General features: G+C 70.6%; 56 protein-coding genes and 1 tRNA gene (1 of these 57 running past the window's edge). 25 read left to right on the top strand and 32 right to left on the bottom strand.

Translation table 11 applies throughout. From position 1 onward, the window contains the following. On the bottom strand, window positions 1-327 hold the 5' portion of the coding sequence (locus RH864_RS10710; protein WP_310517540.1) for a hypothetical protein. It extends 177 nt beyond the left edge of the window; the window shows 327 of its 504 coding nt (coding positions 1-327); it begins with the start codon at window positions 325-327; its stop codon lies beyond the left edge, outside the window. Between the two features lie 446 nt (window positions 328-773). Between RH864_RS10710 and RH864_RS10705 the strand changes: the two genes are divergently transcribed. Then, complete coding sequence (locus RH864_RS10705; RefSeq protein WP_310517539.1) at window positions 774-1,253, top strand: hypothetical protein; 480 nt, start codon at window positions 774-776, stop codon at window positions 1,251-1,253. 101 nt (window positions 1,254-1,354) lie between these two features. Here RH864_RS10705 and RH864_RS10700 read toward each other — a convergent pair whose 3' ends face one another. Next, complete coding sequence (locus tag RH864_RS10700; protein WP_310517538.1) at window positions 1,355-1,705, bottom strand: hypothetical protein; 351 nt, start codon at window positions 1,703-1,705, stop codon at window positions 1,355-1,357. Between the two features lie 212 nt (window positions 1,706-1,917). Between RH864_RS10700 and RH864_RS10695 the strand changes: the two genes are divergently transcribed. From RH864_RS10695 to RH864_RS10670, 6 genes are all read left to right on the top strand, one after another. Further along, window positions 1,918-2,595 carry a hypothetical protein gene (locus RH864_RS10695; protein WP_310517537.1) on the top strand — a complete coding sequence of 226 codons (678 nt, stop codon included), beginning with the start codon at window positions 1,918-1,920 and terminating at the stop codon, window positions 2,593-2,595. Between the two features lie 138 nt (window positions 2,596-2,733). After that, on the top strand, window positions 2,734-2,958 hold the full coding sequence (locus RH864_RS10690) for an AsnC family protein (protein ID WP_310517536.1): 225 nt from the start codon (window positions 2,734-2,736) through the stop codon (window positions 2,956-2,958). A gap of 115 nt (window positions 2,959-3,073) precedes the next feature. Next, window positions 3,074-3,775 carry an SH3 domain-containing protein gene (locus RH864_RS10685; RefSeq protein ID WP_310517535.1) on the top strand — a complete coding sequence of 234 codons (702 nt, stop codon included), beginning with the start codon at window positions 3,074-3,076 and terminating at the stop codon, window positions 3,773-3,775. A 114-nt stretch (window positions 3,776-3,889) separates the two neighbouring features. Continuing rightward, window positions 3,890-5,785 carry an ABC transporter ATP-binding protein gene (locus RH864_RS10680; RefSeq protein WP_310517534.1) on the top strand — a complete coding sequence of 632 codons (1,896 nt, stop codon included), beginning with the start codon at window positions 3,890-3,892 and terminating at the stop codon, window positions 5,783-5,785. A 200-nt stretch (window positions 5,786-5,985) separates the two neighbouring features. Further along, the gene (locus RH864_RS10675) at window positions 5,986-6,888 is read left to right on the top strand and encodes a hypothetical protein (RefSeq protein ID WP_310517533.1); all 903 of its coding nucleotides are present in this window, start codon (window positions 5,986-5,988) and stop codon (window positions 6,886-6,888) included. Window positions 6,889-7,181: 293 nt separating this feature from the next. After that, window positions 7,182-7,679 (top strand): 2'-5' RNA ligase family protein, encoded by a 498-nt coding sequence (locus RH864_RS10670; protein ID WP_310517532.1) that lies wholly within the window; start codon window positions 7,182-7,184, stop codon window positions 7,677-7,679. Here the strand turns inward: RH864_RS10670 and RH864_RS10665 are convergent. Further along, entirely contained in the window at window positions 7,636-8,064 is a 429-nt protein-coding gene (locus RH864_RS10665) for a DUF1622 domain-containing protein (protein ID WP_310517531.1), read from the bottom strand. The genes RH864_RS10670 and RH864_RS10665 overlap by 44 nt on opposite strands. A gap of 426 nt (window positions 8,065-8,490) precedes the next feature. Between RH864_RS10665 and RH864_RS10660 the strand changes: the two genes are divergently transcribed. Beyond that, window positions 8,491-8,715 (top strand): hypothetical protein, encoded by a 225-nt coding sequence (locus RH864_RS10660; protein ID WP_310517530.1) that lies wholly within the window; start codon window positions 8,491-8,493, stop codon window positions 8,713-8,715. A gap of 105 nt (window positions 8,716-8,820) precedes the next feature. Here the strand turns inward: RH864_RS10660 and RH864_RS10655 are convergent, their stop codons facing one another. Continuing rightward, window positions 8,821-10,674, bottom strand: a complete 1,854-nt coding sequence (locus RH864_RS10655) for a phosphoenolpyruvate carboxykinase (GTP) (protein WP_310517529.1) — start codon at window positions 10,672-10,674, stop codon at window positions 8,821-8,823. A 155-nt stretch (window positions 10,675-10,829) separates the two neighbouring features. Here RH864_RS10655 and RH864_RS10650 point away from each other — a divergent pair, with 155 nt between their 5' ends. From RH864_RS10650 to RH864_RS10640, 3 genes are all read left to right on the top strand, one after another. Continuing rightward, on the top strand, window positions 10,830-12,272 hold the full coding sequence (locus RH864_RS10650; RefSeq protein WP_310517528.1) for a helix-turn-helix domain-containing protein: 1,443 nt from the start codon (window positions 10,830-10,832) through the stop codon (window positions 12,270-12,272). A 157-nt stretch (window positions 12,273-12,429) separates the two neighbouring features. After that, complete coding sequence (locus tag RH864_RS10645; protein WP_310517527.1) at window positions 12,430-12,771, top strand: PadR family transcriptional regulator; 342 nt, start codon at window positions 12,430-12,432, stop codon at window positions 12,769-12,771. Then, window positions 12,768-13,760 carry a permease prefix domain 1-containing protein gene (locus RH864_RS10640; RefSeq protein WP_310517526.1) on the top strand — a complete coding sequence of 331 codons (993 nt, stop codon included), beginning with the start codon at window positions 12,768-12,770 and terminating at the stop codon, window positions 13,758-13,760. The genes RH864_RS10645 and RH864_RS10640 overlap by 4 nt, the downstream gene beginning before the upstream one ends. 112 nt (window positions 13,761-13,872) lie before the next feature. Here the strand turns inward: RH864_RS10640 and RH864_RS10635 are convergent, their stop codons facing one another. Both RH864_RS10635 and RH864_RS10630 read right to left on the bottom strand, forming a co-directional pair. Continuing rightward, entirely contained in the window at window positions 13,873-14,661 is a 789-nt protein-coding gene (locus tag RH864_RS10635) for an SDR family NAD(P)-dependent oxidoreductase (protein WP_310517525.1), read from the bottom strand. A gap of 46 nt (window positions 14,662-14,707) precedes the next feature. Then, on the bottom strand, window positions 14,708-16,198 hold the full coding sequence (locus tag RH864_RS10630) for a glyceraldehyde-3-phosphate dehydrogenase (RefSeq protein WP_310517524.1): 1,491 nt from the start codon (window positions 16,196-16,198) through the stop codon (window positions 14,708-14,710). A gap of 257 nt (window positions 16,199-16,455) precedes the next feature. Between RH864_RS10630 and RH864_RS10625 the strand changes: the two genes are divergently transcribed. After that, window positions 16,456-18,177 carry a thiamine pyrophosphate-binding protein gene (locus RH864_RS10625; protein ID WP_310517523.1) on the top strand — a complete coding sequence of 574 codons (1,722 nt, stop codon included), beginning with the start codon at window positions 16,456-16,458 and terminating at the stop codon, window positions 18,175-18,177. A 28-nt stretch (window positions 18,178-18,205) separates the two neighbouring features. Here RH864_RS10625 and RH864_RS10620 read toward each other — a convergent pair whose 3' ends face one another. Beyond that, window positions 18,206-19,582 carry an MFS transporter gene (locus RH864_RS10620; protein WP_310517522.1) on the bottom strand — a complete coding sequence of 459 codons (1,377 nt, stop codon included), beginning with the start codon at window positions 19,580-19,582 and terminating at the stop codon, window positions 18,206-18,208. 162 nt (window positions 19,583-19,744) lie between these two features. On the opposite strand from RH864_RS10620, the gene hpaH reads away from it, so the two are divergent. From hpaH to RH864_RS10580, 8 genes are all read left to right on the top strand, one after another. Beyond that, window positions 19,745-20,530 (top strand): 2-oxo-hept-4-ene-1,7-dioate hydratase, encoded by a 786-nt coding sequence (gene hpaH / locus RH864_RS10615; protein ID WP_310517521.1) that lies wholly within the window; start codon window positions 19,745-19,747, stop codon window positions 20,528-20,530. Next, entirely contained in the window at window positions 20,515-21,348 is an 834-nt protein-coding gene (locus RH864_RS10610) for an HpcH/HpaI aldolase family protein (protein WP_310517520.1), read from the top strand. The genes hpaH and RH864_RS10610 overlap by 16 nt, the downstream gene beginning before the upstream one ends. A gap of 61 nt (window positions 21,349-21,409) precedes the next feature. Beyond that, window positions 21,410-22,975, top strand: coding sequence for a fumarylacetoacetate hydrolase family protein (locus tag RH864_RS10605; RefSeq protein WP_396129963.1), 1,566 nt, complete (start codon window positions 21,410-21,412; stop codon window positions 22,973-22,975). Further along, window positions 22,972-23,664 carry a GntR family transcriptional regulator gene (locus RH864_RS10600; RefSeq protein ID WP_310517518.1) on the top strand — a complete coding sequence of 231 codons (693 nt, stop codon included), beginning with the start codon at window positions 22,972-22,974 and terminating at the stop codon, window positions 23,662-23,664. The genes RH864_RS10605 and RH864_RS10600 overlap by 4 nt, the downstream gene beginning before the upstream one ends. A gap of 43 nt (window positions 23,665-23,707) precedes the next feature. Continuing rightward, entirely contained in the window at window positions 23,708-25,219 is a 1,512-nt protein-coding gene (gene hpaE, locus RH864_RS10595; protein WP_310517517.1) for a 5-carboxymethyl-2-hydroxymuconate semialdehyde dehydrogenase, read from the top strand. An 84-nt stretch (window positions 25,220-25,303) separates the two neighbouring features. Next, window positions 25,304-26,422 (top strand): 3,4-dihydroxyphenylacetate 2,3-dioxygenase, encoded by a 1,119-nt coding sequence (hpaD, locus tag RH864_RS10590; RefSeq protein WP_310517516.1) that lies wholly within the window; start codon window positions 25,304-25,306, stop codon window positions 26,420-26,422. A 106-nt stretch (window positions 26,423-26,528) separates the two neighbouring features. Further along, a complete protein-coding gene (locus RH864_RS10585; protein WP_310517515.1) occupies window positions 26,529-27,179 on the top strand; it encodes a nucleotidyltransferase domain-containing protein in 651 nt (216 codons plus the stop codon). After that, window positions 27,176-27,562, top strand: coding sequence for a hypothetical protein (locus RH864_RS10580; protein WP_310517514.1), 387 nt, complete (start codon window positions 27,176-27,178; stop codon window positions 27,560-27,562). The genes RH864_RS10585 and RH864_RS10580 overlap by 4 nt, the downstream gene beginning before the upstream one ends. Window positions 27,563-27,600: 38 nt before the next feature. Here the strand turns inward: RH864_RS10580 and RH864_RS10575 are convergent, their stop codons facing one another. Together RH864_RS10575 and RH864_RS10570 are read right to left on the bottom strand one after the other, a co-directional pair. Next, the gene (locus RH864_RS10575; protein ID WP_310517513.1) at window positions 27,601-27,921 is read right to left on the bottom strand and encodes a hypothetical protein; all 321 of its coding nucleotides are present in this window, start codon (window positions 27,919-27,921) and stop codon (window positions 27,601-27,603) included. A 114-nt stretch (window positions 27,922-28,035) separates the two neighbouring features. Next, window positions 28,036-29,259 carry a lipase family protein gene (locus tag RH864_RS10570; RefSeq protein ID WP_310517512.1) on the bottom strand — a complete coding sequence of 408 codons (1,224 nt, stop codon included), beginning with the start codon at window positions 29,257-29,259 and terminating at the stop codon, window positions 28,036-28,038. 182 nt (window positions 29,260-29,441) lie between these two features. On the opposite strand from RH864_RS10570, the gene RH864_RS10565 reads away from it, so the two are divergent. Continuing rightward, entirely contained in the window at window positions 29,442-30,209 is a 768-nt protein-coding gene (locus tag RH864_RS10565; protein ID WP_310517511.1) for a hypothetical protein, read from the top strand. Window positions 30,210-30,247: 38 nt separating this feature from the next. Here RH864_RS10565 and RH864_RS10560 read toward each other — a convergent pair whose 3' ends face one another. The 12 genes from RH864_RS10560 to topA all read right to left on the bottom strand — a co-directional run bounded on the left by RH864_RS10560 (window position 30,248) and on the right by topA (window position 42,486). Further along, on the bottom strand, window positions 30,248-30,538 hold the full coding sequence (locus tag RH864_RS10560) for a hypothetical protein (RefSeq protein WP_310517510.1): 291 nt from the start codon (window positions 30,536-30,538) through the stop codon (window positions 30,248-30,250). Window positions 30,539-30,688: 150 nt separating this feature from the next. Continuing rightward, on the bottom strand, window positions 30,689-31,174 hold the full coding sequence (locus RH864_RS10555; protein ID WP_310517509.1) for a hypothetical protein: 486 nt from the start codon (window positions 31,172-31,174) through the stop codon (window positions 30,689-30,691). A gap of 160 nt (window positions 31,175-31,334) precedes the next feature. After that, window positions 31,335-32,168, bottom strand: a complete 834-nt coding sequence (locus tag RH864_RS10550; protein ID WP_310517508.1) for an alpha/beta fold hydrolase — start codon at window positions 32,166-32,168, stop codon at window positions 31,335-31,337. After that, complete coding sequence (locus tag RH864_RS10545; protein ID WP_310517507.1) at window positions 32,165-32,770, bottom strand: isochorismatase family protein; 606 nt, start codon at window positions 32,768-32,770, stop codon at window positions 32,165-32,167. The genes RH864_RS10550 and RH864_RS10545 overlap by 4 nt, the downstream gene beginning before the upstream one ends. Before the next feature lie 136 nt (window positions 32,771-32,906). Continuing rightward, a complete protein-coding gene (locus RH864_RS10540) occupies window positions 32,907-34,394 on the bottom strand; it encodes a D-alanyl-D-alanine carboxypeptidase/D-alanyl-D-alanine-endopeptidase (protein ID WP_310517648.1) in 1,488 nt (495 codons plus the stop codon). Between the two features lie 98 nt (window positions 34,395-34,492). Further along, the gene (locus RH864_RS10535) at window positions 34,493-35,476 is read right to left on the bottom strand and encodes a Gfo/Idh/MocA family protein (RefSeq protein WP_310517506.1); all 984 of its coding nucleotides are present in this window, start codon (window positions 35,474-35,476) and stop codon (window positions 34,493-34,495) included. A 41-nt stretch (window positions 35,477-35,517) separates the two neighbouring features. Then, window positions 35,518-35,970 (bottom strand): hypothetical protein, encoded by a 453-nt coding sequence (locus RH864_RS10530; RefSeq protein ID WP_310517505.1) that lies wholly within the window; start codon window positions 35,968-35,970, stop codon window positions 35,518-35,520. Between the two features lie 178 nt (window positions 35,971-36,148). Continuing rightward, a tRNA-Thr gene (locus tag RH864_RS10525) sits at window positions 36,149-36,224 on the bottom strand. Window positions 36,225-36,306: 82 nt separating this feature from the next. Beyond that, window positions 36,307-37,830 (bottom strand): alpha/beta hydrolase, encoded by a 1,524-nt coding sequence (locus tag RH864_RS10520; RefSeq protein WP_310517504.1) that lies wholly within the window; start codon window positions 37,828-37,830, stop codon window positions 36,307-36,309. Further along, window positions 37,827-39,056, bottom strand: coding sequence for a DNA polymerase III subunit delta' (locus RH864_RS10515; protein ID WP_310517503.1), 1,230 nt, complete (start codon window positions 39,054-39,056; stop codon window positions 37,827-37,829). Before RH864_RS10515 ends, RH864_RS10520 begins: the two co-directional genes overlap by 4 nt. 35 nt (window positions 39,057-39,091) lie before the next feature. Further along, complete coding sequence (gene tmk, locus RH864_RS10510; RefSeq protein ID WP_310517502.1) at window positions 39,092-39,712, bottom strand: dTMP kinase; 621 nt, start codon at window positions 39,710-39,712, stop codon at window positions 39,092-39,094. After that, window positions 39,709-42,486, bottom strand: a complete 2,778-nt coding sequence (gene topA / locus RH864_RS10505) for a type I DNA topoisomerase (protein WP_310517501.1) — start codon at window positions 42,484-42,486, stop codon at window positions 39,709-39,711. The genes tmk and topA overlap by 4 nt, the downstream gene beginning before the upstream one ends. Window positions 42,487-42,698: 212 nt before the next feature. Between topA and RH864_RS10500 the strand changes: the two genes are divergently transcribed. Next, entirely contained in the window at window positions 42,699-43,163 is a 465-nt protein-coding gene (locus tag RH864_RS10500) for a BphX family protein (protein ID WP_310517500.1), read from the top strand. Here the strand turns inward: RH864_RS10500 and RH864_RS10495 are convergent. Next, window positions 43,144-44,430 carry a glycosyltransferase gene (locus RH864_RS10495; protein WP_310517499.1) on the bottom strand — a complete coding sequence of 429 codons (1,287 nt, stop codon included), beginning with the start codon at window positions 44,428-44,430 and terminating at the stop codon, window positions 43,144-43,146. The genes RH864_RS10500 and RH864_RS10495 overlap by 20 nt on opposite strands. An 81-nt stretch (window positions 44,431-44,511) precedes the next feature. Here RH864_RS10495 and RH864_RS10490 point away from each other — a divergent pair, with 81 nt between their 5' ends. Both RH864_RS10490 and RH864_RS10485 read left to right on the top strand, forming a co-directional pair. After that, entirely contained in the window at window positions 44,512-45,156 is a 645-nt protein-coding gene (locus tag RH864_RS10490) for a TetR/AcrR family transcriptional regulator (protein ID WP_310517498.1), read from the top strand. Between the two features lie 60 nt (window positions 45,157-45,216). Then, window positions 45,217-45,453 (top strand): hypothetical protein, encoded by a 237-nt coding sequence (locus RH864_RS10485; RefSeq protein ID WP_310517497.1) that lies wholly within the window; start codon window positions 45,217-45,219, stop codon window positions 45,451-45,453. Between the two features lie 37 nt (window positions 45,454-45,490). On the opposite strand, the gene RH864_RS10480 is transcribed toward RH864_RS10485, so the two are convergent. From RH864_RS10480 to RH864_RS10435, 10 genes are all read right to left on the bottom strand, one after another. Beyond that, window positions 45,491-46,123 (bottom strand): Rv3654c family TadE-like protein, encoded by a 633-nt coding sequence (locus RH864_RS10480; protein WP_310517496.1) that lies wholly within the window; start codon window positions 46,121-46,123, stop codon window positions 45,491-45,493. After that, a complete protein-coding gene (locus tag RH864_RS10475) occupies window positions 46,123-46,437 on the bottom strand; it encodes a TadE family type IV pilus minor pilin (protein WP_310517495.1) in 315 nt (104 codons plus the stop codon). The genes RH864_RS10480 and RH864_RS10475 overlap by 1 nt, the downstream gene beginning before the upstream one ends. A 16-nt stretch (window positions 46,438-46,453) precedes the next feature. Next, the gene (locus tag RH864_RS10470) at window positions 46,454-46,744 is read right to left on the bottom strand and encodes a DUF4244 domain-containing protein (protein WP_310517494.1); all 291 of its coding nucleotides are present in this window, start codon (window positions 46,742-46,744) and stop codon (window positions 46,454-46,456) included. 64 nt (window positions 46,745-46,808) lie between these two features. Continuing rightward, a complete protein-coding gene (locus RH864_RS10465) occupies window positions 46,809-47,993 on the bottom strand; it encodes a type II secretion system F family protein (protein WP_310517493.1) in 1,185 nt (394 codons plus the stop codon). Next, window positions 47,990-49,039 (bottom strand): TadA family conjugal transfer-associated ATPase, encoded by a 1,050-nt coding sequence (locus tag RH864_RS10460; protein WP_310517492.1) that lies wholly within the window; start codon window positions 49,037-49,039, stop codon window positions 47,990-47,992. Before RH864_RS10460 ends, RH864_RS10465 begins: the two co-directional genes overlap by 4 nt. A 167-nt stretch (window positions 49,040-49,206) precedes the next feature. Continuing rightward, window positions 49,207-49,965: a MerR family transcriptional regulator gene (locus RH864_RS10455; protein WP_310517491.1), complete on the bottom strand. Its 759-nt coding sequence runs from the start codon at window positions 49,963-49,965 to the stop codon at window positions 49,207-49,209. After that, window positions 49,952-51,313 (bottom strand): MFS transporter, encoded by a 1,362-nt coding sequence (locus RH864_RS10450; protein WP_310517490.1) that lies wholly within the window; start codon window positions 51,311-51,313, stop codon window positions 49,952-49,954. Before RH864_RS10450 ends, RH864_RS10455 begins: the two co-directional genes overlap by 14 nt. Window positions 51,314-51,373: 60 nt before the next feature. Continuing rightward, a complete protein-coding gene (locus tag RH864_RS10445) occupies window positions 51,374-52,195 on the bottom strand; it encodes a hypothetical protein (protein ID WP_310517489.1) in 822 nt (273 codons plus the stop codon). A 20-nt stretch (window positions 52,196-52,215) separates the two neighbouring features. Next, a complete protein-coding gene (locus RH864_RS10440) occupies window positions 52,216-52,860 on the bottom strand; it encodes a hypothetical protein (protein ID WP_310517488.1) in 645 nt (214 codons plus the stop codon). 4 nt (window positions 52,861-52,864) lie between these two features. Next, entirely contained in the window at window positions 52,865-53,377 is a 513-nt protein-coding gene (locus RH864_RS10435; protein WP_310517487.1) for a hypothetical protein, read from the bottom strand. Window positions 53,378-53,968: 591 nt separating this feature from the next. Here RH864_RS10435 and acs point away from each other — a divergent pair. After that, entirely contained in the window at window positions 53,969-55,924 is a 1,956-nt protein-coding gene (acs, locus tag RH864_RS10430; protein WP_310517486.1) for an acetate--CoA ligase, read from the top strand. Window positions 55,925-56,042: the final 118 nt, after the last annotated feature.

The following is a 56,042-nucleotide window of genomic DNA, read 5'->3' as shown; positions in this document are numbered from 1 at the left end:
CTCCGAGACCCCGTAGTCGAAATCGAACTCCCCGCCTTTCCGCTCGAACATGAAGTCATGGACGTGCGTGGCAAGATACGGCTCGACCGAGAACTCTCTCCGCGCCAGCGGCTCACGAAGCCAGGTTCGTACCGCGACGTCGTGGAATCCGGTGGGAATCGCGGACCGACGATAGAGGGCATCGATATACCGCTCGTAGGGCGATTCGCCAGGGTCGCTCGATCCTGCCCATGCCAGGCCGATGAAGTCCATCGCAGGGAAGCCCACGAGTCCCGCGATGCGGCCGCGGTATTTCTCGATCAATCGCGCTTCCCGTTCGGCTGCCATGCGAAAAGCGAACTCGCGGGGACCTTCTTGCATCACTCCGCTCCAGCTCAGGTACTCGCCGTCGGGCCACCCGAGTAGCAGACTGCACCGGTGATCAGAGTTGCATACGAACCAGGGGTCACCCGCCGCAGCACTCGAACAGACCAATTCATGGTCACACTCCTCGCCGGTCCCTTGGGGACCGCCAGAACATGATTCGGCACGGATCTGTGCCCAATGAACTTTCGGCTGCGAGAGCGATATCCACTAGTCGGCCTTAATGCGGTCTAATATGTCGACATATTGTCGGGCATGAGTGAAGTTCATTCGCCGCTCCACCATTCGATTCCTGACCAGCCTCTGCGGCCTCGCGTTGAGCGCATGCGCGGTACGGCCTCGTGCCAAGACGGGGTTGTGCGCAAGGCCTTCAAGACGCGGGGCGACGCGCCTAACATGGCTCGCGGAGGGTGGCCGAGTCGGAGTCGGCATCGTCGACGCTCGGCGCCCGGTTCGGGAGCGCGCGCATGATGAACACCACGATGGACATGATGAAGGACGCCATGTCGACGACCCAGATGAAGGGCGCGGACATGGCGATGATGCAGGAGTGTATCGAGGCCCTCTCCGCGTGCGAGCAGGCGTGCGTCATGTGCGCCGACGCCGACGCCGGCGAGGGCATGGCGCGGTGCGCCGGCATGTGCGCGAACTGCGCGGACCTCAGCGGCACCATGATGCGGATGATGCTTCGCATGAACGGCTGGGACATGGCCGTGATGATGTCGGCGATGGAGACGACGATGGCCATGTGCCGAGCCTGCTCCGCCGAGTGCATGATGCACGCCGAGATGAGCGAACACTGCCGCATGTGCGCGATGGCCTGCGATCAGGCCGCCATGGCGCTCGAGAAGATGCTCGGCTCCATGCGGGAGATGATGCCGGGCATGTGACGCACGCCGCGCCGAACCGGTTCGGCCGCCGGTCGCGCCGCCTCAGGCGTCGGCGACGCTGAACCGGTTCCCGGCGTGCGCGAGCACGCCAGCTGTGTTCGTCACGCGTCGGCGACGCTGAACCGGCCTTCCGCGTGCGCAAGCACGCCATACACGGCGTGCAGGGCGACGGGCTCGCCGACGGCGAGGACGTCGCCGAGGGCGGCGTGATGCCAGAGGCGACGGATGCCTCCCCCGAGGTCGGCCACGACGATGAAGCCGTCGCGGTCGACGTCGACGACGATCGCGTCGATCCACTTGCTCGGGGTCGCGTGCGCGAGCCGAGCCTGCACGGCGTTCACACCGTGCCCGGGGCGATCGCTCGAGCAGGCCTCATGCGTCTCGCAGCCGCGCATGCCCATGACCCGGCCGGCGTGGGCCTGGGCGGTGGCGTGCGGTTCGCGGTACGACATGAGAGCTCCTTGGAATCGGGTGCGAGCGACGATACGCCCGTGCGCCCGAGATGTCGCCGAGGGGCGTCACACACCGAAACACACCTCGGCCGGGAATAGCCGAGCAGGCTCGCGATGTCCGGTATACTGCTATTGTATCCGCACCGCGTCTCCGCACCGCGTCCGCACGTAATCCGCGGCGTGATCCATGGTCGAGCAAAAAGGACCCGCATATGAACCGCACCATCCGCCGCACGGTCACCGGACTGTGCGCAGCCCTCGTCGGCGCGACCGTGTTCGCCGCCGCAACACCGGCGAACGCCGCCGATTCCGCATTCGAAGCGCCCGACGGCCAGATCCGCTCCGTGGTCGAGCGCGGCGCGATCTTCCCCACCCCGCGCGCAGTCAGTCCGATCGGGGAGGTCGCGCCGGGCACCTCGGTCGAGGCGTACTGCGGGTTCGTCAACGAGGGCGCGGAATGGGTCAAGATCAACCAGGGCGGCACGTTCGGGTTCATCCGGAGCAGCGCGCTGGACACCCGCACCCACGGCCTGCCGGCGACCTGCCCGAGCGAGGTCGAGACCGTGCGGATCCCGACCTTCGGATTCGATTTCCAGCCCACGCAGTCCTTCGTGCCGGTGCCCGAGTTCAGGTGCCCGGCCACGTATCCCTTCCTTCGCGACTTCAAGGCGCACGACACCCTGGAGCGCATCACGCCCGGCGTGACGGTGCAGCGCGCCGAGGGCGAGGGCATCGTCGTCGACACCGGACTCCCGATCTACGACACCTCGGACGCCTGGCGAATCATCGGCTACACGGGCGGCTCGATGAGCAACTACGGCGGGACCCAGTCCGCCGGGCTGATCGCCAGCTGCACGAGCAACCCCGAGAAGGCCGCCACATTCTGGTGATCCAGCACCGCAGCACGGTGCACAGCACGGTGCCCGGCATCCCGCAGCGCGCGGATGCCGGGCACCGTCGCGTGAACCACCGGGCAGCTGCGTCAACCTTCCTTGACGATTCGCATGCCGTCAACTACGGTTGACGGCATGGACTCGACGATCCGCACCGCGATCGCCGCCGCCGACGGCGACGACCCCTACCGCGCCCTCCGCCAGCTGCACCACGCCCGCCTCGAGCTCACGCGCGAGCTCGACCGGGCCGAGGCGCTCGCCGTCCGCCGCGCCCGCGCCGCGGGCGCGAGCTGGCAGGTCATCGCCATGGCCCTCGAGGTGAGCAAGCAGGCGGTGCACAAGAAGTACGGCCGCGCCTGACGGGCGCAGAATCATCCGAACTCAAACACTGGTATACTGGCGTATCTTCGGCTCCGATCGGGCCGAGACGCAGTGATCCGAGCGCGCCACGCTCGGTCCAGAAAGGGCATCTCCAGTGCACTCATTCACGCACCGTGTATTCATCGGGCTCTCCGTCGCGGCCATCGGGGCCGGCCTGTTCGCCGCCGCACCCGGATACGCATCGGCGTCGCAGCCCGCGGGCACCCCTCAGATCGAGACGCAGGCCACCTCCGAGCTCCGGGGCGTCAGATACGCCGTCGACCTCGTCGGCACCCCGCGCACCGGTGCGCCGGCCCTCGCCAGGCTCGCGGAGGGCGAGCGCGTCACGGCGTTCTGCGGCTTCGCACACGACGGGCAGGACTGGGTGAAGGTCCAGTACAGCCAGCAGTTCGGATTCGTTCCGGCCGACGCCGTCGGTGGCATCGGGCACCTGCCCGGTGTGTGCCCGAACGAGATCGAGACGATCGATCACCTCGCGTTCGCGCTCAAGTTCCCCGCCACGGGCGGCTCGGCCGCACTCGATGAGACCGCTTGCCCTGCGAGCTACCCGATGCTGGCGAAGGTCGATCACCCCAATCACGCGTTTCCGATCGTTCCGCCGGGCGTGCGCGTGACGAACTTCGACGCCGGCATCGTCGCCGCCGTCGGCCACGTCACCCCGGTCACGATCGACGGCGTGCGCTACGCCGGCGGAATCAAGGGCGGCTCGGTGACCAGCTTCGGCTTCGGTGAGCGACTCGGCCAAGTGTGGCTGACCTGCACCAACAATGCGCAGAAGGCGTACCGCACCTTCTGACCGGGAACTGATCGAACCCGCCCCGGGCGCCGCCCAGCGACGGCGCGTAAGCTGCATGGCGGCGCCCGAGGCATCCGCACCCGGTCTCGCGCGCCGCGCGCCCAGGAAGAGGACATGACCCAGAGCGAAACCCCCGCAGCCCGCCGTTCCCTGTTCGCGCGTCGCGACCGGTCCGCGCCCAGCGGACCGCGCGCGACCGTGCGCCAGCTCGTGCCCTACCTGCTCGAGCACAAGGGCGTGATCGCGTTCGTGATCGTGCTCAGCCTGCTGCTCGCCGCGGCGAGCCTCGCGCAGCCGCTCGTCGTCGGGCAGGTCATCTCGCTCGTCGAGGACGGGCAGCCGCTCGACGGGCTGATCTGGCTGCTCGTGGTTCTCGTCGTCGCGCAGGGCGTGATCAGCGGGTACCAGCATTACCTGCTGCAGCGCACGGGTGAGGGCATCGTGCTCACGAGTCGCAAGCGGCTCATCGCGCGCATCCTGAACCTGCCGATCGCCGAGTTCGACACGCGCCGCACCGGCGACCTCGTCTCGCGGGTCGGCAGCGACACCACGCTGCTGCGCGCCGTGCTCACGCAGGGCGGTGTCGAGGCCATCGGCGGCATCGTCACGTTCGTCGGCGCGCTCATCGCCATGCTCATCCTCGACCCGGTGCTGCTCGGGCTCACCGTGCTGGTCGTCGCGATCGCGCTCGGCACCGCGACCGTGCTGTCCATGCGCATCCGGGAGGCGTCGCACAAAGCCCAAGAGAAGGTGGGCGCGCTCGCGTCGTCGGTCGAGCGCGCGATCAGCTCGGTCCGAACCATCCGTGCCGCGGGGGCGACCAAGCGTGAGATCGAGGCGACCAACGCCGAGGCCGAGGGCGCGTGGTCGCTCGGGGTCCGCGTCGCGAAGATCTCGGCGCTCGTGGTGCCCGTCGCGGGCATCGCCATGCAGGTGTCGTTCCTCGTCGTCCTCGGGGTCGGCGGCTACCGGGTCGCCGACGGGTCCACCTCGATCGCGAACCTCGTCGCGTTCATCCTGTTCCTGTTCCTCATGATCATGCCGCTCGGCCAGATCCTCGGCGCGCTCATGGCGATCAACCAGGCGCTCGGCGCACTCGGTCGCATCCAGGAGGTGCTCGACCTGCCCGACGAGCAGCAGCACGACCGCGAGCTCGCGCCGCTCGCCGTGATCGTCGGCCCGGCCAACGAGGGCCTGTTGCCCGACGCGCCCGCGCTCGAGTTCGACGACGTCTCGTTCGCGTACGCGAAGACGACGCCGAACGACCCCGCCGACCCCGCGAACGAGTCGGCCGACGAGCACCTCCCCGAGCCCGACGTGACCGACCGGCAGCCCGTGCTGCGCGGCGTCTCGTTCGAGGTGCCGCGCGGCGAGCGCGTCGCGCTCGTCGGGCCCTCGGGTGCCGGGAAGTCCACGATCCTGGCGCTCATCGAGCGGTTCTACGATCCGAGCGTCGGTGAGGTCCGCCTCGGCGGACTCGACCTGCGGACCATCGACCGCGACGACCTGCGCGCCCAGATCGGCTACGTTGAGCAGGATGCCCCGGTGCTGGCCGGCACCATCCGCGACAACCTCAAGCTCGGCAGCCCCGACGCGTCCGACGAGGAGTGCGAGCACGTGCTCCGCGCCGTGAACCTCGACCGCGTGCTCGACCGCGATCCCGCGGGCCTCGACGCACAGGTCGGCGAGGACGGCATCATGCTCTCCGGCGGCGAGCGGCAGCGGCTCGCGATCGCCCGCGCCCTGCTCGCGGCACCGCCGATCCTGCTGCTCGACGAGTCCACGTCCTCGCTCGACGGCGTCAACGAGCGACTCATGCGCGAGGCGATCGACGCGGTCTCGGCCGGGCGCACGCTGATCGTGATCGCCCACCGGCTGTCGACCGTCGTCGACTCCGACCGCATCATCGTGCTCGACGACGGGCGCGTGATCGGTGAGGGCACGCACCGCGAGCTCGTCGAGAACGTGCCGCTGTACCGGTCGCTCGCGGAGCACCAGCTGCTCGTCTGAGGCTGCTCGTCTGAGGCGCCGTTCGGCGGCTCCTCTGCTCATCTGAGCAACGAGCTGGTCAGTTGGCTTTTTCTGCGGAATGTCCTGAGCAGTTCTCAGGGATGATACGGATGTCGCGCCGGTGCGGCGTGCGTACCGTGGCGACATCCGCTTGATCCCTGCCGGTCGCCCCATGCCCCGGCCGAACGAAAGCCCAGCCCATGACCCTCATCCACGCCGAGCCCGAACCGCAGACCACGACCGTCGCCCACGCCGAGCCCGAAGCATCCGAAATCGAGGTCGCCGAGCCCGGCGGAACCGACTCGCCCGAGGCGATCGACGCTCCGATCTTCACGGTCGAGCCGCCCTACGCGGCGATCGACGCGCTCGGCCGCCCCGGCCAGATCGCCGCGACCGACACGCTCCCCGCCGAGACCCTCGGCGACGGCTTCGACGGCATGGGCCGACGGATGCGCGCGTGGCTGCGGCAGTGGGAGCCCGTCCCGGTGCCGCCGTTCGAGGCGGTCCGCGACGCCCACCCCGAGACGGAGCGGCGCAGCTCGCTGCGCTCCCCCGAGACCCGCGACGACGGTGCGGTCCGCGTGTCCGCGAGTCTGTACGACCCGCCGACCCGCACCGGAGCTCCGCTCGCCTGGTCGCGCAACTGGGTGAGCGTCGTGATCTTCCCCCGCGTCACCGAGCCCGGCCGGCTGCACTACCGGTTCAGCGTCGGCAGCCGGCTCGTCCTCGACGGGCAGGCCGAGACCAGCCTCGTCTCGACGAGCCTCAACTCCGGCATCGTCGCCGATGTCGCCACCGCGAGCCCGTTCGACGCGCCCGGGTTCGCGACCCCCATCGCGCGCCCGCTGGTCGCCGTGCAGTGTCGCGAGGACGCCGACGCGTACGCCGTGCAGGAGTTCGAGGGGTCGATCGACGTCGAAGCAGGCGACACGCCGGCGATGGCGTTCGTCATCGGAACCGATGTGCTGTTCCGCGACGGCTGGGTGCGCGTGCACGAGGGCTCGAGCTCGTGGATCGGGCCGGCCGGCGCCGGCGCGTCGGGCACGATCGAGACCCGCTTCACCCCCACCGCCCTGCTCGCCATGTTCGGCGAGGAGGCCTGACTCCGCCCCGCAGTACCCGAACCGCAGTACCTGCTCCACCAGCACCCGAGATGCGGCCCGGCGGCCCGAACGCCGGGCCGCATCGCCATGCGCGGAAGGCCGCACGCCCGCCGCCCGCGCCGCAGTCCAGCGCTTCCCGCTCGCCGAACGGTCACAGATGGCGGGTGTCTCGGAGGCGCACCCACCATCAGCGCCCGTTCGGGGAGCCTAGCCCGGACGGGGCAGGGCGGACGGGGCAGGGCGGACGGGGCAGGGCGGACGGGGCGGATGCCCCGGGCGCATACACTCGCGGAATGGCGAGGTATGTCGTGGTGATGCCGCTCGCGCCACTCGAGCGGGGTGACGAGTTCACCGTCGCGGACTGGCCGTTGCACGTCACCGTCGTCGAGCCGTTCGAGTCGGCGGCCTCTCCCGAGCAGTTGGTCTCGGCGCTCCAGCCGGTCGCCGGGCGTGCGCACGTCGTGCGGACCACCGCCGGCGAGAATGCGATGTTCGGGCGTCGGCGCGACGTGCCGGTCAGCCTCATCCGGGACGGCGGTGAGATCGTCGCGCTCCGGGAGGCGGCCCTCGCGGCGCTCGCGGCGGCGGGACTCGACCTCGGACGCGTTCGGCCCGACTTCCGTCCGCACGTGACCGTGAAGCGCCACGGTCGGCTGTACCCGGGCGACCACGTCGCCTTCGACCGGCTCGCGCTGATCGACATGCGACCGCCCGCGGGCTCGCGTCATCGGGCGGTCGTCGGGGTCCTCAGTCTCGATCCGGAGCCGTCGAGGCATCCGGACCCGCCGTGACCGCGCGCTCGGCGACGCTGCGCGCACTGCCGGGCTCCGCCGGCTCGCCCCGCCACTTCTGCCACGGCCAGCGGCCGGAGATCTCGAGTTCGAGCGACCAGCTGAGGAATGTCCGGATCAGGACGATGATCGCGAGCACCGCGACGGACTCGAGCGTCGGCGTCACAGCGACCGTCTTGATGATGTCGGCTGCGACGAGCAGCTCGAGCCCGAGCAGGATCGCCCGCCCGAGCACGCGCCGGAACCGGGTGTAGAGCGGCCCCGCTCGACGCAGCCGTCGTACGGCGGCGTCGCCGATGGCGAATACCACCCCGATGACGATCGCGAAGACCCCGATCACGTCGATGACGCTGCCGACCGTCTCGATGATCCTGCCGAACTCCATGCCGTCACCCCTCATCGCTCGCGCTCACGCTAGCGCTGCGAACCCGCCGCTCCGCGGCAACCCGCCGCACCATGCACCTCCTCCACAACCCTCCGGCTGATGGACGGACTCACAGAAACGGATCAGTGCCACCGATCGACCCGCTCATTCTCGTATCTTGGAGTGCATGAGCCGATCGATTCCGGACCTCACCGCCGCAATGCGTCGTTCGCCGACCTCCGTTCGATATGCAGATCTGTATCGGGTCTGCAGCCATTACTTCGGAGCGCCTCGTGTGCACTTGACGAGTCATGCCGTGTTCCGCACGACCTTGCCCGGCACCCCTCGCCTGAACATTCAGAACGACCACGGGCTGGCGAAGGGGTACCAGGTCCGCCACATTCTCGACACGACCGACCGTCTCGAACATCAATCAGGAGGTGCATCATGACCGTACGAGCCGAGGACTACAGCATCCTGGTCGGGCTCGACCCGACGTCCAACGACTACGTGGCGATCGTGCGCGAGTTCCCCGGGCTCTCGTGGGTCTCCCCCACGAAGCAGACCGCGATCTCGGGCATGCTCCCGCTGCTCACCGAGGTGCTCGCCGATCTGACCGCCGAGGGCATACCCATTCCCGCCCCGGCCTCGCCGCGCCTCGCTCCCGCCTGAGCCGGCCGCGCGTGGCGGTGTGCCGCGCCACGGCGTCCACCGCACACGGCGATGCGCCGCGACCCAGCGGCCGCGGCGCATCGCGCGTGGATGGAGGCGCGCCGGTCAGGCGGGCATGCGCTCCAGGTGGTAGCGCAGGCTCGCGAGCTCGGCGTTGAGAGCTGCAGGCACGCGGTCACCGAACTGCGCGAAGTACTCCTCGGTGAGACGGCACTCGTCGAGCCACGAGTCGCGGTCGACATCGAACAGGTGCGCGACCGTCTCGTCGCTCAGGTCGAGGCCGTCGAGGTCGAGCGAGCCCTCGGCCGGGAGCAGCCCGATCGGGGTCTCGACCGCGGCGGCGTCCGCCTCGATCCGACCGACGATCCACTCCAGCACGCGCGAGTTCTCACCGAAACCGGGCCACAGGTACGAGCCATCCGCACCCTTCCGGAACCAGTTGACCTGGAAGATGCGCGGGGCGTGGTTCCCGAGCACCCGACCCATCTTCACCCAGTGGCCCCAGTAGTCGGCCATGTTGTAGCCGCAGAACGGCAGCATGGCGAACGGGTCGCGGCGCAGCTCGCCGACCGTGCCCTCGGCGGCCGCCGTCTGCTCCGACGAGATCGTCGCGCCCATGAAGACGCCGTGCTTCCACGAGCGCGCCTCGGCGACGAGCGGCACGTTGGTCGCACGCCGGCCGCCGAACAGGATCGCGTCGATCGGGACGCCCTCATGCGCATCCCAGTCGTCGGAGATCTGCGGGCACTGGTCCGCCGCGACCGTGAAGCGCGAGTTCGGGTGCGCCGCGGGGCGACCGGAGTCCGGCGTCCAGGGCTTGCCCTCCCAGTCGATCAGCTCGGCAGGCGGCGTGTCGGTGAGGCCCTCCCACCACACGTCGCCGTCGGGGCGGAGCGCGACGTTCGTGAAGATCGTGTTGCCCCAGAGCGTCTGTACCGCGGTCGGGTTCGTCTTCTCGCCCGTGCCGGGGGCGACGCCGAAGAAGCCGGCCTCGGGGTTGATCGCGTAGAGGCGCCCGTCGTCGCCGGGTCGCATCCAGGCGATGTCGTCGCCGATCGTCTCGACCGTCCAGCCGGGGATGGTCGGCTGCAGCATGGCGAGGTTCGTCTTGCCGCACGCCGACGGGAACGCCGCGGCCACGTGGTACGCCTTGCCGGTCGGCGCGGTGATCTTGATGAGCAGCATGTGCTCGGCGAGCCAGCCCTCGTCGCGGGCCATGACGCTCGCGATGCGCAGCGCGAAGCACTTCTTCGCGAGCAGCGCGTTGCCGCCGTAGCCCGAGCCGTACGACCAGATCTCACGCGAGTCGGGGAACTGCACGATGTACTTCGTCTCGTTGCAGGGCCAGTCGACCTCGGCGCGGCGGTGACCGACGCCGTCGACGAGCGGGTAGCCGACCGAGTGCACGGTGCGCACCCACGGCTCGCCCGCCTCGATCAGGCTCAGGACCTGGGAGCCCATGCGCGTCATGATGCCCATCGAGAGCACGACGTAGGGCGAGTCGGTGATCTCGACGCCGAGCTGCGAGATGGGTCCGCCGAGCGGGCCCATCGAGAACGGCACGACGTACATGGTGCGGCCCTTCATCGAGCCGTCGAAGACGTTCGCGAGCTCCTCGCGCATCTCGCGCGGGTCGCGCCAGTTGTTCGTGGGACCCGCGTCCTCCTCGTACGTCGAGCAGATGAACGTGCGGTCCTCGACACGCGCCACATCGGACGGGTCGGTGCGGGCCAAGTAGCTGTTCGGGCGCCACTCGGGATTCAGCTTGATGAGCTTGCCCTCGGCGACGAGCTGTTTGGTGAGGAGGTCGGCCTCATGCCGTGAACCGTCGCACCAGACGATCTCGTCGGGCTTGGTGAGGGCAGCGAGGTCGGCGACCCAGGCGGCGAGCGCCGGGTCGGTCGTGCCCTGGCGGGCGGCGCCGGAGTCGGTCGCGGTCGAGAGCTCGGAGAGGGTCATCTTCGTCCTGTTCCGTCGGTCCGGCGTGGCCGGTTTCTGGTGAACGCAGCGCGACTGGTGTTTCCACGCTGTGTTTACCAGCATGAGCCAGTTCGCGACATCCGCACCACCCCCAGGTGTGTTAAGAATCGCCAATCTTTCGCTAGGCTTAAGCCATGAAGGCCGGAAGCCCAGACCTCGCCGTCCTCGGCCAGCGCATCCGCCACTTCCGTGGCGAGCGCGGGCTGACCCTCGATCAGCTCGGCGAGGCGGTGGGCCTCGCCGGGAGTCAGCTCTCGCTCATCGAGAACGGCAAACGCGAGCCGAAGCTGTCGGTGCTCGACGCACTGTCGGCGGCCCTGGACGTCGAGCTGTCGGCCCTGCTCGCACGCGAGGCGCCGAGCCCGCGCGCCGCACTCGAGCTCGAGCTCTCGCGGGCGCAGGCCAGTCCGCTGTACGCGCGCCTGGGCTTGCCATCGGTCAAGCCGGGCCGCGGTGTGGGCGACGACACACTGCGCGCGATGGTGGGACTGCACCGCGAGCTGCAGCGCCGCGCGAGCGAGGCGATCGCCACGCCCGAGGAGGCACGGCGCGCGAACACGGGGCTGCGCGAGCGCATGCGCGCGATCGACAACTACCTGCCCGAGATCGAGGAGCTCGCGGAGGAGCGGGTGCGCGCGTCGGGTCACCGCCAGGGCGCGCTCACGCACCGCGAGGTGAGCGTGATGGCCGAGCAGCTCGGCTTCCAGCTCATCTACGTGAACGACCTGCCCGACTCGACACGTTCGATCACGGATCTCGCGAACGGGCGCATCTACCTGCCGCCCGCATCGATCCCGGGCGGGCACGGGCTGCGATCGATGGCGCTGCAGGCGATGGCGCACCGGCTCCTCGGCCACCAGCCGCCCGCGAGCTATGACGAGTTCCTGCAGCAGCGGCTCGAGATCAACTACTACGCCGCGGCGTGCCTCATGCCGCGCGAGGCATCCGTCGCCTTCTTGCAGGAGGCGAAGCGCGAGAAGCGGCTCGCGATCGAGGACTTCCGCGACGCGTTCGGCGTGACGCACGAGGCCGCCGCGCTGCGGTTCACGAACCTCGCGACGATCCATCTCGACATGACCCTGCACTTCCTGCGGGTCAACGGCGACGGCGCACTGCTGAAGGGCTACGAGAACGACGGCCTGCCGCTGCCGACCGACGTCACCGGGTCGATCGAGGGCCAGTGGGTGTGCAAGCGGTGGAGCGCGCGCACGGCGTTCGAGCACACGAATCGCACGACCGAGAACTACCAGTACACGGACACGCCCGCGGGCACCTTCTGGTGCGCGACGCAGACGGGCCGGGCGGATGCCTCGGAGTTCTCGATCACCGTCGGCGTGCCGTTCGCCCAGGCCAAGTGGTTCCGCGGGCGCGAGACGGGCATGCGGGTGACGTCGACCTGTCCGGATGACTCGTGCTGCCGCCGCGCGCCGGTCGACCTGTCCGAACGCTGGGCCGGCCAGGCCTGGCCGAGTGCACGGCTGCACGCCCACGTGCTGTCTCCGCTGCCGTCGGGCACCTTCCCGGGCGTCGACGACGCCGAGGTGTACAGCTTCCTCGAGGCGCACGCCGGCCAATAGCGGGGCGCGCCGACGATCGCCGCTCGAGTAGCGAAGCGTATCGAGACCCCGCACCGGGTCTCGATGCGCGTGCTCTTTCGTCGCTCGCTACTCGGCCAGCGCGGATACGATGATGTGCACCTTGCAATGGTGTGTGACGCACAGTATCGTGTGAGCCATGAGCACGGATGAGATCGTCGGCGGACACCAGCAGGAGCTGCGCCGGGGCACGGTCGTCCTCGCCTGCCTGATCCGGCTGCGGACGCCCGACTACGGGTACGCCCTGCTCGAAGCGCTCAACGCACGCGGCGTCGTCGTCGACGCCAACACGCTGTATCCGCTGCTCCGCAGGCTCGAGAAGCAGGGCCTGCTCACGAGCGAGTGGAACACCGACGAGACCCGGCCACGCAAGTTCTACCGCACGAGCGCCGAGGGCGAACGCCTCGCGGCCGTGCTCACCGCCGACTGGAAGCTGATCGACCGGGCGCTCGCGCGCCTCACCGAAGGAGACGAGAGATGACCACCGCGACGCTCACCGACCGGTATGTCTACGCCGCCGCGCGCACCGTGCCCGAGGGCCAGCGCGCGGAGGTCGAGCGCGAGCTCCGCGAGCGCATCGGCGACGAGACCGACGCGCTCATCGAGCACGGTCACGCGCCGGACGACGCCGAACGCGCCGCACTCACCGAGCTCGGCGACCCGCTGGTCGTCGCAGCCGGCTACGTCGACCGGCCGCTGCGCCTGATCGGGCCGCAGTACTACCCCATGTGGCTGCGGCTGCTGAAGCTGCTGTATGCGATCGTGCTGCCGGTCGCGGCCGCGGGCGTGCTGATCGGGCAGTTCGTCTCGGGCGCGCCGATCGGTGCGGCCATCGGCACGACGGTCGTCACGGCCATCCAGGTCGCGGTCAACATCGGGTTCTGGACGACGCTCGTCTTCGCGGTCCTGGAGCGCACGACGAGCGGGCACGACCTGACGCTCAAGTGGACCCCCGACCAGCTGCCCGAGCTGCCGCACCCGACCGACCGCAACCGGTCGAGCCGGCTCAGCGAGCTCATCGGCTCGCTGGTCTTCCTCGGCCTCTTCGCGGTCGCGATCGTCGTGCAGCAGTTCGGGCTCGCGTGGCGCGGCGGCGACGACGCCGGGCCCGTACCCGTGCTGAACCCCGAGCTGTGGAGCTTCTGGATCCCGTACTTCCTCGCGCTCATCGCACTCGAGATCCTGTTCGCGGTCGCGGTCTACGCGTGGGGCTGGAACTGGTGGCTCGTCGCCGCGAACGTCGTGCTCAACGTCGCGTTCACGGTGCCCGCCCTGTGGCTGCTGCTGACCGGTCAGCTGATCAGCGACGAGCTGCTCGAGCTCATGCGCTGGCCGTGGGGCGAGGCCGGGCCGATCGTGCTCGCGTTCGTCGTGGTCGTCACGATCGGCGTCGCGATCTGGGACGTGATCGACGGCGCGATCAAGGCGTACCGCGCGACCCGCGCGCGACCGGCCCCGCTGGTCGGATAGGCGCGGCGGCGCCGCGCACCCGCCGGTCGAGTAGGCGCTCCGGCGCCGTATCGAGACCCGAGGACTGGCTCACGGGGTCTCGATACGCTTCGCTACTCGACCAGCGGGGGCGCTATTTCGGCTGCATGCGGATGGCGCCGTCGAGCCGGACCGTCTCACCGTTCAGCATGGGGTTCGCGATGATCGAGCGCACGAGCGCGGCGTACTCGGTCGGGTGCCCCAGGCGTGACGGATGCGGGACCTGCGCGCCGAGCGAGTCCTGCAACTCCTGCGGCATGCCGGCCATCATGGGCGTCTCGAAGATGCCGGGTGCGATCGTCACGACGCGGATCAGCAGCTTCGAGAGATCGCGCGCGATCGGCAGCGTCATGCCGGCCACCCCCGCCTTGGACGCCGAGTACGCGGCCTGACCGATCTGTCCGTCGAACGCGGCGACCGACGCCGTGTTCACGATCACGCCGCGCTCGGCGGTCACCGGGCCGCCCGGCAGCGCGGCGTCGACCGGTTCGGTCTCGGCCATCGCCGCGGCCGCGAGCCGGACCACGTTGAACGTGCCGATGAGGTTCACCCTGATGGTGCGCTCGAACGCCTCGAGCGACGCGGGTCCGGCTCGACCGACCGTGCGATCGGCCGACACGATGCCCGCGCAGTTCACGGCGACGCGGAGCGGTGCGAGCGCGGACGCCGCCGCGACGGCGGCGCTCACCTGCGCCTCGTCCGAGACATCCGCCGCGACGAACCGTGCGCGCTCACCCAGCTCGCTCGCCGCCTGCTCGCCCCGCGGGCCGGGCAGGTCGACGAGCACGACGGATGCGCCGCCCTCGACGAGGGCCTGAGCGGTGGCACGCCCGAGGCCCGATGCGGCGCCGGTCACGATCGCCGAGGTTCCGTTCAGTTCCATGCAGACTCCTTCGTCACGTGCAGCATGCGGTGCCGGCCGCCCCGGATCACTGGACGAGCGAGAGCCGCTCGACCCGCACCGGCTCGCGCTCGGGCAGCACGACGGGGTGCGCACCGGCCATCGCCTCGAGCACGCGCACGACCTGGCACGAGTACCCGTACTCGTTGTCGTACCAGACGTACAGCACGACGTCGGTGCCGTCCGCGATCGTGGCGAGCCCGTCGACGATGCCCGCACGGTTCGAGCCGACGAAGTCGGTCGAGACGACCTCGGCCGACTCGATGTAGTCGACCTGCTGCCGCAGCGGCGACGTGAGCGAGACCCGGCGCAGGTACCCGTTCAGCTCGGCCTTCTCGGTGGGCCGCTCGAGCTGGAGGTTCAGGATCGCGAGCGAGACATCCGGGGTGGGGACGCGGATCGCGCTGCCCGTGAGCTTGCCGGCGAGCTCGGGCAGCGCCTTCGCGACTGCCTTGGCCGCACCGGTCTCGGCGATGACCATGTTGAGCACCGCGGACCTGCCGCGCCGGTCGCCCTTGTGGAAGTTGTCGATCAGGTTCTGGTCGTTCGTGAACGAGTGCACGGTCTCGACGTGCCCGCGCGCGACCCCGTACGCCTCGTCGACCGCGGCCAGCACCGGCGTGATGGCGTTCGTCGTGCACGACGCCGCCGAGAGCACCCGGTCGTCCGGCGTGATCGAGTCGTGGTTGATGCCGTGCACGATGTTCTTGATCGCCCCCTTGCCGGGCGCGGTGAGCAGCACGCGCGCGACGCCCGGAGACCGCAGGTGCTGCGAGAGCCCGGCCTCGTCGCGCCAGCGACCGGTGTTGTCGACCACGATCGCGTCCTGGATGCCGTACGCGGTGTAGTCGACCGTGGCCGGGTCGTCGGAGTAGATGACCTGGATGAGGGTGCCGTTCGCGAGGATCGTGTTGCGCTCCTCGTCGACCTCGATCGTGCCCGCGAACGGCCCGTGCACCGAGTCGCGGCGCAGCAGGCTCGCCCGCTTCTGCAGGTCGTTGTCGCTGCCCCGGCGCACGACGATCGCGCGCAGCCTGAGCCCGTGCCCGTTGCCCGCGTGCGCGATCAGGATGCGCGCGAGCAGCCGCCCGATGCGGCCGAACCCGTAGAGCACCACGTCGGCGCCTGACGGCGCCGCGCCGGCGTCGGCGACGAGGACCGGTGCGAGCTCGCTGCGCAGGAAGTCCACGAGGTCGGATGCCCCGCCCGCGGCCACGGCGTCGCGGTGCCGCTGCACGAGCCGAGCGACATCGATCGACGCCGGCCCCGGTGCGACCTCGAGCAGCGCCTCGAGCACGCGGGTCGTGTCCTCCGGGTCGAGCTCGACGTCTTCGGCCTGCCGGGCGAACCGGTGCGCCTTCAACAGGTCGACCGGTGACCGGTTGATGAGCCGGCGACCGTGGATCGACGGCACCACCCCGAACTCGCGATAGAGGGCGCCGATGAGCGGGATCATCCGCTCGGCGATCTCCTCCCTGGCGATCCAGTCACGGCGTCGGGCATCGAACTCGTCGTTCACGTGCGCGTCCTCTCAGCCGAGCCACCGCGTGGGGCAGCGCCGACCACACTCATTTGCAGGGATGAGCCAATCCTAGTGAGGTTCGTCCGACGCTCGCGGGCCACGCGACGGCGCCGACATGGGTAGACTCGCGCTCGTTGAGGCGCCTCCCGGCGCCGGTGCTCGAAAAATGGGCACGAAGCCATCGGCGGCCCGGCCGGTGCGCGAGACACATACGGATCCTCCGCTTCCGTCCCGCTGTCTCGAAAGGCTTCAGCATGCCCACCGTCTCCGCGCACGTCGCGCACACGCTCGCCGCCCACGTCGACCACGTCTTCGGCGTCATGGGCAACGGCAACGCCTGGTTCCTCGACGCGCTCGAACGCGACACGGGTGCGAGGTTCACCGCGGTGCGTCACGAGGCGGGCGGCGTGGTGGCCGCAGACGCGTTCCATCGCGCGTCGGGCCGGCTCGCGGCGGCGACCGCGACCTACGGCGCGGGATTCACGAACACGCTGACCGCGCTCGCCGAGGCCGTGCAGGCGCACGTGCCGCTCGTGCTCGTGGTCGGCGACGAGCCGACCTCGGGCCCGCGCCCGTGGGACGTCGATCAGATCGCGCTCGCCTCGGCCGTCGGCGCGCGCACCTATACGGTCGGGCGGGCGGATGCCTCGGCCACGACGGTCATCGCGATCGAGCACGCGCTCGCCTACCGCGTCCCGACCGTGCTCGCGATCCCCTACGACGTCGCCGCGGCGGACGCGGGCGAGTGGCCGGTGATCGGCGCGAGGGCGGAGCCGGGCGCGGTCGCCGGAGGCGAGCGCGCGGCCGCCCCCGGACCGGCCGTTCCCGGACCGGTCGTACCGGGTCCGCTCCTGCCGCGCGGCGAGTTCGCGTCCGCGACCATCGCGCGGATCGCGCACGAGCTGGCGGGCGCCGAGCGGCCGGTCCTGATCGCGGGGCGCGGCGCGTGGCTCGCCGGAGCAGGACCGGCGCTCGGCGAGCTCGCCGAGGCGACGGGCGCCCTCACGGCGACCACGGCGCTCGGGCGCGGCGTCTTCCCCGACGCCCGCTACGACCTCGGCGTGACCGGCGGGTTCGGCGCCGAGGGCGCGATGGCGCGTGTCCGCGAGGCGGACGTCGCCGTGGTCTTCGGTGCCTCGCTGAACCAGTTCACGATGCGGTTCGGCGAGCTCTTCGCGCCCGGCGCGACAGTGTTCCAGGTCGACGTCGCCGCGACCGCGACGCACCCCCACGTCGGCGGGTACGTGCGCGGCGATGCGGGGCTCGTGGCCCGCGAGCTCGTCGCGGAGCTGCGCGCGCTCGCGTCCACGCCGTCCGGATGGCGTGAGCGGGTCGACGTGACGGGCGCACTCGCGCGCGAGTCGGGCGTCGGGGTCGTGTCCGAGGACGGCCGCCTCGACCCGCGGTCGGTCGCCTCGCGGCTCGCCGAGCTGCTGCCCGAGGACCGAGTCGTCGTCTCCGACGGCGGGCACTTCATCGGCTGGGCCAACATGTACTGGCCCGTGGCGTCGCCCGATCGCATGATGATGGTCGGCACGGCGTTCCAGTCGATCGGCCTCGGGTTCCCGAGCGTCGCGGGCGCCGCTGCGGCGAAGCCCGACGCCTCGATCGTGCTCACGACGGGCGACGGCGGCGGCCTCATGGCCATCGCCGACCTCGAGACCGCCGTACGCGCCGCGGGCGGTCGTGGCATCGCGGTGGTCTGGAACGATCGCGCCTACGGCGCCGAGGTGCACCTCTACGGGTTGAAGGGGCTGGCCGAGGCCCCGATGCGCATCCCCGAGACCGATTTCGCGGCGATCGCGGCCGCGTTCGGCGCGGAGGGCGTGGTCGTCCGGACGCTCGCCGATCTCGGCCGCCTCGCCGTCTGGGCACAGGAGCCGGTCGAGACACGCCGGTTCCTGCTGCTCGACTGCCGCGTCTCCGACCGCGTGATCGCCCCGTACCAGCACGAGATCATCCGAGTGAACTCCTGACGAGGCATCCGCCCGCCCTCCGCGTGGCTCAGCGCGTGCCGTAGACCGCGCCGCGCGCCTGCTCCTCCTCGTGGTCGGGGCCGAGCGGGATTCCGGTGCGATCGCGCAGCAGCAGGGTGGCCGCGAACGCCACGATCATGACACCCGCGATGTAGAACGCGACCGAGGTGGCCGTGCCGGTGAGCTGCACGAGCCACGCCGCGATCGTCGGCGCGAACGCGCCACCGAGGATGGCGCCGATCGCGTACGTGATCGAGACGCCGGAATAGCGGATCGAGGCCGGGAAGAGCTCCGTGAAGTAGGCCGCCTGCTGCCCATACGTGAAGCCGTTGCCGATCGCGAACAGTGAGACGCCGAGGAAGAGCAGCCACGGGTTCCCGGTGTTCACGAGCGGGAACAGCAGGAACACGGTCGCCAGGAAGGCGATCCAGCCGATGATGTAGGTGTTGCGCCGTCCGATGCGGTCGGAGACGACGCCGGCGGCGAACGTGCAGATGAGCCAGACGATGGACGCGCCCGCCACCGCGAGGAGCACGGGTGTGCGGTCCATGCCGACGAGGCCGCCGTCCTCGGCCGGCGTGGTGGCGTAGTTCTGCAGGTACCCGCCCGTGGTCATGTAGCCCGCGGCGTTGTTGCCGGCGAACGTGAGCGCCGCGAGCAGCACGAGCAGCCAGTGCCGGCGGAACAGGGTGAGGATGGGCGTCTTCGCGGCGCTCTTCTTGGCGGCGATCTCGGTGAACACCGGGCTCTCGTCGACCGCGCGGCGCACGACGATGCCGACCACGATGAGCACGAAGCTCAGCAGGAACGGGATCCGCCAGCCCCACTCGACGAACGCGTCGCCGGGTGAGATCACCCCGGTCATGAGCGCGAGCACGCCGGAGGCGAGCAGCAGCCCGATGGGCACGCCGATCTGGGGGAAGGCACCGTAGCGGCCGCGCTTGCCGTCGGGCGCGTGCTCGACGGCCATGAGCACGGCGCCGCCCCACTCGCCGCCCGTGGACAGGCCCTGCAGAATGCGCAGGAGCAGCAGGAGCACGGGCGCGGCGACGCCGATCTGCGCGTACGTCGGCAGCACGCCGATGAGCGTGGTCGCCGCACCCATGAGGATGAGCGTCACGACGAGCATCGCCTTGCGGCCGATCTTGTCGCCGAAGTGGCCCGCGAGGAATGCGCCGAGCGGACGGAACAGGAAGCTCACGCCGACGGTCGCGAACGAGAGCAGCGTCGCGATCTGTGGCCCCGCGGGCGCGAAGAACAGCTGGCCGAACACGAGACCGGCGGCGCTGGCGTACAGGAAGAAGTCGTACCACTCGATGGTGGTGCCGATGACGGTGGCGAACGCGACGCGTCGAAGCTCTCTGCGCTTCACGTCGTTCGTGTGTGGGCCGGTGGTCGCGGTCATGACGGTTCGACTCCTCTGTCGGACGCGCGGATGGATGGATCACCCGCCGCGGACGTGCGTCGGCGCGACGAGAAGATTGGCATCATATATGATTTGAGATACTGCGCGAACCGGATGTCTCGATACGAGATCCGCTCGCCTCGACGACGAAGTGGAGACCGCATGCTCGAACCAGCCCGCATCGCCGAGATCGCCGACGAGCTCGCCGCGGCCGACCGTGACCGCACGACGGTCCCGCTGCTCACGGCCCGCAACCCGGGCATGACCGTCGACGACGCGTACGCGGTGCAACGCGAATGGGCCGACCGCGCGGTGGCCGGGGGCCGACGCGTCGTCGGCCGGAAGATCGGGCTCACGTCGAAGGTCATGCAGGTCGCCACGGGGATCACCGAGCCCGACTACGGCGTGATCCTCGACGACATGGTCTATCAGTCGGGCGCGGTCGTCGAGTTCGACCGGTTCTCGAACGTGCGCATCGAGGTCGAGCTCGCGTTTGTGCTGGCCGAGCCGTTGGCCGGCGCCGACGTCACGATCTTCGACGTGCTCGACGCGACGGCGTACGTCGTGCCCGCCCTCGAGATCCTCAACTCCCATATCGAGCTCGAGGGACGCACGATCGTGGACACGATCTCCGACAATGCCGCCATGGGCGCGATGGTGCTCGGCGGACGACCCGTGAAGCCTGACGCGGTCGACCTCCGCTGGATCAGCGCGCTGCTGTCCCGCAACGAGACCATCGAGGAGTCCGGCGTCGCCGCGGCCGTGCTCGGTCATCCGGCGATGGGGGTCGCCTGGCTCGCCGGGAAGCTCGCCCAGCACGGCCAGTCGCTCGCGGCCGGGGACCTCGTGCTCGCGGGCTCGTTCACGCGCCCGATGTGGGTCGGGCGCGGCGACGTCGTGCACGCCGACTACGGAACCCTTGGAGCGATCACATGCCGATTCGCCTGACCCTCCCCGAGACCTTCGCCGCCCGGCTCGCCGCCGCCTCACGCCCGCAGGTCGGCCTGTGGGTGTGCTCGGGCAATCCGATCATGGCCGAGATCGCCGCGGGCAGCGGCGTCGACTGGGTGCTCATCGACGGCGAGCACTCGCCGAACGGCCTCGAGTCGATCCTCGCGCAGCTGTACGCGGTCTCGGCCTACCCGATCGCGCCCGTGGTGCGCATCCCGTTCGGCGAGCCCGTCGTCATCAAGCAGGTGCTCGACCTCGGCGCGCAGAACCTGCTCGTGCCCATGGTCGACTCGGCCGAACAGGCCGCCGAGCTGGTGCGGGCCGTCCGCTACCCGTCTCCGGAGGACCCGTCGTCAGGCCTGCGCGGGGTCGGCGCGTCGCTCGCCCGGTCGGCCCGGTGGAACCGGGTCGAGCAGTACCTGCGCGACGCCTCATCGACGGTGAGCCTCACGGTGCAGGTCGAGTCGGCGAGGGCGATCGCCGCGGTCGACGACATCGTCGCCGTCGACGGCGTCGACGCGATCTTCGTCGGCCCGGCCGATCTCGCGGCGTCGATGGGGCACCTCGGCCGGCCGGGTCACCCGGAGGTCGTGGCCGCGGTGCTCGCCGCGATCCGGTCCGGGAACGCCGCGGGCGTACCGGTCGGCGTCAACGCGTTCGTGCCGGAAGACGCCGAGCGCTTTCTCGACGCGGGCGCGGATTTCGTCGCGGTCGGCGCGGACGTGTCGCTGTTCGCACGCGGCGCGGAGGCGCTGGCCGACCGATTCACCGGGCGCGGCCGCGCGGCCTCGGCCGAGTCGCGCGAGTCGTACTGATCGTCGCGAGGTTGCCCGCACTCCCTGATCGTATATGATTTGTGATATCTCCAAGGCAAGGATGCTCATGGCTTTCGAAGACGCGCTCAGCACGGGGCTCACGCGCCCGGGCAAGATCATCGCCGTGCACCTCAACTACCCGTCCCGCGCCGCGCAGCGCGGCCGCACCCCCGCCGCGCCGAGCTACTTCTTCAAGCCCGCGAGCTCGGTCGCCTCGAGCGGGGGCGGCATCGAACGCCCGCTCGGCACCGAGCTGCTCGCGTTCGAGGGCGAGGTCGCGCTCATCATCGGCTCCCCCGCACGTCGCGTGGCGCCTGAGCAGGCCTGGGCGCATGTCGCCGCGGTCACCGCGGCGAACGACTTCGGACTCTACGACCTGCGAGCCGCCGACAAGGGGTCGAATGTCCGCTCCAAGGGCGGCGACGGGTTCACGCCGCTCGGACCGGCCACGATCGCGGCGGACGCCATCGACCCCGCCGGGCTGCGGGTGCGTACCTGGGTCGACGGCGAGCTCGTGCAAGACGACACCACCGCCGACCTGCTGTTCCCCTTCGGCCAGCTCGTCGCCGACCTCTCCCAGCTCATGACCCTCGAACCGGGCGACGTCATCCTCACCGGTACGCCGGCCGGTTCTTCGGTCGTGGTGCCGGGTCAGGTCGTCGAGGTCGAGGTCGACGCACCGGATGCCCCGGGCGCGCCGTCGACCGGCCGGCTGGTCACGACCGTCGTCGAGGGCACCGAGCCGTTCGCCGACACCGGCACGACGCCCGCGGTCGACGATACGCAGCGGGTCGAGGCCTGGGGTTCCGAGACCGAGCTCGCGGCCGCGGTCGCCGACGGCCGAGCGGCGCCGCATGAGGCATCCGCCCAGCCCGCCGCATCCGCCCAGCCCGCCGCAGCGTTCGACCTGACCGACGACCTGCGCGAGCGCGTCGGCCGCGTCGCGGTCGCGACGCTCTCGGTCGCGCTGCGCAAGCGCGGCTACCATGACGTGTTCATCGAGGGCGTGGCCGCGCAGCGGCCGGGCACGAGACTCGTCGGCCGGGCGAAGACGCTGCGGTTCGTGCCGTTCCGCCCCGACCTGTTCGCGTCGCACGGCGGCGGGTTCAACGCGCAGAAACGCGCATTCGACACCGTCGAGCCGGGCGAGGTGCTCGTGATCGAGGCCCGCGGCGAGCGCGGCACCGGCACGGTCGGTGATGTGCTCGCGCTCCGCGCCAAGATGCGCGGCGCGGCGGGCGTCGTCACCGACGGCGGCGTGCGCGACTTCGACGCGGTCGCCGAGATCGGTCTGCCCGTGTTCTCGCAGGGCGCGCACCCGTCGGTCCTCGGCCGGCGCCACGTGCCGTGGGAGGTCGACGTGACGATCACCTGCGGCGGCGCCGCGGTGCAGCCGGGCGACGTCATCGTGGGCGACGGCGACGGCGCGATCGTGATCCCGCCCGCGCTGTTCGACGAGGTGCTCGCCGAGGCCGAGGCGCAGGAGGCGGAGGACGCGTGGGTCGCCGCGCAGGTCGCCGCGGGTGCCGCCGTCGACGGTCTGTTCCCGATGAACGCCGACTGGCGCGCGGCCTACCTCGCGGCCGGCACGGCCGGCACCGCCCGCGCCGAGGAGGCCGCGCGATGACCGAGAGCAAGGCGCAGCGCGCGTACGGCTTCGTCCGGGCCCGCATCGACGACGGCCGGTACGTGCCGGGGTTCCGGCTGGTGCTCGGCCAGATCGCGCGCGAGCTCGACATGTCCGTCGTCCCCGTACGCGAGGCGATCCGGCTGCTCGAAGCGGAGGGATTCGTGACCTTCGAGCGGAACGTGGGCGCGCAGGTCGCGCTCATCAAGGAGACCGAGTACCTGCACACCATGCAGACGCTCGCGCTCGTCGAGGGCTTCGCGACCTCGCTCTCGGCCCCCTACCTGACGTCGGAGCACGTCACGCGTGCCCGAGCGATCAACGAGCGGATGCGCCAGACGCTCGACGACTTCGACCCGCACCGTTTCACCGAGCTCAACCTCGAGTTCCACGCGGTGCTGTTCGAGGAGTGCCCGAACCCGCACGTGCTCGACCTCGTGCACCGCGGCTGGAACCGCATGAAGGTGCTGCGCGATTCGTCGTTCAGCTTCGTGCCCGGCCGCGCCCGTGAGTCCGTCGCCGAGCACGACCGCATCCTCGACCTGATCGAGCACGGCGCCGACCCCATCGAGCTCGAGCTGACCGCTCGCGGGCACCGCACTGCGACGCTCGACGCCATGCTCGCCTACCAGGCGTCGCACAAGCCACCCGCGGCGACGACGCCGTCCGCCGCGACCGCCGACCGCTGACCGGCGATCAGCACCGACCACTCCGAACCAGGGAGAACCGACGATGACCGACCACTTCGTACCCGAAGGCCTGCACGACCGCATCCGCCCCCACGGGATCAGGCACTATATCGACGGCGAGTTCGTCGACTCCATCGGCGGCGAGACGTTCGACGTGCTCGACCCCGTGACGAACGAACCCTACACGACGGCCGCAGCCGGCCAGCAGGCGGACGTCGACCGCGCCGTCGCGGCCGCGCGGCGCGCGTTCACCGACGGCCCGTGGCCGCGGCTGCTCCCCCGCCAGCGCTCGCGCGTGCTGCACCGCATCGCCGACCTCGTCGAGGAGCGCGACGCGACGCTCGCCGAGCTCGAGACGTTCGACACAGGCCTGCCGATCTCGCAGGCGCTCGGCCAGGCGCGCCGCGCGGCCGAGAACTTCCGGTTCTTCGCCGACCTGATCGTCGCGCAGCACGACGACGCGTTCAAGGTGCCAGGCCGCCAGCTGAATTACGTGAACCGCAAGCCCAAGGGCGTCGCGGGGCTCATCACGCCGTGGAACACGCCGTTCATGCTCGAGTCGTGGAAGCTCGCGCCCGCACTCGCGACCGGCAACACGGTCGTGCTGAAGCCCGCCGAGTTCACGCCGCTGTCGGCGTCGCTCTGGGCCGAGATCTTCCGCGAGGCCGGCGTGCCCGACGGCGTGTTCAACCTCGTCAACGGGCTCGGCGAGGAGGCGGGCGACGCGCTGGTGAAGCACCCGGATGTCCCGCTCATCTCGTTCACGGGCGAGAGCTCGACCGGCTCGCTGATCTTCGCGAACGCCGCACCGTATCTGAAGGGGCTCTCGATGGAGCTCGGCGGCAAGTCCCCCGCCGTGGTCTTCGCCGACGCCGACCTCGAGGCCGCGATCGACGCGACCATCTTCGGGGTGTTCTCGCTGAACGGCGAGCGTTGCACGGCCGGCAGCCGGATCCTCGTCGAACGCGCGATCTACGACGAGTTCGTTGAGCGCTACGCCGAACGCGCCCGCAACATCGTCGTCGGCGACCCGCACGACCCGAAGACCGAGGTCGGCGCGCTCGTCCACCCCGAGCACACCGCGAAGGTGCTGTCATACGTCGAACTGGGCAAGGCCGAGGGCCGGCTCGTCGCCGGAGGCGGACGGCCCGACGACCGGCCCGAGGGCAACTGGGTCGCGCCGACGGTCTTCGCGGATGTCTCGCCCGAGGCTCGCATCTTCCAGGAGGAGATCTTCGGCCCCGTCGTCGCGATCACGCCGTTCGACAGCGACGAGGAGGCGCTCGAGCTCGCCAACGGCGTGAAGTACGGCCTCGCCGCGTACATCTGGACGAACACCCTCAAGCGCGCGCACACGTTCGCACAGTCGGTCGACGCCGGCATGGTCTGGCTCAACTCGAACAACGTGCGCGACCCGCGCACGCCGTTCGGCGGGGTCAAGGCCTCCGGGCTCGGCCACGAGGGCGGCTACCGCTCGATCGACTTCTACACCGACCAGCAGGCCGTGCACATCACGCTCGACGAGGCGCACTCGCCGCGGTTCGGCCGCGGCTGAGGCATCCGCTCGTCAGGTCTCGACACGCGCCCTCTTCGGGCGGGCGCGGGTCGACCAACGAAACCATCGACAGCAAGGACGCTCATGATCACCGAACCCGTCGTCACCGACACCGACCCGATCCCCGCGCCCGCGAACGCGATCCCGACACCGACCGCCCCCGCACCCGACGTGGTGCGCTGCGCGTACATGGAGCTCGTCGTGACCGACCTCGCGGCCTCCCGTGAGTTCTACGTCGACGTGCTCGACCTCGTCGTGACCGAGGAGGACGAGGACACCGTCTATCTGCGCAGCTTCGAGGAGTTCATCCACCACAACCTCGTGCTGCGCCGGGGGCCGGTCGCGGCCGTCGCCGCGTTCTCGTACCGCGTGCGGACTCCGGAAGACCTCGACCGCGCGGTCGCGTTCTACACCGAGCTCGGCTGCCGCGTCGAGCGTCGCGCCGACGGGTTCGTGAAGGGCGTCGGCGACTCGGTGCGCGTCGAGGATCCGCTGGGGTTCCCGCTCGAGTTCTTCCACGAGGTCGCGCACGTCGAGCGCCTCGCCTGGCGATACGACCTGCAGACACCCGGATGTCTCGTGCGACTCGACCACTTCAACCAGGTGACCCCCGACGTGCCCCGCGCCGTCGCACACATGGAGGATCTCGGCTTCCGCGTCACCGAGGACATCCAGGACGCGGCCGGCACGACGTACGCCGCGTGGATGCGCCGGAAGCCCACCGTGCACGACACCGCGATGACCGGCGGCGACGGCCCGCGCATGCACCACGTCGCGTTCGCGACGCACGAGAAGCACAACATCATCGCGATCTGCGACAAGCTCGGCGCCCTGCGCCGGTCCGACGCGATCGAGCGCGGGCCGGGCCGCCACGGCGTCTCGAACGCGTTCTACCTCTACCTGCGCGACCCCGACGGGCACCGCGTCGAGATCTACACCCAGGACTACTGGACCGGCGACCCCGACAACCCCGTCGTGACGTGGGACGTGCACGACAACCAGCGTCGTGACTGGTGGGGCAACCCGGTCGTACCGTCCTGGTACACCGAGGCATCGCTCGTGCTCGACCTCGACGGGCGACCGAAGCCCGTCGTCGCGCGTACCGACGACTCCGAGATGGAGGTCACGATCGGCGCCGACGGATTCTCGTACACCCGGAAGGGCGACGAGGAGCACGGCTTCAAGCTCGGGCACACGCTGTAGCGCGGCGCCGGCACCCGGGTGGGGGCCGGCCCATCGCTTCTCAAATATGAGAAGAACGCGTACAATATGATGCGATTGTCTCGAATCGTGGATGCGGAGGTGGGACATGCAGCTGCAAGCCCCCTTCACGCTGTTCACGCCGACCGTCGACGCGGGCGTGCTGATGGTGCTCGCACAGTCCGAGTCGACATTCTCAGCAACCCAGGTGCAACGCCTCTCCCCCGTCGAGGTCTCGCCCGCGGGCGCGCGACGCGCGCTCGCGCGCTTGGTCGAGCAGGGCATCGTCGAGAGCGAACGACACGGCAACGCGTTCGTCTACCGCCTGAACCGCGACCACCTTGCCGCCCCGGCGGCGATCGCGCTCGCCCGCCTCCGACAGCAACTGTACGAACGGATCCGGTCCACCGTGGCGGAGTGGCCCGATCCCCCGATCTACGGCGCGGTGTTCGGATCCGCGGCTCGCGGCACGATGCAACCCGCAAGTGACATCGATCTCTTCCTCGTCCGCCCGCGGGCGGCAGGATCGGAAGACGACCGGTCCGAGTCGTCCTGGCCTGAGCTCGTCGCATCGCTGGAGCGCACCGTGACCGCGTGGACCGGCAACGACACACGCGTGGTGAGCTTCACCGCCGATGAGCTGACCGGTCCAAACCGCCCGACCGCCCTGCTCGAGGAGATCGATCGCGATGGCGTGCCGGTCGCCGGCGACGAGGGCTGGCTCCGCCGCCTGCTCCGAACCGCTGGGCGCCGCGAGTGATGCGGACGAACCTCGCGACGCCCGACGCCCAACGAGGCCGGCTCCGGAAGGCTCTGGCGTTTGCCGATGTCGCTGACATCACCTCAGAGTTCCTCTCCGACGACGGGGTCGCGGACGTGTTCGTATCGCTTGCCGTCCTCTCCGGCATCGCGGCAGCCGACGTCCTCTGCATGTCGCGGCTCGGCGAGTATGCACGTGGCCAGAGCCACGACGACGCCGTTCGCCTGCTCGCACGCGCAGACCCGAAACTCGCGAATCACCTACGGACGCTGCTGTCACTTAAGTCGAAAGCCGAGTATGCACCGCTCGCGGTGAGCGGCGACGACGTCACACGCGCGGGTCGAGCGATGAGCGCGCTGCTCGTTGCCGCCAGAGGCGGCTGAGCCCCGCGGCGACTCGAGCCCGCGGACACGGTGAGTGGTCAGTGTTCGTCGGCGGCGTGCCGGCCGTGCGTGTCGCGGGTCTCGCCGGAGCGCTCTCCGTGATCGGCGCGCGCGAACTTGCCCCGGCGCTCGGACGGATCGTGTGACGTCGGATGCGCTGCGCTCGACACGTAGTCGCCCACGCTCGACTCGTCGTCGGTCGCCCCGTCAGTGCGCGTGTACGCCCCCGGAACGCCCCGCACGTGCGGTGCTTCTCCGTCGACCTCGGTGTAGCCGCCTTCGAGCCGGTCCTCGTCTTCGTTCGAGGCCGCGGACGGCGTCGGTTCGCGTTCCTCGTCCGCCGGTGTGGTGTCAGCCATCTCTGCCCCCTCGCTCCTCATCGAACTTGGTGCGGGGCGCCGTCGTACGGGCGACGTCTCACTCTCGATGGTACGCCTGTGCGGCCGACGCGGCGGGCTCGGCCAGCAGCCCGGTCACCCCGGGATCGTCGCGCCCGGCAGCGCGAGCGCGTCGATCCACTCGACCAGCCTCGGCACGGCCCGGTACCCGACCGTGCCGTGGTCGATGTCGGGGTACTCGACGTACTCGACGGCGTTGCCGTTCGCGGCGAGGCCGTCGGCGTACGCCTTCGTCTCGGCGGGCGCGATGAGCTCGTCGGCGAGCCCCTGTGCGATGAACACGGGCAGGTCGGCCGGCACCGCGTCCGGCACGTTCTCGGCCAGCAAGGTCGCCCAGGGCTCGGTGGTGCGCGGGTCCGACGTCATGAACTGGCCGATCAGGGGCCGCGCGAGGTCGTGGATCTCGGACGCCTGCGTGGCGAGGCACAGCTCGTTCATCGCGGGCACCGCGGCGACGCCCGCGGGCGTGAGGATCGACTCCAGGGTCGCGTCGGGCGTCGACGGTCCGTAGACCTCGGCGTACGCGGCGAACGCGTACGCCCCGATGGTCACGCCTGAGATGTCGTCGAGGTGCGCGTCGAGGAGCTTCGGCAGGTCGGCGGCGGGTGCCGCGACCGCGACGCCGCGCACGGTCAGCTCGGGCGCGTAGGACGCCGCATCGGATGCCGCGAACAGCGCCGCCTGCCCGCCCTGCGAGTGGCCCCAGGTGAGGAGGTCGTCGCTCGCGGCCGTGTCGGGCAGCGCCTGGGCGGCGCGCACGGCGTCGAGCACCGCGGTCGCCGCGGTCGCCCCGACGAGGTACGAGTTCGGGCCGTCGACGCCCGAGCCGACGTAGTCGGTGGCCGCGACGACGAACCCGCGATCGAGCAGCTCGCTCAGGCCCTCCATGAGCAGGAACGGGTCATCCCATCGCGACGGTGCGCACTCGGGCGCGGTGCCGGTGGTGGGGTGGCCCCATGCGACGACCGGCCGGCCTCCGTCGGGCGCGGTGCCGGACGGCGCGACCACGAGCCCGGAAGCGACCACGGGTGCCCCGGCCTGGTCGGTCGTGCGATAGATCACGCGCCAGGCGGATGCCCCGTCGGGAGCCCCGGCGATCTCCTGTGAGCGCACGAGGCTGCCTGGGTCACCGGATGCCACGTCGTCGGGCAGCTCGTAGAACGCCTCGATGCTCGGCGCCTCGACCTCGTCCTCGACGAGCCGGTCGGCGAAGCTGCATCCGCCGAGCGCGACCGCGAGGCATCCGGCCATGATCGCGACGCCGACCCGCCGGCCGAGCCTCGGGTCTCGTTCGGACACAGCGCTCCCCTTTGCCGGTGTGGTGTCCACCTTCGCACACTCAGCGCCGACCCCTATCGAAAGGGAGCGGGCCACTCTTGCCGCAGAAGCCAGGAATGTCGAATACTAACCGGATGATATTCAATGCGGCGTCGGCCTGTAGGCCTGCCATCGCTGGTTCCGTACTACTCGCATTCGGCGCTATGACTCTCGCTCCGACAGCCTCTGCCAGCGAGCTGTCCATCAATGCCGCCTGCTCACTCACTCCCGCCAACTGCGTATTGGCCCTGGACCGTCCAGGCGAGGATCCGGCGGTCTATGCCGTACGCCAACTCTTGATCGCGGGAAACGAGGAACGTGCCCGCTGGTTTGCGGCCGAAAGGGCAGTCGCGTACGGGGACGACGCGACGCAAGAGGCGGTCGAAGCAGTACTCGCCACCTCGACCCGCTCCCGATTGGAGCAGCCCGCACCGAGCGAGGAGCTTGCGGCTCGTGACGGCGTCCTCACGAGCCCGTGGAGTTGGGAGCTGCACGAATCATATGACTACACGTATTGCATCCCGACTGGGTGCGACGAAGAGCCCGTGGGATCACTCCACGTCGATCTCGTACACGGCATCTTCTGGTATCCGGACACTTGGATCAGCGGTCGACTCAGCGTTGAGCGCGGTCCGCGCGTTCGCGTCATCGAAGCGCGATGCACGATCTTTCACGAGTTATGGCCGTTTGACCAAGCGGTGCACGAATTTCCCGCGTGTACCCATGCTCAATCACCCAGCTATGTGGCGGGAGTACAGATCAACGAGGGAGCCTTCGATTTCTTCAGCCGTGAGAAGGGCGACAAGTTCCATCTCGAGTCGGTGGTCCGCTGGCAGGTCGAGGGAGACGCCACCGGCAGCACGCTCGCGATACTCAAGAACAGCCATTCGTATCGCGTCTACGCGAGCGGGTGGGCCGAGTTCCTCGAGTAACTATCGACACACGTTCGGACCCGTGCGCCGCTCTCGACTCAGGCACTAGAAGCGTTCGCGCACACGTCGAAACGGGCGCGCTTCGCAAGTAGGTAGGCGGTCACGGAGCGACCGCCGAGAACTGCTTCCACCAGAGCCGGCTCGGCACCGGATTCGATGGAAATGCCCTCAGCCGAGAGACCTGCCTCAGCTGCGGCTTGGATTGCCGTCGTCAATGCGGCGGCATGCTCGAACGGCGACGGCGACGCTGACACCTGCAGCCAGGCGTCGATCAACTGACGACGCATCAGGTCGTCTGCAGGCCGAACCACGTATGCGAGTCGGTTCACTATCTCAATATAGCGCGGACCACCCGCGCCCACGCCGCCGGCATACCGTCGGCGGAAAAGGGAGAACCTCAGTCACAGCCTCCGGTGCAGACGAGGACGCCGGGGCCGACGTGTGCGTCGACCCCGGCGTCCGGGAATGCCCCGCGGCGGTCAGTTCGTGCACACCTCGCCGATGGCGACGAGCTCGGTCTGGGCATTCTGCATGGCGTCCATGTAGGCGTTCATGTCGATCGAGGCCGGGTCGGCGGCCGCGTCCTGCGCGAGGCCCACGAGCTCCTCGAAGGCGACGCCGGCCGCGTCGGCCTGCGCCTTGACCTCGGCGTTGCCGAGATCGGCCCGGGCCGCCGCGAACTCGTCGACGAACGTGTTGAGCTTCTCGATGGCGGCGTCGGGGTCGGCGCTCAGCTCGGTCATGCCGTCCTGCAGCGCACTGCTGGACTCGGTGATCGCGGCCTGCAGGTCGGTGCACGCCTCGGCGACCGTCTGGTCGGCGGGTGCGGCGTTCATGTCGCTCGAGTTCGTGTCGCCGGACTCGCCGGCGCCCTCGGAGGACGTGGAGTTCGCGGCGCACCCGGTGAGCAGAAGCCCGCCGATGGCGAGGGCGGCGAACGCGGAGACGTGGCGGCGTGAGGGCATGGAGAGGTTGCTCCTTGGGGCTGAGAAGTGGGTGACACAGCGATGCTGCGCCTCCAAGCTACCGAAAGGGACTTCGGATTCCGATTCGGAGCCGGGGGGTTGATTTCATCCCGCGCCTGGGTTCGTAGCCGAACGCGGGGCGGGCGCGGATCGGGCCGGGTCAGGCGAGGAAGTCGAGCGCCGCGGTCTTGAACTCGCGGCTCGTGAGCGTCGACACGTGGTCGCGGCCGGCGATGCGGACCACCTCGCTCCCCCGCGCGGCGGCGAACGCCTCGACCCCGTCGGGCACCCGATCGAGCTCACCGGCGACGAACCGCACCGGGAGCTCGACCGGGAGGCTGAGCGGCGTCCCCGCCACGCCCTCGACGCACGCGAGCAGCGCGCCGCGATCGGCGCCCGAGTCGAGCGCGGTGCGCAGCACCTGGGCGATGCGGGCGTCGGCGGGTGCCTCGTCGCGCAGAAGCAGCCCGCGCACCTGATCGAGGTCCCACGACGCGAACAGCTCGTTCGGCCCGGCTCCGCCGATCACGGCGCGCCGCAGCCGCTCGGGGGCGGCCGTCGCGAACGCCGACAGCACCCGGTTGCCCATCGAGTACGCCACGACGTCGACCCGCTCGATGGCCGCGCTGTCGAGGACGGCGACGAGGTCGTCGCCGAGCCGCTCAGGCCGGTAGGCGGATGCCTCGGACGGCTTGTCGCTCTCGCCGTGCCCACGCAGATCGACCGTGACCACGGTGCGGCCGGCCTGCGTGAGCGCACGCACCCACCCGGTGCCCTCCCAGGTCACCCGGGCCGTGGATGCGAAGCCGTGGACGAGCAGCACCGGCGGAGCGGCATCCGCTCGCCCCGAGGCATCCGCCCGACCCGAGGCATCCGCTGGCCCCGGGCCACCCGTCTCCGGCGACGCGGGCCCGTGCACGCGGTAGGCGATGAGCGTGCCGTCGGCGCTGTCGGCGTACAGGACGGGCGCCTCCGGCGCCCCGGCCCACCTCACGCCGGTGCTGCGCCGAGCGCCGACGACTCGGCGAGCACCGCGCCGGCGTGCGCGAGCTCGGCGAGCGCCGCCTCACTGCTCTCGGGCGCGACGCCCGCGATGAGGTCGGTGAAGATGCGCACGTGCCGTCCGTGTTCGACGGCGTCGAGCCCGCTCGCGCGGACGCAGTAGTCGGTCGCGATGCCGACGAGGTCGACCTCGGTCACACCGTGGTCGTCGAGGATCTGCGCGACGGTGCGGCCGTCGTCGGCGACGCCCTCGAAGGCCGAGTAGGCGGCCTCGCCCTGTCCTTTGCGGATGTGCACGTCGACGCCCGAATGGTCGAAGTCGGGGTGGTATTCGGCGCCGCGCGTGCCCGCGACGCAGTGGTCGGGCCAGGTCTCGACGAAGTCGGGGTCCGTGTCCTCGCCCGCGAAGTGGCCGCCGTTGTCGTTGTCGGCGTCGTGCCAGTCGCGTGACGCGATGACGACGCCGTACTCGCCGCGGTGCGCCGCGAGCAGGTCGGAGACCCCACGCGCGACGGCGTCGCCGCCCACGACGCCGAGCGCTCCGCCCTCGGTGAAGTCGTTCTGCACGTCCACGATCATGAGCGCCCGAGTCATGCTGATCATCCTTCCCTCACTCCCATTCTGGTCGCTATTGAGCGCGCCGGGGGCAGATCGCCCGCGTCTGAGACGGATGCCCGACGAGATGACGCGGTCCCGACGCGGTCCGGGTGACGGATGCCTCGTGGCCGCGTCAGCCGTTGCCGAGGTTGTCGCCGCAGAGGTAGAACCCGGTCGTCAGGGTGTCGATCGCTTGCTTCGCCTCGTCGGTCACGTCGCCGAGCGCGTAGATCGCGAAGGTGAGCGTCGCCCCGTCCTGCGCACGGACGACCCCGGAGAGGGTGTAGCCCGTCTCGATCCAGCCGGTCTTGGCCGACACGGCACCATCGGCGACCGCGTTGTCGCCCGCGAACCGGTCGCTGTACGAGAGCGAGCCCCGCTGACCCGAGACCGGCAGCCCGTCCATGAGCACGCCGAGGTCGCCCTCGCGGGCGTTGATCTTCACGAAGAGGCGGGTCAGGTAGGACGGCGGGACCGCGTTGAAGTCGGACAGGCCGGACCCATCGACGACGTGGACGCCGGTCGTGTCGACGCCGTACGCCGCGAGGCCCTGCAGCACGCCCGCGTTGATCGCGTCGAACGAGCTGCCGGCGCCGGTCTGGATGGCCACGAGTCGCGCGAGCATCTCGGCGACGGTGTTGTCGGAGACGACGAGCGCCTTGTCGACGAGCTGCGCGACGGTCGGCGAGGCGACCTGACCGAGCTGCTGGGCTCCAGCGGGGGCGGTGCCGCGCTCGACGACCGAGATCCCGCCGAGCTCGTTCGCAAACGCGTCCCCCGCGCGGCCGATCGGGTCGGTGCTGCGCGCCGAGGTGTTCGCGCCAGGGTCGTCGCGGTCGCCGTCGACCTGCAGCGCCGTGATCGGCGACATGTAGCCGAGGTCGCGTTCGACCGTGTCCCAGCTGTCGTGCCATTCGGGTCCGCTGAAGGCGCTCGCATCGAGGATCAGCTTCGTGAGCGGCGGGTTCGCGGGGTCCGCTTCCCAGGCCGCACGCACCTGCGCGGCCAGGTCGTCGAGGTGCGCGGCCCCCGGGTAGACGGTCTCGGTTCCGCTCGGCGTGCGCGACAGCGTGACGTCGCCGCCGCCGACGAGCACGACCGAGCCGGGCTCGGCGCCTTTCACGACCGTGGTCGTCGTGCGGAACTCGGGCCCCAGCACCGAGAGCGCGGCGGCCGCGGTGAGCACCTTCATGACGCTCGCGGTGCGCGAGGCCGTCGTGCCGCCCCGGTCGTAGAGCACCTCGCCCGTCGCGGCGTTCATGACCTGTGCCTGCAGGCTCGCCAGCCGCGGGTCAGCGGCCCGGTCGGCGACCGAGCAGGTGCGGATGCGGCTCGCCGCCACCTCGGCCGCGGGCGCGGGGCGAGCCGGCCGGGCGGTGGGCGTCGGCGCGGGGGTCGTGGCCACGGTCACGGTGTCGCTCGCGCTAGGCGCCGCGGTCCAGGTGCCCGCGAAGACGGCTCCGGTGCCGAGCAGCACCAGCGCGAGGCTCGCGCCGACGATGGCGAGCGGCAGCCGATGCCGGCGCGCGGTGCCGGTCACCCGGGAGACGAATGTGCCGGCCTGCGTCGCGTGAGCAGCCCGGTCCTTCGGCGTCGCCTCGCCGCTCCCCTCACCCTGCATCACCTGGGCATTGTACGAGCCGATCTTGGACGAGCGCCGGGCACCGCCTGCTGACTCGCCTGGTGACTCGTTCGGTGACGCCCGGGGCCACTCGCCGGTCACTCCCCGGGGTAGCGGAGTCCGATCTGCTCGCGGATAGCGTCCAGCGTGCCCATGATGCCGACGGTCTCCTCGATCGGCAGGATGTCGCCCGCGAGGTTGCCCTCGGCGACGAGGCGTTCGAGCGCTGCGGCCTGGAACTGCATGCCGCGGCCATTGACCTCCGAGCGGTACTCCTCGAGCACGCTGCCGTCGTACGACACCACGCGGAACGTCGTCGGCGTGTACCAGACGTCGTCGATGTCGATGCGGGCCTCGGTGCCGACGATGGTGGCGGTGTCGTGACCGCGGGCGTCGCTCGCGGAGAGCGTCAGCGCGATGCGCGACCCCTCGTAGCCGAAGATCGTCGCGATCTGCGCGTCGGCGCCGGTCGGTTTGAACGTCGCCGTCGCCTGGATGGTCGAGGGCTTGCCGAACAGGTCCCACGCGAACGAGATCGGGTAGATGCCGAGGTCGAGCAGCGCGCCGCCACCGAGCTCGAGCGCGTTGAGCCGGTGCGAGGGGTCGTCGGGCAGCTTCTGCGTGTGGTCCGCGATCAACGTACGCAGCTCGCCGAGCGTGCCCTCGGCGATGATCTCGCGGATGCGGACCATGTGCGGCAGATACCGCGTCCACATCGCCTCGAGCACCAGCAGGCCTTTCGAGGCGGCGAGGTCGGCGACGCGGCGCGCCTCGGCCTCGTTCAGGCTGAACGCCTTCTCGACGAGCACGTGCTTGCCGCCCTCGAGCGCGAGCGTCGCACCCTCGGCGTGGAACGGGTGCGGGGTCGACACGTAGATCACGTCGATCTCGGGGTCCGCGGCGAGCTGCTCGTAGCTGCCGTACGCCGTCGGGATGTCGAACTCGGCCGCGAACGCGTCGGCCGAGCCCTGGGTGCGCGAACCGACCGCCCGGACGTCGAACCCGTTGAGCTTGAGGTCGCTCGTGAACGCGTGGGCGATGCCGCCCGTGGCCAGGATGCCCCAGCGCAGTCGATCCGTCATACGGGCCAGCCTAGGGCCCGCGGGCGCCCGTGCGCCTCGCGTCACGCATACGAATCCTGCTCGTCGGAGGTGCAGTGCACGTCGACGCGGTACGTCGCAGACTCGCCCGCGCGGTCCCACGTGATGCGGTTGCGTTCGGCCGGCCCGATGCCGGTCACGGTCGCGTCCTCGAGCCTCGTGAGAACGGAGCGGATGTCCACCGCGAGCTCACCGGATCGCCCACCGTCGACCAGCACCTCGACGCCCGGCGTCAGGAGCCACGGCCGGCCGCCGTACAGCTCGTTGAACACGTACGGGTGGCTGCCGGGGCAGCGCACCTCATCGACGTACTGCGTCTCACCGGGCGCGATCGACCGCCACTCCCCCTCGATCCTGATGCGTTCAGGATCGCCGCCCTCCGCGGCCGCCGCAGCCGGCGCGCCCGCCAGCGTCGCCGCCGCAGCGGCCGTCGTCATCAGCGCGCCGACCGCGGCCGGGCGTCGAATGCTCTTCATCAACAGGTCCTCTCCGAGACGGGCCCAGCGCCCGCGCGAAAAAATGTAGCCCCGCTGCTCGCGCCGAGACGAGGTCTTCTCAGAGTGGTGGATCGCCGAACGCCGGCCCGCCCTGGGGAGGACGCGTCAGTGACACCCGGAACGACGAAAGCCCCTCCGGAAGGAAGGGCTTTCGTGATGGAGCCGCCTGTCGGAATCGAACCGACGACCTATTCATTACGAGTGAATCGCTCTGCCGACTGAGCTAAGGCGGCGTGGCCCGGACCCCGAGGCGTCCGTGGCACGAGCACCAATACTAGCGTGTTTTTCCCCGGCGGTTGACCACCCGCCGAGCGATCAGCAGGTGAGGCCGTTGTCGGGCACGGTGCCGTCGATGAGATAGCGCTCGACCGCGTCGGAGACGCACTGGTTCGACTTGTTGTACGCCGTGTGCCCCTCGCCCTCGTACGTCACGAGCACGCCCGAGTCGAGCTGGTCGGCGAGCGCGACCGACCACTCGTAGGGCGTCGCCGGGTCGCCGGTCGTGCCGATGACGAGGATCGGGTCAGCACCCTCGGCATGGATCGGCGCCCGGTCGGCGGTGCTCTGCGCCGGCCAGTCGATGCAGCCGAGGTCGCCGTACCCGAAGTACGGGCCGATCACGGGGGCCGCCGCAGCGACCTCCGCCGCCTTCTCGCGCATGACGCTCACATCGCTCTGGTACTCGTAGTCGAGGCAGTTGATGGCGGCGAACGCCTCGGTCGAGTTGTCGAGATACGTGCCGTCGGGGTTGCGGCCGTTGTACGCGTCGGCGAGCTGCAGCGCGAGGTCGGCGTCTCCGAACTGGACCGAGGTGAAGAGCTGGGTGAGATACGGCCACCGGTCGGGGCTGTACAGCGGGAAGATGATGGCCGTGATCAGCGCGTCGGCATCGACCTGCCGGCCGTCGGTTCCCCGCAGCGGACTCTGGTCGACCGAGGCGAGCAGCTCCGAGATCTCGGCCATCGCCTCGTCGGCGCTGCCGGTGAACGGGCACTCCTCGCCGGTCAGGCAGTCTTCGAGATACGCACGGAGCGCGTGCTCGAAGCCGACCGCCTGCGCCCTCGTGACGTCGCTCTCGCTCGAAGTTGGATCGAGCGCACCGTCGAGCACGAGCCGGCCCACGTGTTCGGGATACGACTCGGCGAACGTGGCGCCCAGGAACGTGCCGTACGAGTACCCGAGATAGTTCAGCTTCTCGTCGCCGAGCACGGCGCGCAGCAGATCGAGATCGCGAGCCGCGCTCACCGTGTCGACGTTCGCGAGCAGTTCTCCCGTACGGGCCTCGCACGCCGCGCCGAACTCGGCATTGCCCGCCCGGATCTCTTCGATCCACGCGTCGCTGCCGCGCGGCGCCTCCGGGATGCCGTACAGGTACTCGTCCATCTGCGCAGGATCGACGCAGGACACGGCCGACGACCGGCCGACCCCGCGCGGATCGAACCCCACCACGTCGAATCGCTCCTGCAGCGGTTTCCCCACCGCGAAGTCGAGCGAGCTCGCCACGAAGTCGTACCCCGACCCGCCCGGACCTCCGGGGTTCACGAGCAGCGAGCCGATGCGGTCACCGGTCGCGGAGTGCCGGACGAGCGCAAGCTCGGCCTCACCCGCCGCGGGGTCGTCCCAGTCGAGCGGCGCCGTCGCCGTCGTGCACTGCATGCCGTCGCCGCAGTCCTCCCACTCGAGCACCTGCGAGTAGAACGGCTCGAGCTCGGGCGAGACGGACTCTCCGGTCGGCGTCGACGTGCGCGACGGCGGCGAACCGGGCACGCACGCGCTCAGCAGCAGCGCGCTCGCCGCCAGCACCGCGAGCACGGACTGCTTCACCGACCGCCGGCTCATGCGGCCCCCCGTTCGTGATCTGGTCGCCGGATCGCGGACACGAGCATCGCTTCGAGCGCGAGCACGGGCTGCACGTTGCCCTCGATGCGGGTGCGCGCCTCCTGGATGGCGTCGAGCGTCGCGAGCGAGTCGGCCGGCGTGGCGGATGCCGCGGCGGCACGCAGCTCGGACTCGAGCTCGCGGTTGACGAGCGCGACGTCGGCGTCGAGCTGCAGCACGAGCACGTCGCGGAAGAGCGACGCGAGGTCGACGAGGATGCGGTCGATGCCATCGCGGAGGCTGCGCGTCGCGCGACGCTTCTGGTCGTCTTCGAGGGCCTTCATCTGGGCGCGGAGCGCGGGCGGCACCGCCTGCCCGGGGCTCAGGCCGAGCGAACGGAGCGCGTGTTCGCGTTCTTCGGCGTCGCGGAGCTCGGTGATCGCCTTCGCGTCGTCGCCCGCGATCTCGAGCAGCCGGGCCGCGGTACGCACCGCACCCGACGCCGAACGCACCCCGAGCGTGAGCCGCAGGGTCTCTTCGCGCCGGCTGCGGGCCTCATCGCTCGTGGCGAGCCGATGCGCCATGCCGATGTGACTCTGCGCCTCGCGCGCGGCGCGCTCCGCCACGACCGGATCGACCCCGTCGCGCCTGATGAGGAGCCCGGCGACGTCGTCGATCGACGGCACCTGCAGACGTACGGTGCGCACGCGCGAACGGATGGTCGGGATGAGGTCGGCGTCGCTCGGCGCGCAGAGCAGCCAGACGGTGCGCTCGGGCGGCTCTTCGAGCTCTTTGAGCAGCACGTTGGACGTGTGCTCGGTCATGCGGTCGGCGTCTTCGACGATGATCACGCGGTGCCGACCGACGGATGGCGCGTAGTGCGAGCGACGGACGATCTCACGCACGTCGTGCACACGGATGATCACACCCTCGGTGGAGAGCACATGCAGGTCGGGATGGCTGCGCGCCTCGACCTGGATGCGCGTGGCCTCGTCGCCGTCGGGGTCGCCCGAGATGAGCGCCGTCGCGAACGCGTAGGCGAGGTTGGAGCGGCCCGACCCGGGCGGGCCCGTGATGAGCCACGAGTGCGTCATCTGCTGCGCCGAGGGCGCCGGCGAGGCATCCGCCCCGGCCGAGGCATCCGCCCCACCCGACGCCGATGCCGGCGACGCGACCGACGCGGCGGCGGCCTGCCGGAAGATGGCGATCGCCGTGTCCTGGCCAGTCAGCTCGCTCCACACCGTCACGCCCATCACGGTACCCGGCTCCCCTGACGCGAAGCTCAGAGGAGCCCGCGAACCCGCTCGCGGATCGCGCCCGCGATCTCGTCGACCGAGCGGCTCGCGTCGATCACGAGGAATCGCCCGGGTTCCGCGTCCGCGAGCGCCAGATAGGCGCTGCGCACGCGGTCGTGGAACTCGGATGCCTCGGCCTCGAGCCGGTCGTACCGGGTGCGGGCGACGTCGAGGCGGGCCCGTGCGGCGCTCGAGTCCAGGTCGAGGAGCACGGTGAGGTCGGGCAGCAGCCCCTCGGCGGCCCACTCGGAGAGGCTTCGCACCTCGCCCGGGTCGAGCACGCGCCCGGCCCCCTGATACGCGACGGATGAATCGAGGTAGCGGTCCTGCACGACCACCTCGCCGCGCGCGAGCGCGGGGCGCACGAGCGTGGCGACGTGATGGGCGCGGTCGGCGGCGTAGAGCAGGGCCTCGGCCCGCGGCGAGATGTCGCCGCGATGGTGGAGCACGAGCTCACGGATCTCCAGGCCCACGTCGGTTCCGCCCGGTTCGCGCGTACGCACGACGGTCTGGCCCTCGGTGGTGAGCCATTCGCGGAGCAGCTCCGCCTGCGTCGACTTGCCGGACCCGTCGCCCCCCTCGAGGGTGATGAAGAGCCCGCGCGTCACGCGGAGCTCTTCTTCGGCGCCGCCTTCTTCGCCGCGGGCTTCTTCGCGGTGCTCTTGGTCGTGCCGCGCTTCCCGCGCGCGGGCGCCGGGCCCTTGTCGCGCTTGATCTGCAGGAGCTCGATCGCGCGCTCGAAGGTCAGGTCCTCGACGTTCTCACCCCGCGGGATGGTCGCGTTCGTCGTCCCGTCGGTGACGTAGGGCCCGAATCGGCCGTCCTTCACCTTGACCGGCTTGCCGCTCACGGGGTCGGCCTCGAACTCTTTGAGGGCGCTGGACTCGCGACGCCCGCCGTACTTGGGCTGGCTGAGCAGCTCGAGCGCTCCCGCGAGGTCGATCTCGAAGATCGCGTCCTCGCTCGGCAGCGTGCGGGTGTCGGTGCCCTTCTTCAGGTAGGGACCGTACCGGCCGTTCTGCGCGGTGATCTCGGTGCCCGACTCGGGGTCGAGGCCGACCACGCGCGGCAGGTCGAGCAGCTTGAGCGCCGTCGGCAGGTCGATCTCCTCGATCTGCATCGTCTTGAACAGCGACGCCGTGCGGGGCTTCGGCGCAGCGGCCTTCTTGGTGCCCCGCTTGGGCTTCGCGGGCTCGGTGACCTCGCCGGTCGCGGCGTCGACGGATGCCTCGGGCTCGGGTTCGAGCTCGGTGACGTAGGGGCCGAATCGCCCGTCTTTCACGACGATCTGCTTGCCGTTCTCGGGGTTCGTGCCGAGCACGCGATCGCTCTGCACCGGTGCCTCGACGAGCTCGATGGCCTTCTCGGCCGTGAGCTCGTCGGGCGCGAGGCCCTCGGGGAGGTTCACGCGCTTGGGCGTGGCATCCGGCCCGGCAGCCTCGTCGACCTGCTCGAGGTAGGGGCCGTACTTGCCGATCCGCAGCGTGATGCCGGGCGCGACCTCGACCGAGTTGATCTCGCGCGCGTCGATCTCGCCGAGGTTGTCGACGATCTTGCGCAGGCCCTTGTGCTTGTCGCCGCCGAAGTAGAACTCGTTGAGCCAGTCGACCCGGTCCGCCTCGCCCGACGCGATGCGGTCGAGGTCGTCCTCCATCTCGGCGGTGAAGTCGTACTCGACGAGGTCGCCGAAGTGCTCCTCGAGGAGGCGCACCACGGAGAACGCGGTCCAGCTCGGCACGAGCGCCTGGCCGCGCTGCGACACGTAGCCGCGGTCGAGGATCGTGGAGATGATCGACGCGAAGGTCGACGGACGCCCGATGCCGAGCTCTTCGAGGCGCTTGACGAGGCTCGCCTCGGTGTACCGCGGCGGCGGGCTCGTCTCGTGCCCCTTGGCCTCGAGCTCGTCGAGCGCCACGCTCTGGCCCTCCTCGAGCGGCGGCAGCTTGGCCTCGCCGGGAGCGTCGTCGGCGTTGCGCTCTTCGTCGCGGCCTTCTTCATAGGCGGCGAGGAACCCGCGGAACGTGATGACGGTGCCGCTGGCCGTGAACTCGGCGATGGTGCCGGCCACGGGCGCCGTGGGCGCCTCGGGTGCGGCGGCGTCGGCCGCGGTCGGGCCGACCGCGATCGTGACCGTCGCGGTGTGCCCCTTGGCGTCGGCCATCTGCGAGGCGACCGTGCGCTTCCAGATCAGGTCGTAGAGCTTGAACTCGCTGCCGCGGAGCTGGCCCTCGACGGACGCGGGAGTGCGGAACACGTCACCCGACGGGCGGATGGCCTCGTGGGCCTCCTGCGCGTTCTTCGACTTGCCGGCGTAGGTGCGCGGCTTCTCGGGGATCGAGTCGGCGCCGTACAGCTTCGTCGCCTGGTCGCGCGCCGCCTTGATGGCCTGCTGCGACAGCGACGACGAGTCGGTACGCATATAGGTGATGTACCCGTTCTCGTACAGCGACTGCGCGACCCGCATGGTGTCCCGCGCGGACAGGCGCAGCTTGCGCGCCGCCTCCTGCTGGAGCGTCGAGGTCGTGAACGGCGCGGCGGGACGCCGCGAGTACGGCTTCGACTCGACCTTCGACACGCGGCGGGCGACCGTGTCGTCGCGCAGCGCCGCGGCGAGCGCGGTCGCGGTCGGCTCGTCGAGGACGGCGGCCTTGCTCTTGAGACGGCCCTGGTCGTCGAAGTCACGGCCCGTGGCCACGCGGTCGCCCGCGACCCGGACGAGCCGGGCCTCGAACGAGCTGCCCTCACCCGCGAACCGGGCGATCAGGTCCCAGTACGAGGCAGGGACGAACGCGAGCCGTTCGCGCTCACGGTCGACGACGAGGCGGGTCGCGGCGGACTGCACCCGGCCGGCCGACAGGCCAGGGCCGACCTTGCGCCAGAGCACGGGCGACACCTCGTAGCCGTAGAGCCGGTCGAGGATGCGGCGGGTCTCCTGCGCGTCGACGAGCGACGTGTCGAGCTCGCGCGTGTGGTCCTTCGCGGCGAGGATCGCGTCCTTCGTGATCTCGTGGAAGACCATGCGGCGGACGGGGACCTTGGGCTTCAGCTCTTGCAGGAGGTGCCACGCGATCGCTTCGCCTTCGCGGTCTTCATCGGTGGCGAGCAGGAGTTCGTCGGCGTCCTTGAGGGCCCGCTTGAGCTCGGCGACGGTCTTCTTCTTGGCATCGGAGACGACGTAGTAGGGCTCGAAGCCGTTCTCGACGTCGACGGAGAACTTGCCGAGCGAGCCCTTCTTGAGCTCGGCCGGAAGGTTCTTGGGCTCGATCAGGTCGCGGATGTGCCCGACCGACGACAGCACCTGGTAGCCGTCGCCGAGGTACTGCGCGATCGACTTCATCTTCGTCGGCGACTCGACGATGACCAACTTCTTCGTGCCTGCCACAGGCTCCTCAAATTTCTTCCAACACGGGGATGTGCGCGAGCCGCACCCCCGGGCAGCGTGCCATCACCGGGCAACATGCCGGTGACAGCCACACGATACACAGTCGAGCCGAGTTGCACCTGTTCTGCGGCGTCGCGGGTGTGGACGAGGCATGCGGAATTCTCGGCGAGAATTTCATTGACGCATGTCTCTAATCAATAGACAATCAACCTATGAAATTTCTCACGTGGTGGTTCCGTGTCGTCGGGCTGGTCAACATCGTCCTCGGGATCATGTGGCTGCCATTCCTCAATGCGGCTCGGCTCGAGCTCAGCATTCCCGGCTGGGACGCCCCGATCGGCGGCGCGGCGTATCGCGGGTTCCTCGACTACATGCTGTTGTTCGGCCTGGACCTGATCATCCTCGGCGTCTTCCTCGTGGTCGCGTCGTTCCGCCCTGGTCAGAGCCGGATCCTCGCGTGGCTCGCGATCGGGCTCTCCGCGGTGCGCGGGGTGCTCGACGACGTCTACATGATCGCGGCGGGCTATCCGCTCGGCGCGATGCTCGCGTTCATCGCGCTGCACACCGCGATCATCGTGACCGGGCTCCTCGCCCTCCGGGCCGCGTCGCGGGGCGCGAAGGGGCCGATCCGGTCGTCCGCGACGCACGAGCCGGCCGTCAGCGGGCGTGCGACCTGACCTGCGTGCGCTCCAGATGATCCGAGATCTCACGCAACGCGTCATGCCCGGCGCTGTCGGCGGCGATGCGCCGGGCATGGGCGCGATATGAGCCGTCGGAGAGCACGGCGTCGACGGCGCGCCGAACCGCGTCGGGGGTCGGCACGCCGGTCTTGAGGTCGATCCCGGCGCCCGTCCAGGCCACACGGGCCGCCACCTCGGGCTTGTCCTCGGTGTCGCCGGCCACGACCAGCGGAACTCCGGCGGCGAGCGCCGCCTGGACGCCGCCGAAGCCCCCGTTCGTGATGAAGACGTCGGTGCGGGGCAGGAGCTCGTCGTACGAGAGATAGCGCTCGACCCGGGCGTTCGCCGGCACCGCGCCGACGGCTTCGACGGGCCGGCCGCCTGCGGTGACGACGACGGTGACCTCGCGGTCGGCCAGCGCCTCGAGCGTCGGACGGACGAGGCGCCCGTAGTCGTGGTTGTCGATGGTGCCCTGCGTGACGTGCACGACGGGCCGGCGGCCGTCGAGCTCGTGCCACCACTCGGGAGTGGGGCCGGGAACGCCGGTTTGGGGCAGCACGCCGACGAAGCTGACGTTGGCGTCGAGATCGGGGCGGGTGTACTCGAGGCTCGCCGGACCCGCCTGCAGGAAGCGGTCGAATCGCCGGGAGGCGTCCATGACGAACCCGTCGAGGCGCGCGCCGCACGCGGCGAACGCGCGAACCCCGGCCCGCTGCGTCGGCCGGAAGATCACGCCCTTCGCGAGCGCGTTCATCGCGGCGTACCGGGCACGCCCCATCGCGTCGGTCGCCGGCGGCAGCGCCATGCCGTGCGGCCCGAGCATGCGTGAGGACTGGGTGAGCGGAGTGACCCCGAGCGCGACGACGGGCGGGCGCCGGGTCGTCTTCGCCATGAGCGGCAGCGCGCCACCGAACGCGCCGTCGACGAGCACGGCGTCCGGGTCGACCGCCGTCATCGCCTGCTGCAGGGTGCGGTACTGGTCGGGGATGGTCTCGACGAAGATCGTGCGGATGTCGTACTGCGCACGCGCGACGCCCCGGTACCGTTCACGCTCCGGGAGGTAGGTGTCGGGAAGACGGTCGTCGTAGTCCGCGGAGCCCTGCAGCGGGATGAAGTCGGCGCCGGCGGCCTCCGCGTGGTCGCGGAACCGGCTTCCCGTGATGAGCGTGACCCGGTGCCCCTCGCCGACGAGATGGCGCGCGACCTGCACGATCGGGCCGGCGTGGCCGTGGATCGGATTCGAGGCGAGAAGATAGGTGGCCACGGCGCAGTCCATTCGTGAGATCCGGCAGTCGTGTGATTCAACATTCGTTAGAATTGAACTCTAACCATATCGGGAGGGTACGTGACGCCGCGAAGCTATTCGTCGCCGCGACGACAGGCGGACGCCGAGCGCACCCGGTCGGCCATCCTCGACGCGGCGGCGAAGCTGTTCTCGCACGAGGGGTATCCCGCGACCACGATGAAGGACATCGCCACCGAGGCCGAGGTGTCGGTGCAGTCCGTCCACCTCGCCGGCCCGAAGGCGGCACTGCTCATCTCGGCGTTCGAGCGTGAGTTCGCGGGCGACGAGGGAACGCACAGCCTCAGCGAGCGGCCCGCGATGGCGGAGATCATGTCGCGCGCCGACCCGATCGACGCCATGAACGGCTGGCTCGACTACGTCGCGCAGGCCAACACCCGAACGGCCGGGCTCGTCCGGGCCATGACCGTCGCGGCCGAGACGGACGCACTGGCCGCGGAAGCCGTCGCCGACCTCGACCGCCGACGTCGCTCGGACATCGGGCTCGCGGCGCAGTGGCTCGAGCAACGCGGGATGCTCCGATCCGGCGAGGTCGAACAGGCCACCGACGAGCTGAACCACCTCGTCGGGCCCGAGACCTACGCCTTCTTCGTGACCCGGTCGGGGTGGAGCGAGGAGACGTACCGCCGCTGGCTCGAGGTCACGATGCTCGGCCTCCTGGAGCGTTGGCGCCCCACACCTCGATGACGCACGACGCCGATGGTGAGGATCGCTTGCGATCTCTGGTGCGCGGAGGAGAATGACCGCATGGACACGTCATCTGCCGGCTCCTACACGGCCAAGTTGATCGATGGACCGCTCGAGGGCAAGACTGTCGCCACGAGCTTCTCGAGCACGGGTGATCCGCAGCCGCAGATCACGCTGAAGGCCGAGGCGGGCAAACGCTACATCTACTCGCGCGGCGGCGGCCTCGAGTTCGACAGCGCGGGCTCGTCGAAGCCGAGCGCCGTCGAATACCGATTCATCGAGACCGTCTTCGACTGAGCCGTTCCCGGGGGGCGCGTCAGGGCTGGCTGGCTGGCTAGCTGGCTAGCTGGCTAGCTGGCGCGAGCCTCAGTCGAGCCCGCGAGACGCCGGGCGCGACGCCGTCGGACCTCGGGGGCCCGCGCGCCTCGGCCGAGCCGGCGCGGGCTTCGGGTGGGCCCCACTGGCCTGCGCGGGCCTCGGCCAGGTCATCGCAGGGCTCGGGCGGGCCCGCGCGCGCCTCGGCCAGGTCATCGCGGGACTCGGGCGGGCCCGCGCGCGCCCGCGCGGTGATCTCGAACGTGAGCACGCGCGCCGCGACCGAGACGGATGCCTCGGCGCCGGCGCCGTCGCACGAGACCAGCCGGGTGCCGTGGCGGCGGGCCACGAGTTCGGCGAGTTCGCACGGCACGCCGGGCACGGCTCCGGCCAACGCGTCGGCTGCGGCGAGCGCGGCGGCATCTGCCGCGTTCGCCGCGACCTGCGAGTGCACGAAGACGCCGAGCAGCGGCACCAGCCCGGCCGTCAACGCGAGCACGGCTCCGACGATCGCGAGCACGAGCACCGAGCCGGAGCCGCGCTCCGCGCGTGCCGTCCGTTCCGGATTCGTCGCGCGTCGCCATCCGGCCATCGGCACGCCCCACCCCGCCGGCCGCCGGCCGGGCATGCGCACGCTCCGTCTGCCCAGCATCAGCCGCCTCCGGCGACCGCGCACGACTCGGCCCGCAGCGGGATCACCCCGAGCACGCCGGCGCCGCCGTTCCCGGTGACGGTGGCGCAGATGAGCGGCGTCTCCTGCGTCGTCGAGAGCTGCGTGCCGCCCCCGGCGACGCGGTCGGCGATGCCGTGCGCGACGGCGGGGCTCTCGCCGCGCCCGAGCGCACGGGCGGCGTCGGCCGCGGCGTCGGTCAGCCGCACCTGCCGCCCGACGACGTGCACCGCCCCGAGACAGAGCGCGAGCACGAGGGCGACCGCGGGAAGTGCAACCGCGAGCTCCGCGGTCACACTCCCCCGCTGACGGTCAGCCCACGGTGAGCGCATTCCGCACGAGCTCGGTGAGGATGCCGCGCACCTCGTCGCCGCGGAGCAGCACGACGAGCAGCCCGGCGAACCCGACGGCCGCCATGGTCGCCACGGCGTACTCCGCGGTCGCGGCGCCGCGCTCGCCCGAAAGCCGACGGAGCCCGCGTCTCGCGCGGGCGACCCATCCGTGGCCGGCTGGGTGCTGCGGGGCGATGCCGAGAGGTGAGCCGGCCGCGCGAGGCCCGGCAAGCCGAGCGCCGGGCGGTGCCGGTGAGATGGGTTCTGACATGGAGTGGGTTCCTTTCGGTCGGGGCCGCGCAGCGGCCCGGGGAGGGGCACGAGTCGAATGGTCGTCATGCGACACCGCCGAGGGTGCCGGTGACGACCGAGATCATGAGGGGCGCGACGCCGAGCAGCACGAACGCCGGCAGAATGCACACCCCGAGCGGGATCATGAGGCGCACGCTGAGCGCGGCCGCCCGGACCGCACCCTCGGCTCGCGCTGCCCGCCGGTGCCGGTGGGCTTCGGCCCGCAGCAGCTCGGCGACCGGCGCGCCGGCCTGGGTCGCGATGCGCACGGTCGCGGCGATGTCGCGGTCGGTCGCGTGCCGGTCGGAGTCGTCCGCACCGGGCAGGTGCGTGCCGACGGCCCGCCGGGTGATGGAGAGCGCACCGTCGACCGAGGTCCCGCTCGACATCGCGATGGCGAGCAGGTCGAGCTCGAGCCCGGGCGAGGCGCTCGGCGGTGCGGCGCGTGCGGCGAGGGCCCGGTTCCATCGAGCACCGGCCCACAGCAACGCCGAGCCGATCACGACGCATACCCAGCCGAGCGGATTGCCGAGCAGCACGCGCGCGGTGTCGAACCCGAGCACGACGCCGAAGACCACGGCGACCACGGGCAGCAGCGTGACGAGCTTCGCGCTCGCCTTCGGACCGGCGAGCGCCGCCCGGACCTCGCGCCTCAGCTGCGCATCGTCGCGGAGCGAGGCCGCGAGGTCACGCAGACTCGCGGCGAGCGGCGCACCCGTCTCGCTCGCCACGGCCCACGCCGCCGCGACCGCCGCCCACGCCGACGCGCGCACCGCATCGCGCTCCGGCGCCGCCCCGCCGCCAACGACTGAAGTGCCCAATGCCTCCGTTGTGCGGCCCCCGATCACATCGCGCCCCGTGCGCATCGCGCCTGTCCCGCCCGCCGCCTCCGTCGTGCCCACTGCGGCGGCATTCCCGGCCGCGCGCAGTGCGCGCATGGCACGCACCCGCCGCCGGCCGCGACCCGTAAGCGCCTCCGCCGATTCCGCGATCGCGGCCGCGAGCGCCGGAGCGATCGGCTCGCCCTCCTCGGCGGCGAGGGCGGCAGCGCCGAGCACAGGGTCGGCCAGAGCATCCGCCGCCAGATGCCGCCACGCGGCCGACGCGGGCACGCCCGCCGACATGAGCACCGCGAGCCGCTCGGCCACACCCGCGACCGCATCGACCGCGGCGACGTCGTCGCGCACGCGCCGCGCGGCCGCGAGGGCGCGAAGGCCTCCGCCGATCACAGTGTCTCCACCGCCAGCCGGTCGCGGTCGAGGCAGAACCGCCCCAGCCCGGCAAGCCGGCGCACCCCGTCACGTCGCTCGAGGTGCGCGACGAGGTCGAACGCACTGACCGCCTGCCTGGCCACCGCGTCGACCGACATGCCGGCGACCGAGCCCAGGGCCTCGAGCCGCGCGGGCACATCGTCGACCGAGTTGGCGTGCAGCGTGCCCGCACCCCCGTCGTGCCCCGTGTTCAATGCCGCGAGCAGCTCGCGCAGCTCGGCTCCGCGGCATTCGCCGACGACCAGTCGATCCGGCCGCATGCGCAGCGCCTCCCGCAGCAGCGTGTCGAGCCCGACCCTGCCGGTGCCCTCGAGGTTCGGCTGGCGCGCCTCGAGGCGCACCAGGTGCGGGTGCGCGACATCGAGCTCGGCGACGTCCTCGATGACCACGATGCGCTCGCCCGCCGATGCCTCGCCGAGCAACGCCGCGAGCAACGTCGTCTTGCCGGTGCCGCCCGCACCCGTCACAAGCACATTGCGTCGCGCGGCGACCGCGTCACGCAGCGCCCGATCGTGGTCGCCCGAGAACATGCCGGCACGCGCGAGCGCCGCGAGCGAGAACCCGCCCGGCCGCGGAATGCGGATCGAGATAGCCGTGCCCGCCGCCGAGATCGGCGGCAGCACGGCATGCACCCGGATGCCCCGCCCCAACCGCACATCGACCGCCGGCGTCGCCTCGTCGATGTGCCGGCCGCCGCGCGCGATGAGCTTCACCGCGAGCTGACGCACCTCGGCCTCCGTCGCCGACCAGCTCGCATCGATCTCGGGCCCGGTGCCGCGGTCGATCCAGAGCCCGGCATCACCGTTGACGAACAGGTCGGTGACCGGACCCGACGCCGCGAACGGCGCGAGCGGGCCCAGCACCTCGTACTCGTCGGACCGGGCGGGCGCCGCCCGCTCGATCGGCCCGAACGGCAACGCGCGCGCCGGCGCCGCCCGCCCCGGCTCGACCGGTTCCGGCGGAGGCGTCTCCCACGACGGGGTCGCGACGAACGGGGTGGTCATGGGTCAGCAGCGTATGGACGGGGCCCGCCCGAGCGACGGCTCTCGCGCGAATCTGCGCAATGCCCCCGGCAGCCGGCGACCTGTGGAGGAACCGTCCGAGCCACGCAGACGACCGCGCGCCACGCGCGCTCGGCACGCGCGACGCGCTCGACCCGGTCGGACCCGGGCTACGCCCCGCCGACCTCGCCGAACCGGCGCTCGACCTCGTCGAGCGCGCGCCGTTGCGCCTCGTTCAGCATGCCGGTCACGTACTCCGAGAAGATCGTCGCGTTCATGGCGAGATCCATGGGCGAATCGGATGCTCCGTGGTCCTCGACGATCCCGGCGAACGTGGTCGCGAAGCGCTCGACCAGGTCGGTGATCTCCTGGTCGGTGCTGGCGGGACCGAGCCGGGCGAACCGTTCGGAGATCGCCGCGACCGCCGGTGCGAGCTCGGGGTCGCTGAGCCGGCCGTAGAACGCCGTGAGCTGCGGCATGCCGTCGTCGCCCGCGAGGTGGGCCAGGAGGATGGACTGGTCGCGGTCCATCCTCAGCAGGTCGGGCGGGAGCCCCGTCCCGGCGAACACGGCGAGGAACGGGGCGAGCTCGGGAGGGACATCCGGAGCCGCGTCGTGATCGCGCAACCGCGCGATCAGCTCGCGCTGCCTGGAGAGACGATCGATCTGGCCGGCGAGCTCCGCGTCCAGCTCGTCGAGGAGCTCGCCCGCATCCTCACCGGAGTCGTCCAGCAGGTCGGGCATGCGCTCGAGCGGGATCCCGACGGACGCGAGCCGTTTGATGCGCAGCACGCGGATCAGGTCCTGCACGTCGTACTCGCGGTAGCCGTTGCTGCGACGCTCGGGCTCGGCGAGCACGCCGACCTGGTGGTAATGGCGGAGCGCGCGGACCGTGACCCCCGCGAGTCGCGCAAGCTCACCGCTGTGCATCGCGAACCACCGCCATCTCGTCATCCCCCACGCGCCGGGTCCCCGCGGATGCGGGCTCGGTGTCTCCAGTGTCGGCGCGGTCGATCCGGGGTTCCAGGTTACGCAGCGAACGCGCGAACAGGCCCAGCGCGAGCGCGAACAGCCACGACGCGCACAGGATCACCGCGGCGAGGTTCACGCCCGCGTACTCCGTGAGCACCGCGGCGGCGACGATCCCGAGCGACGGGGCCGCGGTCATGATCGCGTTCTGCGTCCCCATGATCCGACCGCGCATCTGCTCGGGGATGCGCTCGATCATGAGGACCCCGATCAGGCTGCCGAACAGCCCGCTGGCGAACCCGACCACGAACGCCCCCGCGAACACGACCCACACCGACGGCAGCGCGGCGATGATCCCGAATCCGAGCGTGGTTCCGAGGAGCCCGGCGAGGAACCACACACGCCTGCGTCCGCGCGCCCCCGCCGAGGCGTAGATCACGCCGCCGATGAGCGACCCGCCGGCGAGCGCGGTGAGGACGAAGCCGAGCATCCCCGGCTGCCCGACGACCGTGAAGTAGACCGGCAGGATCAGCCCCTGCAGAGACGCGAGCACCAGCACCGACGCGAGGCTGAGGATCGTGGTGGCGAGCAGGAAGCGGCTGCGGAACAGCACCCGCCAGCCGTCGCGGAGCTGGCGCCACCCGGAGCCGGTCGGCGTCGTCGCAGTCGTCGCAGTCGTCGCAGTCGTCGCAGCCGTCGCCGTGGAGCCGTCGACCGTCACGCCGTCGGCCGTCACGATCGTGCCGACGCGGTGCGGGATGAGCAGGGTCAGCAGCGCCGCGACCAGCGAGGTCGCCGCCGTGATCCACAGGACCGTGGAACCGTCGAAGAGCACCATGAGCGTCCCGGCCGCCGCCGGTCCCAGCAGCAGGGCGACCGCACCGAGCGCCTCCCTGATGCCCATGAGCCGCTCGGCCGCCATCCCGCTGTGCCGGACGATCGCTGGGAGCAGCGCATCCCGGGCCGTCATTCCGGGCACATCGCCGAGCGAGCCGATCACCCCGAACAGGATGAACCAGCCGAGGTTCAGGCCGGAGATCAGATCGATGAGCGGAAGGGCCGCGATCGACGCTGCCGAGACGAGGTCGGTGATCACCGACGACGTCCGCCGGTTGATCCGGTCGATCACGACGCCCATCAGAAGCCCCGCGAGCACCGCCGGGATCGCCGTCGCCGCGGCCACGGTCCCCGCGCCGAGCACGCTGCCCGTGACCTGCAAGACGATCAGCGGCAGCGCGACGCCCGCGATCGAGTTGCCCAGCAGAGACAGCAGATATGACGCGAGATACGCGACCGGGATGAGCTTCATGCGTCCCAGTCGAAACCGTGACGTTAGGGCGGGGTCAAGCGCGTCGGAGAAATCGCCTGGTCACCTGCAGCCGGGGTCGTTCGGGTATCGGATGCAGTCGCCGCGGGTCAGTCGCGTCTCCACAGTCACGACCCGCACCCGGTACGGCGCTCCTGCGACGTCGAGGGTGCCGACGATCGGGATCCACGCTGAGCCGTCGAACCGGTACTCGGCCGCATACGTCACGGTCGGCTGTACGTCGTAGAAGCCACGTTCCTCGTACCGGTGACTCGTGGCCGTGTCAGTGAGCTCCTTCTGACCCAGCCGCTCCCACGTCGCACCCGCCGTCGACGCCTCCACCCGGCCGCCATCGCCGGTGTCCCACCCGAACCCGACCGGCGTGAACCGCACCGCCGCCGGCCGCCCCAACAGCATCCCCTCCACGACCTGCTCGGTCGCGCCACTGATGAAGTTCGCCGGCAACCGCCGCACCGCGATCCCCCACCCCGGCTCCATCTCATCCGCCACCGGCCCCGGCGCAAACGACGCCACATCACGTATCGTCACCTCGGCAACGGATGCCTCGGGCTCAGCCGGTGCACCCGAAGGCAGGGGCTCGAGCGTGCCACAACCCAGTTCCGGCGAACACGAGTCCCCGAACCTCCGGCCGCCGATGAGTCCACGCCCCGCAGCCCAGTTGCTCGCTCCTCCGTTGAAGCGCGGCGCCTGAGCGCTTCCTGCAGGCGCACCTCTGCGTGTCTCCTCCGCGCCGAGATTAACACCACCATTCGAGATGTCGGGCTCGATGCTCCCGTTGCACGTACCGGAAAAAGCGCTGCCTATGCTGCAGAGGCTACTTTGCCCATGAGCCGCGCCGAATTCCCCACTCGCGAAGATCGCCACGGAAGCAACCGCTGTGACGATTAGCACACGCCGGGACGATCCCATAGGTCACTCTTCGATAGCAAGACGGAATCCGGACGTTCGATGCTGAAGGTCAACATGAGCGGCACTTGCTCCTCGCGTTCAGGAGTTACATCGTTGCCGCCGCCGTCGATGAGCCGAGCGCCCGAGAGATCTGAGCACGCGTAAATTTGGATGAGCCCGACGCCGTCTTGGTATTGGACCAGCCGGGTCTTGGCGAAAGTGATGGGACCGGAGACTCGCCAGCCCCTCGCCGTAAGGCCTTCGAAGAACTCGAACTCCTCAGCTGCCAGCTCGTTGTCCTCCATAACGTCAAGAAGCCGCTCCGGAGCAGCGCCGCCCTCAGCCGCGATCTGATTCCAAAGGTCGGTGTAGCGCTGATACGTCGCCACCGCCGCCTCGAACGCCTCATCGAGCGAGCCGAACGCCGGTGCCCTCACGGTCTTCGTGGGCCATGGCCTCGGCTCCGGCGGAGCCGGGCTACAGCCAGACAGCATCAAGGCAGCGGTCACGCCGAGAGCGATTCCGATTCGCACGAGGACCCTGGGACGCATGGCTGGCACCGTACCCCTCACGTCGCGCACACGTTCAGAGTTATCCACACTCGACGACGTCGCAGGGCTGACATCGACCACGAGCAGCACACCGCTAGCAGATGCCGGGGCGTTTCCATTCTTGGCTCCTGGAGACGACGACGGACCCCGACTCCGTGATGGCGAATGTGATCTTCAGGGGAATCCGTTCTTCTCGCGTGGGCGACGTGACATCGTTGCCCTCCCGGTCGACGAGCCGTGCACGGGAGCGGTCGAAGCAGGCATTGACCTGGATCTGCGGGACACCGTCCCGGTAGTGCACCAGTCGTGGATTGTGGAACGCGATCGGACCGCTGATCCGCACCCCTTCGGCCACGAGCCCCTCGAAGACCGCGATGTCCTCCGCCGCGGCTTCTTCGCTTTCCATCACGCTCGCGATCCGCTCCGGATCGGCACCGCCCTCCGCCGCGATCTGATTCCAGAGGTCGATGTAGTCCTGGTAGGCCGCTACCGCCGCCTCGAACACCTCATCGAGCGATGAGAACGCCGACTGCCGTACGGTCTCGGTCGGCCGCCCGCCGGGTGAAGGCGGACTGCACCCGACCAGAGTCAGTGTTGCGGCGGCCACGAGGACGAACCCGATTCGGGTGCGGACACTGAAAGGCATGGCTGGCACCGTACGCCTCGGCGGGCGCAGGCGTTCCGAGTTATCCACACCACTCACGCGCCTCGCGTTGGAAGTCGGAAAGTGGGATGGAAGCGTGCCCTGCCGGGCGGCGAACCCACTTTTCGACTTCCAACGCGGTAGAGCGAGCCACACGCGAACGCGAACGCGAACGCGAGATCAGCGCCGCACGTTAAAAGAAGGGGGCGGCACCCATTGGGGGGAACAGGTGCCGCCTCGGCAACGCTGGATTGGGGGGAATCCAGGACGTCGCAGGCCTCGAAACGAAGGTTCGGGCGGTTCTCAGTGTAGGGGTTCCACTTCTATGCGCAAGTACATTCTGTCCTCATTTGTGCGGACACACAGTTTTCTCTCTGGAATCGCTCAGTCGAGGGGTGAACTTCCACAGTGTGACGGGCATGAGAGCGGTTGCTCGGCGAGCTGTGCGTCGCGGCGCGTCGACACCGAATCGGTCATGTCGCACGGGAGCGCTACAGTGCTGGAGGGCAGGCGAACCCAATTGATCCACACGCGCGAAGGAGCGACCGGACCACGATGAACGTTCAGATCGATCACGCCCTCGAAGAGATCAGGCGCTTCCGCCCGAGCCCCGAGTTCGCCGCGCAAGCGGTGGCCAGCGGCCAGCTCTACGACGACGCATCCGCCGACCGGCTCGCATTCTGGGCCGACCAGGCCAATTCGCTGCTCAGCTGGACCAAGCCGTTCACGCAGACGCTCGACTGGTCCAACCCGCCGTTCGCCAAGTGGTTCGCCGACGGCGAGCTCAACGTCGCCTACAACTGCCTCGACCGGCACGTCGAGCGCGGTCTCGGCGACCGCGTCGCGATCCACTGGGAGGGTGAGCCCGGCGACTCGCGCGACATCACCTACGCCGAACTCACCGAAGAGGTCAAGCGCGCGGCGAACGCGCTCACCGAGCTCGGCGTCGGCGAGGGCGACCGGGTCGCGATCTACCTGCCGATGATTCCCGAGGCCGTCGTCTCGATGCTCGCGGTCGCCCGCATCGGTGCGATCCACTCGGTCGTGTTCGGCGGCTTCAGCGCCGACAGCCTCGCGAGCCGCATCGACGACGCCGAGGCCTCGCTCGTGATCACGGCCGACGGCGGCTACCGCAAGGGCAAGGTCTTCCCCCTGAAGCCCGTCGTCGACGAGGCCCTCGAGAAGGCCGAGGGCGGCACAGTCCAGCACGTCCTCGTCGTGAAGCGCGGCGAGAACGACATCGCCTGGAGCGAGGGCCGCGACCTGTGGTGGCACGACACCGTCGCCAACGCGAGCGCTGAGCACGAGGCGCAGGGGTTCAACGCGGAGAGCCCGCTGTTCATCCTCTACACGAGCGGCACGACCGGAAACCCGAAGGGTATCCTGCACACGAGCGGCGGGTATCTCACCCAGACCGCATTCACCCACAAGAACGTGTTCGACCTGCACCCCGAGACCGACGTCTACTGGTGCACGGCCGACGTCGGCTGGATCACGGGCCACTCCTACGTCGTCTACGGCCCGCTCGCCAACGGGGCGACGCAGGTGCTCTACGAGGGCACACCCGACACGCCGCACCCCGGCCGCTGGTGGGAGATCGTCGAGAAGTACAAGGTCAGCATCCTGTACACGGCGCCGACCGCGATCCGCTCGTTCATGAAGGCCGGCCGTCAGATCCCGCACGAGTTCAACCTGCGCTCCCTGCGCCTGCTCGGCTCGGTCGGCGAACCGATCAACCCCGAGGCGTGGATCTGGTACCGCCACGTCATCGGCGGCGGCTCGATCCCGGTCGTCGACACGTGGTGGCAGACGGAGACCGGCGCCATCATGATCTCGGCGCTCCCGGGTGTCACCGACCTCAAGCCCGGCAGCGCCCAGGTGCCGATCCCGGGCGTCAACGTCGACATCCTCACCGACGAGGGCGAGCACGTCGAGGGCGAGGGCGGGGGCCTGCTGGTCATCACCGAGCCGTGGCCGTCAATGCTGCGCGGCATCTGGGGCGACCCCGAGCGGTTCAAAGAGACCTACTGGGAGAAGTTCGGCGACAAGTACTTCGCCGGCGACGGCGCCCGACGCGACGAGGACGGCGACATCTGGCTGCTCGGCCGCGTCGACGACGTCATGAACGTCTCGGGCCACCGCCTGTCCACCGCCGAGATCGAGTCGTCGCTCGTCGCCCACCCCTGGACTGCCGAGGCCGCCGTCGTCGGCGCGGCCGACGAGACCACGGGTCAGGCCGTCGTCGCGTTCGTCATCCTGAAGTCGAGCCAGGCCGCGCGCGTGAACGACCCGACCGAGGCCTCCGAAGAGCTGCGCCGCCACGTCGCGACGCAGATCGGCGCGATCGCCCGCCCGCGTCAGGTCTTCATCGTCAACGAACTGCCCAAGACGCGTTCCGGCAAGATCATGCGGCGCCTGCTGCGCGACCTCGCCGAGGGCCGCCAGGTCGGCGACACCACGACCCTCGCCGACACGTCGGTCATGACCGCGATCACCGAGCAGGTCCGGTAGCGCCCCGCCTCGGGCGGGTCGGGTGGCGGAAGCCACGACACGAACGGATGCCTCGGCGAGCCGTGAACTGGTCCCCAGATGTTGGACTGGCCGAGTAGGAGCTTAGGGCTACGCCGCG

Source organism: Agromyces aerolatus, from assembly GCF_031432255.1.
GTDB lineage: Bacteria > Actinomycetota > Actinomycetes > Actinomycetales > Microbacteriaceae > Agromyces.
Note: the sequence above shows the minus strand (reverse complement) of the source record. Positions and strands in the feature narration are given on the sequence as shown.

Excerpts from the sequence above, each read along its gene's own strand:
- RH864_RS10700 (WP_310517538.1), bottom strand. The coding sequence starts at position 1,705 with ATGTCGTACCGCGAACCGCACGCCACCGCCCAGGCCCACGCCGGCCGG.
- RH864_RS10695 (WP_310517537.1), top strand. The coding sequence starts at position 1,918 with ATGAACCGCACCATCCGCCGCACGGTCACCGGACTGTGCGCAGCCCTC.
- RH864_RS10690 (WP_310517536.1), top strand. The coding sequence starts at position 2,734 with ATGGACTCGACGATCCGCACCGCGATCGCCGCCGCCGACGGCGACGAC.
- RH864_RS10680 (WP_310517534.1), top strand. The coding sequence starts at position 3,890 with ATGACCCAGAGCGAAACCCCCGCAGCCCGCCGTTCCCTGTTCGCGCGT.
- RH864_RS10675 (WP_310517533.1), top strand. The coding sequence starts at position 5,986 with ATGACCCTCATCCACGCCGAGCCCGAACCGCAGACCACGACCGTCGCC.
- RH864_RS10670 (WP_310517532.1), top strand. The coding sequence starts at position 7,182 with ATGGCGAGGTATGTCGTGGTGATGCCGCTCGCGCCACTCGAGCGGGGT.
- RH864_RS10665 (WP_310517531.1), bottom strand. The coding sequence starts at position 8,064 with ATGGAGTTCGGCAGGATCATCGAGACGGTCGGCAGCGTCATCGACGTG.
- RH864_RS10660 (WP_310517530.1), top strand. The coding sequence starts at position 8,491 with ATGACCGTACGAGCCGAGGACTACAGCATCCTGGTCGGGCTCGACCCG.
- RH864_RS10655 (WP_310517529.1), bottom strand. The coding sequence starts at position 10,674 with ATGACCCTCTCCGAGCTCTCGACCGCGACCGACTCCGGCGCCGCCCGC.
- RH864_RS10650 (WP_310517528.1), top strand. The coding sequence starts at position 10,830 with ATGAAGGCCGGAAGCCCAGACCTCGCCGTCCTCGGCCAGCGCATCCGC.
- RH864_RS10645 (WP_310517527.1), top strand. The coding sequence starts at position 12,430 with ATGAGCACGGATGAGATCGTCGGCGGACACCAGCAGGAGCTGCGCCGG.
- RH864_RS10640 (WP_310517526.1), top strand. The coding sequence starts at position 12,768 with ATGACCACCGCGACGCTCACCGACCGGTATGTCTACGCCGCCGCGCGC.
- RH864_RS10635 (WP_310517525.1), bottom strand. The coding sequence starts at position 14,661 with ATGGAACTGAACGGAACCTCGGCGATCGTGACCGGCGCCGCATCGGGC.
- RH864_RS10625 (WP_310517523.1), top strand. The coding sequence starts at position 16,456 with ATGCCCACCGTCTCCGCGCACGTCGCGCACACGCTCGCCGCCCACGTC.
- RH864_RS10620 (WP_310517522.1), bottom strand. The coding sequence starts at position 19,582 with ATGACCGCGACCACCGGCCCACACACGAACGACGTGAAGCGCAGAGAG.
- hpaH (WP_310517521.1), top strand. The coding sequence starts at position 19,745 with ATGCTCGAACCAGCCCGCATCGCCGAGATCGCCGACGAGCTCGCCGCG.
- RH864_RS10610 (WP_310517520.1), top strand. The coding sequence starts at position 20,515 with ATGCCGATTCGCCTGACCCTCCCCGAGACCTTCGCCGCCCGGCTCGCC.
- RH864_RS10605 (WP_396129963.1), top strand. The coding sequence starts at position 21,410 with ATGCTCATGGCTTTCGAAGACGCGCTCAGCACGGGGCTCACGCGCCCG.
- RH864_RS10600 (WP_310517518.1), top strand. The coding sequence starts at position 22,972 with ATGACCGAGAGCAAGGCGCAGCGCGCGTACGGCTTCGTCCGGGCCCGC.
- hpaE (WP_310517517.1), top strand. The coding sequence starts at position 23,708 with ATGACCGACCACTTCGTACCCGAAGGCCTGCACGACCGCATCCGCCCC.
- hpaD (WP_310517516.1), top strand. The coding sequence starts at position 25,304 with ATGATCACCGAACCCGTCGTCACCGACACCGACCCGATCCCCGCGCCC.
- RH864_RS10585 (WP_310517515.1), top strand. The coding sequence starts at position 26,529 with ATGCAGCTGCAAGCCCCCTTCACGCTGTTCACGCCGACCGTCGACGCG.
- RH864_RS10575 (WP_310517513.1), bottom strand. The coding sequence starts at position 27,921 with ATGGCTGACACCACACCGGCGGACGAGGAACGCGAACCGACGCCGTCC.
- RH864_RS10565 (WP_310517511.1), top strand. The coding sequence starts at position 29,442 with ATGACTCTCGCTCCGACAGCCTCTGCCAGCGAGCTGTCCATCAATGCC.
- RH864_RS10555 (WP_310517509.1), bottom strand. The coding sequence starts at position 31,174 with ATGCCCTCACGCCGCCACGTCTCCGCGTTCGCCGCCCTCGCCATCGGC.
- RH864_RS10545 (WP_310517507.1), bottom strand. The coding sequence starts at position 32,770 with ATGACTCGGGCGCTCATGATCGTGGACGTGCAGAACGACTTCACCGAG.
- RH864_RS10540 (WP_310517648.1), bottom strand. The coding sequence starts at position 34,394 with ATGCAGGGTGAGGGGAGCGGCGAGGCGACGCCGAAGGACCGGGCTGCT.
- RH864_RS10535 (WP_310517506.1), bottom strand. The coding sequence starts at position 35,476 with ATGACGGATCGACTGCGCTGGGGCATCCTGGCCACGGGCGGCATCGCC.
- RH864_RS10530 (WP_310517505.1), bottom strand. The coding sequence starts at position 35,970 with ATGAAGAGCATTCGACGCCCGGCCGCGGTCGGCGCGCTGATGACGACG.
- RH864_RS10520 (WP_310517504.1), bottom strand. The coding sequence starts at position 37,830 with ATGAGCCGGCGGTCGGTGAAGCAGTCCGTGCTCGCGGTGCTGGCGGCG.
- RH864_RS10500 (WP_310517500.1), top strand. The coding sequence starts at position 42,699 with ATGAAATTTCTCACGTGGTGGTTCCGTGTCGTCGGGCTGGTCAACATC.
- RH864_RS10485 (WP_310517497.1), top strand. The coding sequence starts at position 45,217 with ATGGACACGTCATCTGCCGGCTCCTACACGGCCAAGTTGATCGATGGA.
- RH864_RS10480 (WP_310517496.1), bottom strand. The coding sequence starts at position 46,123 with ATGCTGGGCAGACGGAGCGTGCGCATGCCCGGCCGGCGGCCGGCGGGG.
- RH864_RS10470 (WP_310517494.1), bottom strand. The coding sequence starts at position 46,744 with ATGTCAGAACCCATCTCACCGGCACCGCCCGGCGCTCGGCTTGCCGGG.
- RH864_RS10460 (WP_310517492.1), bottom strand. The coding sequence starts at position 49,039 with ATGACCACCCCGTTCGTCGCGACCCCGTCGTGGGAGACGCCTCCGCCG.
- RH864_RS10455 (WP_310517491.1), bottom strand. The coding sequence starts at position 49,965 with ATGCACAGCGGTGAGCTTGCGCGACTCGCGGGGGTCACGGTCCGCGCG.
- RH864_RS10450 (WP_310517490.1), bottom strand. The coding sequence starts at position 51,313 with ATGAAGCTCATCCCGGTCGCGTATCTCGCGTCATATCTGCTGTCTCTG.
- acs (WP_310517486.1), top strand. The coding sequence starts at position 53,969 with ATGAACGTTCAGATCGATCACGCCCTCGAAGAGATCAGGCGCTTCCGC.